The sequence below is a fragment of the Paraburkholderia sp. A1BS-2L genome (assembly GCF_051125205.1).
In the GTDB taxonomy this organism is placed as follows: domain Bacteria; phylum Pseudomonadota; class Gammaproteobacteria; order Burkholderiales; family Burkholderiaceae; genus Paraburkholderia.
On record NZ_CP120429.1, the window covers coordinates 1,316,888 to 1,372,868 of the forward strand.

Here is a 55,981-nt window from a genome sequence, read left to right on the forward strand (position 1 = left end):
GGCGCCATCGGGCCGACGCCGAAGGTCTTCTTGATGTCGAGGTAGACGTCGCCGAATGTGCTGTTGAAGTAGTTGTACGAACCGGTATGGTTCGCGAACAGGAACGATGAGGTGCCCGGCGCGCGGTTGTAGATATACGTCGGGTCGATATAGCCGGTGACCGACAGACCTGCGAGCGGTCCGGTCGTGGCCGCGTCGGTGAGCGAATCCACCTTCATTTGCTGGTTCGCGATTTGCTGCTTCATCTGGTCGACCTGGTCGTTGGTCAACTGGGCAGGCTGCTTGCCATAGTCGGGCGAGGACGGATCCACAGCGGGCGCTGCGACGAGCGTGGCGCCTGCCGCGCCCGAGGACGCGCCGCCGGCCGATGCCGTGGCGGTTTTCGCCGTGCCCTGTGCGGCATGGTTCGACGCCGCGAGTTCGCTCTTGAGCGATTTCACCTCTTTTTGCAGCGCGTTGAGCTGCGCCTGCAGGGCCTTGATCTGGTCGCTAGTCGTGTCCGCGAAGGCGAGCCCTGGCAATGCCCCGGCCACCAGCAAACAGATTAACTTCTTCTTCATTGAAATTCTCCGAGTGGGTCGTTATTGCAGGCGCAGCGGCATAAAAATCCCCTGTGCCGCAGCGCGTTGCCGGCAGCACGCGCTGCCTTTGTGGACTGCGATCAGATCATCAAGCGGCTCGCCGGCCGAGCGGCGAGCCCACTGCGCCGGCCGGCGCGCCCGGTGCCGCGCTCTGGATGGCTTCAGAGGGATCGGGCTGCACGAAGGCCATTTGCATGTCGCGCATGCGCCTCTTTTCGCGTGCCGACATCATCTGGTTCACCGCGATCACGCCGATCGTCACCGCGCAGATGAAGAGCGTGGCCAGCGCGTTCATTTCCGGATTCAGGCCGAGGCGCACGCGCGAGAACACCACGAGCGGCAGCGTGGTCGAGCCGGGGCCGGAGAGGAACGCCGAGAGCACGAGGTCGTCGATCGAGAGCGTGAACGAGAGCAGCCAGCCCGAGAGCAGCGCCTGCGAGATGAGCGGCAGCGTGACCACGAAGAACACCTTGAGCGGCGTGGCGCCGAGATCGAGCGCGGCTTCCTCGAGCGACTTGTCGAGCTCCTTCACGCGCGACTGCACGACGATCGCCACATAGGACACGCACAGCATCACGTGACCGATCCACATCGTGATCACGCCACGGCCCTTCGGCCAGCCGATGAGCTGCTCCATGGCGACGAACAGCAACAGCAGCGAGATGCCCTGGATCACTTCGGGAATCACGAGCGGCGCGTTGATCATCCCGGCAAACAGGGTGAAGCCGCGAAAGCGTCCGAAGCGCGCGAGCACGAAGCCGGCCCACGTGCCGATCACGACCGAGGCGAACGCCGTCATGAGGCCGATCTTCAGCGACAGCCACGCGGCGGTGAGCAGTTCGTCGTCCTGCAGCAGCGCGGCGTACCACTTGAGCGAGAAGCCCGACCACACGGTCACGAGTTTCGACTCGTTGAACGAGTACACCACGAGGCTGATGATCGGGATATAGAGAAACAGGAATCCCAGCGCGAGAACGCCCGTGGAAAGAGTGCGATTGGGCTTGATCATTTGCTTTCCTCCAGTTCCTTGACCTGGTAGTACTGAAAGACCGCCATCGGCACGAGCAGCAGCACCACCATCGCGACGGTGACCGCCGAGGCCATCGGCCAGTCCATATTGTTGAAAAACTCATCCCACATGACGCGGCCGATCATGAGCGTGTCCGCGCCGCCGAGCAGTTCGGGAATCACGTACTCGCCCACCGCCGGAATGAACACCAGCAGGCTGCCCGCGATGATGCCGTTCTTCGAGAGCGGCAGCGTGATCTGCGTGAACGCGACCCACGGCTTCGCGCCGAGGTCGTAGGCGGCTTCGAGCAGCGTGAGGTCCATCTTCACGAGATGCGCGTAGAGCGGCATCACCATGAAGGGCAGGTACGAATAGACCATGCCGATATAGACGCCCGCATCGCTGTGATAGAGGCGCAGCGGCGAGTGAATCAGGCCGATCGCGATGAGCGCGTGATTGAGCAGGCCGTCGTCCTTGAGAATGCCGATCCATGCGTAGACGCGGATCAGGAACGAGGTCCAGAACGGCAGCATCACGGCCATCATGAGGATGTTGCGCGTGGCCGGATTCGAGCGCGCGATGTAGTAGGCAATGGGATAGCCGATCAGCAGACAGAAGAAGGTCGAGACCGCCGCCATCTTCAGCGAGCTGATATAGGTGGCGATATAGAGGCTGTCCTGCAACAGGAAGGCGTAGTGACCCAGCTGCAGTGCGAGGTGCACCATGCCGTCTTTCATCTCGGCGAGGCTCGAATACGGCGGGATGCTCATCGCCTGGTCGGCGAAGCTGATCTTGAATACCAGCACGAACGGCAGCGCGAAGAACAGCGTGAGCCACAGGAAAGGCACGCCGATCACCGTCGTGCGGCCCGAGGGCAGGACGCGCGCAAGCATGCGTCCGAGCGCGCCGCGCGAGGCGGCGCTCGACGTGGAAGACATAGGGGTACTCATCTCGGCCTCTCCCTTATTGCGTGAGCACGACGCCGCTGGCGGGCGACCACGAGACGTAGACGTCGTCGTTCCATGCCGGCGCGCCTTCGTTCATGAGCTGCGAGCTGGAGAGGTTCGAGACGATCGTTTTGCCGCCGGGCAGACGCACGTGATAGAGCGAGTAGCTGCCCATGTAGGCGACATCGGTGACCACGCCGCGCGCCCAGTTGTGCGGCGTGCCGGGCTTTTCGTGGGTGACGCGCACGCGCTCCGGACGCACGGAGATCCCCACCGGCATGCCGAGCGGCCCGGTAACGCCGTGGCTCACGTACATGCGCGTTTCGAGGTCTTCGCTTTCGATGTAGATGTGATCGGGCTCGTCTTCGACGACCTTGCCTTCGAACAGATTGGTCGAGCCGATGAACTCGGCGGAGAAGCGGCTATTGGGGAATTCGTAGACTTCGCCGGGCGCGCCGACCTGCACGATGCGGCCTTCGCTCATCACCGCGAGGCGGTTGGCCATCGTCATCGCCTCTTCCTGGTCGTGCGTGACCATCACACAGGTGACATCGACCTTCTCGATGATGTTCACGAGTTCGAGCTGGGTCTTCTGGCGGATCTTCTTGTCGAGCGCCGACATCGGCTCGTCGAGCAGCAGCAGCTTCGGCCGCTTGACGAGCGAGCGCGCGAGCGCGACGCGCTGCTGCTGGCCGCCCGAAAGCTGATGCGGCTTGCGCTTCGCGTAGCGGCCCATCTGCACGAGATTGAGCGCATCGGCCACGCGTTCGCGGATCTCATTTCTCGGCACGCCTTCCTGCTTGAGGCCGAACGCAACGTTCGATTCCACGCTCATGTGCGGAAACAGCGCGTACGACTGGAACATCATGTTGACCGGGCGGCGATACGGCGGCAGCGTCGCGAGGTCTTCGCCGTCGACGAAGATCTTGCCCGATGTGGCCGTCTCGAAGCCCGCGAGCATGCGCAGCAGCGTGGACTTGCCGCAGCCGGAGCTGCCGAGCAGCGCGAAGAGCTCGTTCTTCGCGATGTTCAGGCTCACGTTGTTGACGGCGACGCTGTCGCCGAACTTCTTGACGACGTTTTCGATGCGCACGAAAGCGTCGCGGGAGCTGGCCGCGGCTTGGGCGCGAGCGGCTTCGGAGGCGTTGACTTTGGACGTCGGATTCATGGTGTAACTGGGTTCCTTTCTGATCGCGGCACTGGCATGTCCTTGCGCGGTTTGGCGAAACGCGGGTGCGAGTTGCCCCGCGCGGGGCGCCAAAAGCGCCTCGCGGACATCAGTACTACGAACTGAGCTCGTTGGAGGCGGGGCGTGCCGGTTTCAAAAAGCAAGGCGACGCACTCAGCCGGACTTCGAAACAGCGAACATCTGGCGGCGAGGGGTCGAGCGATCCCTCTTCCGCGCGTTGTCTCCTTCCTTCTGCTTCGGTTTCCTTCAGGGGCGAATGGCTACGCTGCTCGGTCGATCAGCGGCCGGTCTTCAGCTGCGACCAGAGACGGTTTTCGAGGCGCAGGATATCGGCCGGCATCGGCTTCATCAGCGTCATCTTCTTGAGCACGTCTTCGGGCGGATAGACCGTCGGGTCCTGCGCGACACTCGCCGTCACGAACTGGCGCGCGGCCTTGTTCGCGGTCGGATAGAAAACTTCGTTGGTAATGGCCGCGTTGACCTTCGGATCTTCGATGTAGTTGATCCACTTCATCGCGTTCTCGGCGTTCGGCGCGTCCTTCGGAATCACCATTACGTCGAACCAGAGCAGGCCGCCTTCCTTCGGGTTTGAGAACTTGAGGTGATACGGGCGCTTGGCTTCCTCGGCGCGGCGGTGCGCGATGCCGACGTCGCCCGACCAGCCGACAGCCACGCAAACATCGTTGTTCACGAGGTCGTTGATGTAGCCCGACGAATTGAATTGCGTGATGTACGGGCGGACTTTCTTCAGCACTTCATAGGCGGCCTGATAGTCGGCCGGGTTCGTGCTGTTCGGGTTCTTGCCCATGTATTGCAGCGTCGCCGCGAACACGTCCACGGCCTGATCGAGGAACGACACGCCGCAGCCTTTGAGCTTCGAGAGATTGGCGGGATCGAGCACGAGCGCCCAGCTGTCCACGGGCGCGTTCGCGCCCATGGCTTTCTCGACGGCCTCCTGGTTGTAGCCGATGCCGTCCGTGCCGAAGGCCCAGGGCACGCCGTACTGATTGCCCGGATCGGCGTCGGCGATCATGTGCATGAGCACGGGATCGAGGTTCGCGAGGTTGGGGATCTTCGACTTGTCGAGCTTCTGGTACACGCCGGCCTGGATCTGCTTGGCCATGTAGTTCGAGGTGGGCACCACGATGTCGTAGCCCGAGCTGCCGGCGAGCAGCTTGGCCTGCAAGGTATCGTCGCTATCGTAGTTGTCGTACTTCACGTGAATGCCCGACTGCTTTTCGAAGTTCGGGATCGTGTCTTTCGCAATGTAGTCGGACCAGTTGTAGACATTGAGCTGATTATCGGCGGCGTGCACCGGCGCGCTCGACGTGGCCGTGAGGCCCGCGCAGGCGGCAAGCGCGGCCAGCGCGACAGCGTGACGAAGATGACTGACACTCATGTTGGTATCCCTGGAAGGTGAGGATTGGCAGGCGGCGCACGCACCCCGTCGTGCGCCGCCTGCCCTGACGTTTTCAGCGTTACGAAAGTCCCAGTTGTTGCGCGGTTGCGTCGATGGCCTTTTTCGCCTTCGACACGATTTCGTCGATCTCGGCGCGCGTGATCACGAGCGGCGGCGAGAGCAGCATGCGGTCGCCGGTGGCGCGCATGATGAGATTGCCGTTGAAGCAGAAGTCGCGGCAGATCGTGCCCACGTCGCCGCCGTTCGCGAAGCGCTTGCGTGCCTTCGGATCTTCGGCGAGCTGCAGGCCCGCGACGAGACCCGCGCCCGAGATGTCGCCGATGATCGGGTGATTGCCGAAGGTTTCGCGCAGGCGCTGCTGGAAGTACGGGCCGGTGTCCGTTTTCACGCGCTCGACGATCTTCTCGTCGCGCAGCAGTGTGAGATTCGCGACCGCTACGGCTGCCGCCACCGGATGGCCCGAGTAAGTAAGGCCGTGATTGAAGTCGCCGTTTTCGATGAGCGCCTTCGCGATGCGGTCGTGAAGGCCCACCGCGCCCATCGGCACATAGCCGCTCGTGAGGCCCTTGGCCATCGTGATCAGATCGGGCTCGAAGCCGAAGTGCTGATGCGCGAACCATTCGCCGGTGCGCCCGAAGCCGCCGATCACTTCATCGGCGCACAGCAGGATGTCGTATTTGCGGCAGATGCGCTGGATTTCCGGCCAGTAGGTCGAGGGCGGGAAGATCACGCCGCCCGCGCCCTGGAACGGCTCGCCGATGAACGCGGCCACGTTCTCCGCGCCCACTTCGAGAATCTTCGCTTCGAGCTGTTGTGCACGCGCGAGACCGAACTCCCCGGGCGTCATGTTGCCTTCGGCTTCGCCGAAGAAGTACGGCTGGTCGATGTGAACGATGTTCTCGACTTTCGAGGGCATCTGCTCGTGCATGTAGCCCATGCCGCCGAGCGTGCCGCCCGCGATGGTCGAGCCGTGATAGCCGTTCTTGCGCGAGATGACGACCTTCTTCGCGGGCAAGCCCCGCGTGAGCCAGTACTGGTGCACGATGCGCAGCACGGTGTCGTTGCCTTCCGAGCCGCTGTTGCAATAAAAGAAGTGATTGAACGGCTCGGGCGACACCTCGGCGAGCAGCGCCGAGAGCTCGATCACCGGCGGGTGCGTGGTCTTGAAGAAGGTGTTGTAGTAGGGCAGCTCCTGCAACTGCTTGTAGGCGGCATCGGCGAGCTCCTTGCGCCCGTAGCCCACGTTCACGCACCAGAGTCCGGCCATGCCGTCGATGATCTGGTTGCCTTCCGAGTCCCACAGGTACACGCCCTTCGCTTTCACGATCACGCGGCTGCCGGCCTTGTTGAGCGCGCCCATGTCGGAGAACGGATGGATGTGATGCGCGGCGTCGAGCGCGCGGTATTCGGCGGTCGAGCGCGCAGGCTGTGCCGCTTGCGTCGATTGCGCGCGCAGCGTCGTCGGCAGCTCTTGCACTGCGCTGGCGGGGGCGTCGATTCGATAGCTCATGTTTCGTTTCTCCTTTCTATTACACGTGCAGCAGCAGGTGCTTGCGTTCCCACGAACTGATCACGCGGAAATACGCTTCGTATTCGGTTTCCTTGAGCGCGAGATACGCGCGCACAAACTTCTCGCCGAGGATGTCCTTGAGCGGCTCGCACGCGGCCATCAGCGAGATGCCTTCCTCGAGGTTGCGCGGCAGCTGATACGGCAGCGAATAGCCGTCGCTCACGAGCGGCTCGGTGGGCTTGAGGTGCTGCGTCATGCCCAGATAGCCGGCGGCCAGCGTGGCCGCGATCGCGAGATACGGGTTCGTGTCCACGCCCGGAATGCGGTTCTCCACGCGGCGCGCGGCCGGCGACGAATACGGCACGCGAAAGCCCACGGTGCGGTTGTCATAGCCCCACGCCACGTTGATGGGCGCGGCCATGAAACGCGAGAGACGGCGATACGAATTGATGTACGGCGCAAAGATCGGCATGAGCGCGGGCGTGTACTTCTGCAGGCCCGCGATGTACGCGTAGAACATGTCCGTGGCCTTGCCGTCCGAGCCCGTGAAGAGGTTCTGGCCGCTCTCGGCGCTGATCATGCTCTGGTGAATGTGCATGGCCGAGCCCGGCTCGTTCTCCATCGGCTTGGCCATGAAGGTTGCATACATGTGATGGCGCAGCGCGGCTTCGCGCACGGTGCGCTTGAAGAGGAACACGCGGTCGGCGAGATTGAGCGGGTCGCCATGGAGGAAGTTGATCTCCATCTGCGCCGCGCCCACTTCGTGAATCAGCGTATCGACTTCGAGGCCCTGGATATCGCAGTACTCGTAGATGTCTTCGAAGAGCGGGTCGAACTCGTTGACCGCCTCGATCGAATACGCCTGGCGGCCCGTTTCCGGACGGCCCGTGCGCCCCACCGGCGGCGTGAGCGGAATATCCGGGTCCTTGTTCATGTCGACGAGATAGAACTCCAGTTCCGGCGCGATCACGGGCTTCCAGCCCTTCGCTTCGTAAAGTTCGAGCACGCGGCGCAGCACGCGGCGCGGCGAGATCTCGACCGGCGTGCCGTCGAAGTGCACGCAATCGTGGATCACCTGTGCGGTGGGATCGACGGCCCACGGAATGATGCGGATGGTCGAGGCGTCGGGCACGCACACCATGTCCGGGTCGGTGACGCCGGTGAGGCTGCCGTCCTCGGGATAGTCGCCGGTCACGGTCTGGATCATCACCGCTTGCGGCAGCCGCATGTTTTCGCCGAATTCGAACTTGCTGCGCGGGATGATCTTGCCGCGCGCGATGCCCGCCATATCGGGGATGATCGCTTCGATTTCGGTAATGTGGTGCTTCTTCAGGAAGTCGTCGATGTCGTTCATGATTTCTCTCTGTTCTGTATGAGCCGGCGTCATGCGTGCATGGATTGGCGCCCGGCTCCGCACGGTATTCGGGCCAGCATGCGGGCGCGGCAGGCTTCGCCGAAGGCGCGGAAAATCGCGGTGGACAGCGCGTTCTGCGCGTGCTGCCATTCCGGGTGCCATTGCACGCCGAGCGCGAAGCTCGCCGCATTGGCCACGCTGATTGCTTCGATCAGGCCGTCGGGTGCCGTTGCTTCCACAACCAGTCCGCCGCCGAGCGTTTCGATGCCTTGCCCGTGCAGCGAATTCACCCGGGCTTCGCGAGTCTCGCCTGTGCCGCCGGCGAGCCGTTGCAGCAAGCCGCCCTCGGCCAGCGCGATGGTGTGCGCCGGGCCATATTGCGTATCGAGCGTGTCGGCCTTGTTCTCGCGATGGTCGTCGAAGCCGTCAACGGCATGCACCTGCTGATGCAGCGTGCCGCCGAACACCACGTTCATCTCTTGAAAGCCGCGGCAGATGGCGAGCACGGGCACGCCCGCGTCGATGGCCGCGCGCATCAGCGGCAGTGTGGTGGCGTCGCGCTCGGGGTCGTGCAACGTGCCTGCGGCGCTAGCCGCGCCGCCGTAACGATGCGGCTCCACGTTCGAGTAGCTGCCGGTGAAGAGCAGCCCGTCAACGGCTTCGAGCAGGTCGGCCGTGGCCTGTCGCGCGCCGAGCGCCGGCAGCACCACCACGAGCCCGCCCGAGCCGTCCACGGCGGCGGCGATGTACTTCTCGCCGGCCACGTGCGACGCGTGCGGTCCCATCATCGTGCGATCGGCGGTGACTCCAATCAATGGCTTGGTTCGCATGACTAATGTTTCACTTCTTTTGCCCGGGCAATGCATATGCAAAAAGATTTTGCAGTAAGGCCCGGACGTGACATGACCTTGCAACCCTGCACGAGGCAAGGCCGCAAACCTTAGGTGCGGCGCGCGAGCGTTGCTAACGCATGGCGCCGCGGGTGGAGATCATGTAGGCGGTTCGTTTCCGGCCGTTATGCGGCGACACCGTGCAAAGGCGTGCGCAACCGCGCCGCGGGCGCGCAGCAATGCGGCTCGCGTGCAATGGACGGCGATAAAAGCGGCGACAAAAACGGCGATGAAAACGAACAGCGCAGGAAGGAGAGGCGCTAGGGCAGCAGCGACGCGACTTCGTCGGTATGAACGGCGATGAAGGCGCGGGCCGAGACGGCGTTATGGCGTCGAACGGACCGGCGGGAAAGAATGGTGAAGACGGATGGAAGCAGGCGAGAGGCAAGCCTGCCGCGAACGCCGTCGGCGATGGCGGCGCAGTCACTGCGAAGACACCTCGCATGACTTCGTTCCCATCTCACCAGAGGGCCACGGACTCTCACAATTACACTCGACTGGGTGGTTGAAGAATTGCCCGATTTATTCAGTGCGGAATGAATACTTCGCACTGCATCAATCTGAACATTGGTGTCGTTCAATGTGCATTGCATGAATGGTGTATTGCAGGACCATTTCATGCTCGCGGTCATCGTTCGATCAACCTGTGTTTCAGCATATACGAGCCAAAAAGGCCGTCAATTATTTTTTACGTTTTTTTGTGTCAGCACTTTCCCGAGGGCGTTCTGTGAACCCCGACAAACACGAAATATGCCCGGATGCTTTTATATTTCGATTTACTTACAGGGGTTTCCACTAGCGCAAAATCTTGCAAACTGATTAGAATATTCAACACACCGACGTGCCGTTTTTGTTGTTGTTCGTCCGTCGCTCATTGCGGTTCGCAGTCGTCCGCAGTGGTTTTTTGGCGCGCTTCCTGATCAACCGGCTTTCGAACGTGACCGAGTCCGCATCCGCTTCTACTGAAGTCGCAACACGTCTGCGCTACGTGCGCAAACGCTATGGATTGTCGCAGCGCGAGCTCGCCAAGCGCGCGGGCGTTACCAATGGCGCGATTTCGCTGATCGAGCAAAGTCGTGTCAGTCCCTCAGTGGGCTCGCTCAAGAAGCTGCTCGAGTGCATTCCCATGAGTCTTGCGGAGTTCTTCACCTTCGATCTAAACGAGGGCGCGAGCGTGGTGTCGCGCCGCAACGAGATGCCTAATCTCGGCAACGCGTCCATCGAGTTCTATCTCGCCGGCGCGAACGTGAAGGACCGCAACATGGGCATCATGCGCGAGGTGTATCAGCCGCTCGCCGACACCGGCGCCGAAATGCTCTCGCATGCGGGCCACGAGGGCGGCGTCGTGGTGTCCGGCCAGCTCGAACTGAGCGTGGACGGCACCACCTGGCTGCTCGACCCCGGCGACAGCTACTACTTCGAAAGCCGTCTTCCGCACCGGTTTCGCAATCCCAGCGCGAGCGATGTTTGCGAGGTGGTGTCGGCCAATTCGCCGCCCACCTTCTGACTCGCGCATATCAGATTCGCTTCCTGCTGCCCTTATGTTGAATTCAGGCTGAATTTCGCCTGAAATTCGGCAGCATCCGCGGCACGCGAAGTGGATCGCAAATCATTGAGGCATCCTCATGGAAAAGAGAACTCTCGCTTACTGGCAGGACAAGGCCGCATCGCTTTCGATCGAAGGGCGTGCATTCATCGACGGTGCGGTGCGCGACGCGTATTCGGGCCGTACCTTCGATTGCGTGAGCCCAATTGACGGCCGTGTGCTCACGAGCGTGGCCGATTGCGGCGCGGCTGATGTCGATGCCGCCGTGGCCGCTGCGCGCCGCGCCTTTGAGCACGGCGTGTGGGCAGGCCGCAATCCGCGCGAGCGCAAGGCGGTGCTGCTGCGCTGGGCCGCGCTCATGCGCGAGCACCTGGACGAACTCGCGCTCCTCGAAACGCTCGATGCGGGCAAGCCGATTGGCGACACCACCACGGTGGACGTGCCGGGCGCGGCCTATTGCGTCGAATGGTTCGCCGAGGCCATCGACAAGGTGGGCGGCGAGGTCGTGCCCGCCGACCATCATCTCGTGGGCCTCGTCACGCGCGAGCCCATCGGCGTGGTGGCGGCCGTGGTGCCATGGAATTTCCCGATCCTGATGGCGTCGTGGAAGTTCGGGCCCGCGCTGGCCGCCGGCAACAGCGTCGTGCTCAAGCCTTCGGAGAAGTCGCCGCTCACGGCCATTCGCGTGGCGCAACTCGCGCACGAGGCGGGTATTCCGGCGGGCGTGTTCAACGTGCTGCCGGGCGGCGGCGAGCCGGGCAAGCTGCTTGCGTTGCATCGCGACGTGGACTGCCTCGCCTTCACGGGCTCGACCAACGTGGGCAAGCAGATCATGCAGTACGCGGGCCAGTCCAACCTCAAGCGCGTGTGGCTCGAACTTGGCGGCAAGTCGCCCAACATCGTGCTGCCCGATTGCCCGGACCTCGATCGTGCGGCAAAAGCCGCAGCCGGTGCAATCTTCTACAACATGGGCGAGATGTGCACAGCGGGCTCGCGCCTGCTAGTGCATCGCGACATCAAGGACGTGTTCCTCGCGAAGCTGCTCGAAGCGGCGAAGGCATACAAGCCTGGGAATCCTCTCGATCCCGATGTGTCGATGGGCGCGATCGTCGACAAGGCTCAACTCGAGCGCGTGCTCGGCTATATCGAGGCGGGGCGCAAGGATTCCACGCTGCTGCTGGGCGGCGAGCGCGTGAATGCATCGAGCGGCGGCTTCTACGTGGAGCCGACCGTGTTCGATACGCGCCACGACGCACGCATCGCGCGCGAGGAGATTTTTGGCCCGGTGCTTTCGGTCATTACGTTCTACACGATCGACGACGCAGTGCGCATCGCCAACGACAGCGATTACGGGCTGGCGGCGGCGGTGTGGACGGCGAACCTCACGCATGCGCACGAGATTTCGCGCCGCCTGCGCGCGGGCACCGTGTGGGTCAACTGCTATGACGAAGGCGGCGACATGAATTTCCCGTTCGGCGGCTTCAAGGAGTCGGGAAATGGCCGCGACAAGTCGCTTCATGCGCTCGAGAAGTACACGGAGCTGAAGTCCACACTCGTGCGGCTGCGCTAAAAAAGACGGGCGAGCCCGCACGGCAGGCGCAAGCTTGCCGGCGGGCGGCGCTCGCAAGCGCGCGAGCGATTCACGTGATGGGTTGAATCAGCGCTCGACGAGCGCGCCCAGATTGGCGCGCACGCGCTGGAGCATCCGACTGAACTGCTCGGCTTCTTCGGGCGTGAAGCCGGCCAGCGCTTCGGCCTGCACCTCGTCGCCCACGCGGCGCGCGCCGCTGAGCGCACTTTCGGCCTTGGGCGTGAGGCTCACCAGCCACTCGCGGCGGTCTTCGGGGTTGGGGGCGCGCACGACCCAGCCGCCTTCCTCCATTCTTTCCAGCAGCCTGCCAGCGGATATCGGCGCGACTTCGAGACGCTCGGCCAGGCTTGCCTGGTTCATGTCGCCGTAATGCGCGAGATACGCGATCGTGCGGCACTGCGCGCGCGTGAGTTCGAGCGACGACTTTGCAAGCTCGTCGTAACGCTTGCCATACAGGCTGCCCACGTCGACGACGAGAAAGCCGAAGCGTTTTTCCAGGTCAGTAGTCATCGCGCGATTATACGGTGCGCCGCGCGGCCGGGGCCCCGCGACGCGCTTCGCGAGCGCGGGCCTTTCTTTCGGGTTGTGCCGGGTGCGGCGAGTCGTATAATAAGCAGGCTTATTATTTCGCCACCTGGTTGTCACGCCACCCGCGCCGCCCGAACCCACGATGACCGCAGTCCCGCACGGCACCGCCCCGCAGCGTGAGGGCGCGCCGCTCAATCGCGGCATGATCACCTTGTCGATCATGCTCGCCACGCTGATGCAGACGCTCGACAGCACGATCGCGAACGTCGCGCTCCCGCACATGCAGGGCACGCTTTCGGCGTCGCAGGACGAGATCACATGGGTGCCCACTTCGTACATCGTGGCGGCGGCCATCGCCACGCCGCTCACGGGGTGGCTCGCCGACCGTTTCGGCGTGAAGCGGCTGCTCGGCGTGGCCATTGCGGGCTTCACGGTGGCCTCCGCATTGTGCGGGCTCTCGGAAACGCTCGGCGAGATCGTCGGCTCGCGCCTGTTGCAGGGCGTGTTCGGCGCGTCGCTCGTGCCGCTCTCACAGTCCATCCTGCTCGACATCAATCCGCGCGATCGCCAGGGGCAGGCCATGGCCGTCTGGGGCATGGGCGTGATGGTGGGCCCCGTGCTCGGCCCCACGCTGGGCGGATGGCTCACGGACAGCTACAACTGGCGCTGGGTGTTTTTCATCAACGTGCCGATCGGCGCGTTCGCATTCTTCGGCGTCTCCACGTTCATGCCCTCGCGCACGCCGCGCCGCGAGACGCGCTTCGACGTATTCGGCTTCGCCACGCTGGCGCTCGCCATCGGCGCGCTGCAGGCCTTGCTCGACCGCGGCGAGCAGCTCGACTGGTTCGGCTCGCTCGAAATCCGCATCGAAGCGCTGGTCTCGTGCATCGCATTCGCGTTCTTCGTCGTGCATACGGCTACATCGGGCCCCAACACGTTCTTTCGCTATCAACTGCTCAAGGACCGCAATTTCGCGACCGGGACGCTCTTCATCTTCGTGATCGGCGCGGTGCTGTACGCCACGCGCGCGCTTCTGCCGCCCATGCTGCAGAACCTGATGGGCTACCCGGTCGCCACCACTGGTCTTGTCACGGCGCCCAGCGGCGCGGGCACCATGCTGGCCATGCTGATCGCGGGGCGCCTGCTCAAGCACGTGGACGCGCGCGCCATGCTGCTGTTCGGCTTTGTGGTGTCCGCCTATGCGCTGTGGCAGATGATGCAGTACACGATCGTGCTCTCGGCTTCCGATATCGTGTGGCCCGGCGTGATACAGGGTTTCGGGCTCGGCTTCGTGTTCGTGCCGCTGTCCACGCTGACGTTCTCCACGCTTTCGGCCCCGCTGCGCGCGGACGGCACCGCCACGTACAGCCTGATGCGCAACATCGGCAGCAGTATCGGCATTTCGATCGTGCAGACTTTCGTGACGCGCGGCACGCAGATCGCACACGCGGATCTCGCTGCGCATATCACGCCGTTCAACCCGGCGCTCCAGCCGATGCTCGCCACGGGATCGCGCTACGATCTCGCCGTGCTCAACCTGTCGATCACGCAGCAGGCGCAGATGATTGCGTATCTGAACGACTTCAAGATGATGTTCGTCGCGACGCTGCTGGTGATTCCCCTGCTCGTGCTGATCCGGCCCTCGGCGGGCAGCGGGGCGGTCGACGCGAGCCACGCGGCGATGGACTGATCTCCGGCGTCCCAGCGCATTTTTCGCGCGTTTCGCGCCGCGCCGCGCGACATACTCGCGCGGCACATTCACGTTTGCCCCGATGCTCTCTGCCGTTTCAATCGTGCTTCCCGTCTTCGGCCTCATCTTTGCCGGCTTCGCGTGCCGCCGTTGCGGCGTGCTCGGCCCCACGGCGGCCTCCGAGCTGAACCGCTTCGTCGTCTGGCTCGCGCTGCCGGCGTTGCTCTTCGACATCCTTGCGCGCGCAACGTGGCATGAACTCTTTCAGCCGGCTTTCGTGGCGGCGTTCAGTCTCGCGGGGCTGGCGGTGTTCGCGGCGGTGGTGGGCGTGCGGGTCCTGCTCGGGCGCCCGCTCGCCGATGCCAGCATCGACGGGCTCGCCGCTTCGTATCCGAACACGGGCTACGTGGGCTTTCCGCTGTGCATGATCGCGTTCGGGCCGTCGAGCCTCACGCCCACGACCATCGCTACGATCCTCGTGGTGTGCGTGTTGTTCGCGCTGGCAATCGTGCTGATCGAAACGGGTCTGCAAAGCGAGCGCCGCCCGCACCACTTGCTGCTCAAGGTGATGCGCTCGCTCATGCGCAATCCGCTGCTCGTCGCGCCCGCCCTGGGCGCCATCGTGTCGGGCGCGCATTTCACGCTGCCCGCGAGCGCCCAGACCTTCCTCAAGCTGCTGGGCGGCGCCGCGAGCCCCTGCGCGCTCGTGAGTCTCGGACTCTTTCTCGCCGAGTCTCGCGAGAAAAGCGCAGCGCCGCCCGAGTCGTCGTGGTGGCTCACGTTCTCGAAGCTCGTGGCGCAGCCGGTGCTCACATGGTGGCTGGCCGCGCACGTGTTCGCTCTGCCCGGGCAACTCGTGGACATCGCGGTACTGCTCGCGGCGCTGCCCACCGGCACCGGACCGTTCATGCTTGCGGAGTACTACCGGCGCGAAGCGCACGTCACGTCGCGCACGATCCTGCATTCGACGCTCGGCTCGCTCGTCACGCTCACGCTGATTCTGCTGCATCTGCACAACGGCTGACGCCGTGGAGGCGCTGCGCTCGCCACGCACACTGCGCGCGACGCGGTGGCACGCTGCTTGCGCCAGTTCGGTCATGGTTCTGATTGGGAGAATGAACGATGATCTGGCTTCGACGCAGCCGCGCATTGCGGGCCTGTGTTCTCGTTGCCGCCACTGTCTCGATGCTGGGTGCCGGCGCGTGCACGCTGGGCGGTGCCGCGGCAGGCGGCTATATTGGCAACAGGGCGACCAACGGTAGTGCCGTGGGCACGGTGGGCGGCGCCGTTGCGGGTGGTGTGATCGGACACGAACTCGGCGAGTAGGCGCCCGCACGACTTTACGCAGCGAACACGACGCGTGATCCGGAATGCGCGTCTCGCAACGACGGCCCGGGCGCCGTCGTTTCATGGCGCGGTTGGCAAGTGGCCCCATTCATCATCGAATAGCTGCTCGCCTGGATTCTTGCAAAACTTTCTCGTCTTACACGAATGGCCAGCCGACCGCCGCCGGTTTCACCGCTTTATTTCACCGCCCCCAGCGCGAGCCCCTTCACCATGTAGCGCTGCAGCCACGCGAACACCACGGAGACCGGCAGCGTGGCCGCGAGCGTGGCCGCCATCACCAGTTCCCATTCCACGGTGTACTTGCCGGCCACCATGTCGGTGACCTGCACGGTGAGCGTCTTGTTCTCGGGCGAGCGGATCAGGGTGTAGACCACCGCAAACTCGTTCCACGCGCTGATGAACGTGAAGATCGCCGTGACCACCACGGCTGGCACGGCAAGCGGCAGGAACACGCGCAGCACTGCGCCGCTGCGGCTGCACCCTTCGAGCCAGGCCGACTCTTCGAGGTCGCGCGGCACGGTCTGGAAGTACGAAGACAGCATCCACACCGCGAACGCAATGTTGAACGCCGCATACGAGACGATCACACCGATCTTCGAATCGACGAGATTGCCGTCGCCGTAAGGGATCATCGCGGCGAGCCGGAACAGGCCCACCACCAGCAGGATGGGCGAGAGCATCTGCGTGACGAGCAGGAACTGCCGGTAGAGCCCGCGTCCGCGAAACGGAAAGCGCGCGAGCGCGTAGGCCGCGGGCAGGCTGACGGCCAGCGCGAGCGCCGTCGAAAGGCACGAGATCACGATGCTGTTGCGCAGCGCGACGCCGAAGTTCGCGGCCTGCCACATGTCGACATAGTTTTCCCAGCGCCAGTGCATGGGCAGCCAGCGCGCCGGATAGACGAACACCTCGGAGGCGGGCTTGAACGAGGTGAAGAACATCACCGCGAACGGAAAAAGCACGGCCACCACGAGCGGCGAGAGCGCGAGCCAGCACCAGAGCGAGCGTTTGAGCTTGCGGTTCATGCGAGGTCTCCTTCGGCGCTGCCGCCACGCCTTGCCTGTACGCGCAGGTAAGCCACCGAAAACGCGAACAGGATCACGAGCATGACGAGCGAGACGGCGGCCGCTTCGCCGGGCCGGCCGAGCCGGAAGCCCAGTTCGTAGAGGTAGGTGACGAGAATGTGGGTGCTGTCGTCGGGGCCGCCTTGCGTCATCACCCAGATGATCGGGAACGAGTTGAACACGTAGATCACATTGAGCAGGATCGCCATGTTAATGAAGGGCTTGAGCAGCGGCAGCGTGAGCTGGCGGAACTGCTGCCAGGCGCTCGCGCCGTCGATGCGCGCGGCTTCGTAGATGTCGCTGGGCACCGAGGAGAGCCCGCCCAGCAGGATCGTGGTGCTGAACGGGATCGACACGAGAATGCCCACGGCAATCTCCACCGGGAATGCATATTGGGGCGTGGCGAGCCAGTGGATCGGCGCCGAGATCATGCCGAGGCGCTGCAGCGTGACGTTGACCATGCCGTAGTCGTCGTTGAAAGCCCAGCGCCAGACCACGGCAGTCATGGTGAGCGAGACCGACCACGGCAGCATGACGATGGTGCGCGCGATGCCGCGTCCATAGAAGTCCTGATTGAGGATCAGCGCGACCGGAACCGAGATCGCCACCGTGCCCACCACGACGCAGAACGTCCAGATCAGCGTGTTCTTCAGCGCGCTCAGGAACACGGGATCGGTGAAGACGTTGTAGAAGTTCTGCAAGCCGCTGAAGCCGCGAACCTGGCCGAAGCGCGACACCTCGTGCAGCGACTGGTACACGATGTTGAAGATCGGGTAGCTGATGATGAATAGCGCCAGCGCCAGGCTCGGCACGATCAGCAGCCAGGGGGCGCGGGGCGCGGCGATGGCGCGATGTGAGCGGCTCATGTGACTCGTGTGACTCGTGTGGCTGCGGTTTGTTGTGCGTGGAAGCGGGCCGGGCGGAGCGCTCGCTTTGCCGCTCGCCGGAGCGGCTGGCGGCGTTTGCTTCAGGGGACCGGGGGTCATGGCGTGCTGCGTCCCGCGTTGCGGTCATTGCATGAACGAACCGGCGCGCCGCGTAGCGAATTCCATGCTACGCCACGCGCCGGTATTTTGCGGCGATGAAGCGCCTTGCTGCTGTTCCGGCCGTGGGCGCCGCTTACTTGCCGAGCGACTTGTTGGCTTCGGTGGCGGCCTGGTTCAGCGCGTCGGCGGGCTTGGCCTTGCCGAGGTAGATCGACTGCATCGCGTTGGTCACGGCCTTGGCGGTGTCTTCCCAGCCCGTCACCGTGGGCGCGAAGCGCGCATGCGGCAGCAGCGCGACGAACGCCTTGGTGTCCGGATCCTGGAACGCCGGATCGGTGGCTTCGGCCTTGGTCGTCGGCAAGAAGCCCTCGGTGCTAGTGAACTCCACGCGCGGCTGTTTGGTGAACAGGAAGTCGAGGAACTTCCACGCGCTCTTCTTCACCTTCGAGTTCTTGAACATCATGATCGAGTCCGTGACCGCATAGGTCGCGGGCGTCGTGCCCACCGGGATCGGGTCGATGCCGTACTTGATGTTCGGCGCTTCCTTCTTGAGCTGCTTGGCGAGGAACGGCGCGGAAATCATCATCGCCACGCGGCCCTGCTTGAAGAGGTTCTGCACGTCCTCGCGGCTGTAGCCCGTCACGCCAGGCTCGGTGAGGCCTTCGTCGATCATGGTCTTGTAGAGCGTGGCGGCCTTCACGCCGGCCGGCGAATTGAACGCGGCCTTGCCGTCCTTGCCCACCACGTCGCCGCCATTGGTCCACAGCGAATAGTAGTAGTACACATCGGTTTCGATTTCCTTGCCTTGCAGGCCGAACCCGGCAATGCCCTTCGCCTTGAGCTTCTTCGAGGCGTCGATCACCTCGTTCCAGCTCTTCGGGCCGTTCGGATAGCCCACCGAGGCGAGCATGTCCTTGTTGTAGTAGAGCGCGCGCGCGGAGGCGGCAATCGGCAGGCCGTAAATCTTGCCGTTGATTTCGCCAGGCGCGAGGAACGGGCCGATGAAGCGGCCCTTGAAGTTCGCGTCCATATAAGGATCGAGCGGCTCGGCAATGTCGTCCTTCACGAAGTCGAGCAGCCAGCGCGTGCCGATGATCGCGAGGTCGGCGTTCGCGCCGCCGGAGATATCCGTCTGCAGTTTCTGTTGCAGCGAGTCCCAGTTCACGTCTTCGATCTTGATGGTGGTGCCGGGATTGGCGGCCTCGAACTGCTTGGCCATTTTCTCGAAGTACGGGGCCGTGGCGTCGCTGTAGTGAGCGACGGTCACGCGGACCGTGTCGGCGTGCGCCGCCACGGTGACGCCTGCCGCAGCGATACCAACCGTGAGCGCAGCGGCGAGCTTGCCGAGCGTGAGGGATGCACGTGCCTTAAACGCCATTCTCTGTCTCCTGTGTCGATGGAAGCGGGCGCCGCGCACCTCGTTCCATCCCATGCGGGGTGATTGCTGCCTGGTTTTTCGGATATTGCCGCCGCCTTGGCTTCGGTCGTCGTGCTGACCGTCTTGCGTTGTGTGAAAAAATCCTACAGGATGAAAAAAGCGTTGTCACCTGGGAAACGCGAGATTGTTTTGTGTGCCGGAAATTGCCTAACATGCCGTAAAACATAAGGAATTCATGCGGCGTCGCAGCAGCATGCCGTTCGTGTAAAGCCGTTGGAAAGATCGCATGCAGCCCACTATGTAGGAAATTTACAGCTTTGCCGGATGCGTGGCGGGACCTTTCGAATCCTTCGTGGAGAGTCGACGATGAGCCGGGTGGTGCTGGTGACGGGCGCGTGCGGCGGCATTGGCCGTGCGTTATGCAAGCGATTTCACGAGGCGGGCGACACCGTGCTCGCGCTCGATCGCGACGAGGCCGGCGTGCAGGCGCTGGCGGACGAGCTGGTGGACCAATCCGGCGCGCAGCGCCTCGAAGCGCTGGCCGCCGACGTGAGCGACCAGGCGGCCATCGAAGCTGCCGTGGCGCGCGCCGTGGCCGCGCGCGGCCCGGTGGAGGTGGCCGTGGCCAACGCGGGCGCCGCGCTCGGCACGACGCTCGCGCATACCGACGCCGCAAGCTGGCGGCGCGACATCGACCTGAACCTGAACGGCGCCTACTACACCGTGGAGGCGGTGCGCCGCTCGATGATCGAGCGCGGGCGCGGCGTGCTCGTGCTGATCGGCTCGGTGAACGGGCTGTCTGCGCTCGGACACCCCGCGTACAGCGCCGCGAAGGCGGGGCTCGTGAGCTACACGAAGGCGCTGGCCATGGAGCTCGGGCCGCACGGGATCCGCGCGAACATCGTTTGCCCCGGCACGGTGAAAACGCCGGCCTGGCACGCGCGCGTGACGCAGCATCCGAAAATATTCGAAGAACTGAAGAAGTGGTATCCGCTCGGCGACGTGGCCACGCCCGAGGACATCGCCGACGCCGTGCAGTTTCTCGCTTCGCCGCAGGCGCGCGTGATCACGGGCGTGGCGCTGCCGGTGGATGCGGGCCTCATGGCCGGCAACCGGCTGATGGCCAACGAGCTCACGCTCGATCCGTTCTGAAGCGCGCGGCAGGCGGGAACAGTACAAAAGGACAGCCCAAGAGGACAACATGGCGGCAGTGCAACTGAACGGCATCTACAAGCGCTACGGCGACACCCAGGTCGTGCACGGCGTGGATCTCGACATCGCGGACGGCGAATTCGTCGTGCTGGTCGGGCCTTCGGGCTGCGGCAAGACCACCTTGATGCGCATGATCGCCGGCCTCGAAGACATCAGCGGCGGCGATCTCACCATCGGCGGCACGCTCGCGAATACGCTGCCGCCGCAGCAGCGCAATATCTCGATGGTGTTCCAGAGCTACGCGCTCTATCCGCATCTCTCGGTCTACGACAACATCGCGTTCGGGCCGCGCATCCGCAAGGAGCGCGAGGAGGGCTTCAAGCCGCGCATCGAAGCCGCCGCGAAAATGCTCAATCTGTCGAGCTATCTCGACCGTCTGCCGCGCGCGCTCTCGGGCGGCCAGCGCCAGCGCGTGGCGATGGGGCGCGCCGTGGTGCGCGAGCCCGCGCTGTTTCTGTTCGACGAACCGCTCTCGAATCTCGACGCCAAGCTGCGCGTGCAGATGCGCACGGAAATCAAGGCGCTGCATCAGCGCCTGCGCAACACGGTGGTGTACGTCACGCACGACCAGATCGAAGCGATGACCATGGCCGACCGCATCGTAGTGATGAACGCGGGACGCATCGAGCAGATCGGCAAGCCGCTCGATCTCTACGACAAGCCGGGCAATCTGTTCGTGGCGAGCTTTCTGGGCTCGCCTTCGATGAACTTCGCCGCAGGCAGCGTGATGAGCGACGCGCGCGGCACGGCGCTCGTGCTCGAGGACGGCGTGCGCATCGCGCTTCCCGAGGGCAGTGCGGGAACGAGCATGCAAGCGGGCGCGCGCGTGACGCTGGGCATTCGCCCCGAGCACGTCGAAACCCAAGGCGGCGACGTGCCGTTCAACGTCGAGGTGATTGAGCCGACTGGCGCCGAGACCCACTTGTACGGGAAAATAGGCGGCACGACATGGTGCGTCACGACGCGTGCGCGGCCCGGCATCGAACCGGGGCAGCGCATGACGCTGGGTCTGCCGCTCGCCCACCTGCATCTGTTCGATACCGAAAGCGGCAAGCGGCTCGACTGACTGAACCGAACCGCGGGCCCGGTCGCACCTTCCACGGCTTATCCACGGAATACAGCTTGCCGGTCTCCAATCTGATCCATCACATCCGCAACGTAGCGGAGTCGCTGCGGCCCGCCGAACGCAAGGTCGCGGAGATGGTGCTCGCCGACATCGACTTCGCGATGCGCGCGAGCATCACCGAACTCGCGCTGCGCGCCGAGGTGTCCGAGCCATCGGTCACCCGGTTTTGCCGCGCGGTGGGCGCGCACGGCCTGCGCGACTTCAAGATGCGGCTCGCGCAGAGCGCGGCGGGCGGCATGCCGTTTGCCGCCGCGCGCGAAGTGGCGAGCGGCGACCTCGCGCAGGCCGGCACGCTGCTCGATCGCGTGACGGAGCAGGTGGTGCTGGGCGTGCAGCACGCGCGCGCCTCGCTGGACCCGGCCGTGTTCGAGGCGGCGGTGGCGGCGCTCGCCAGTGCGCGGCGCGTCTATTTCTTCGGCGTGGGCGCGGGCTCGGGGCTGGTGGCGCAGGACGCGGCGCTGCGCTTGCTGCGCCTCGACATTGCCGCGAGCGCGTTCACCGACGCGCATTTGCAGCGGCTCTATGCCGGCTTGCTCGAGCCCGGCGACGTGGCGTTCGCGATCTCGCAGTCGGGCCGCAGCGTGGAAGTGAACGAGAGCATCCAGATCGCGAAGGAGCGCGGCGCGACCACGATCGCGCTCACCAATGCGGGTACGCGGCTCGCGTGGGTGGTGGACATACCGCTGCTGTTGCGCGTGCCGGAGTCCGAAGCGCCTGAAGAGGCGCACGCGCCGGGCGTGGCGCGCATCGTGCATCTCGCGGTGGTGGATGCGCTCGTGATGGGCGTGGCGCTCGGGCTCGGGCCGAAAACGTTGGAGAAGATGCGTGGCGCGCAGGGTGGCGAGGGGGCGGGCAGCGTGGAAGTGAAGGAATAAGCCGCGCGCGACACTTGAAGCCGCGCGGTTGCTTATTCGCGCGCCCGCGCTTCCAGCGCTATGCGCGCGAGAAAGCCGCTTCGCGTTTCATGCCGCTTCTCTGCCGCTTCTCGACATACGCGTCGATTTTGTGCAAGACGGACCGTGGAAGGAGCAGGGCGCAAAGCGCGAGGCTGATGGCTGCGGAGTACTGGGGGCTCGTGGTCCTGAAGTTCATGGATGGGCTGGCGGACGATCGTTGTCTGAGGAGTCGCCACCATAGCCTGCCGCGGATCCTGAAAAAATCGAGTCGGAGCCTTGCTTGTGCGCAGTCACCGTTTTCCGGCGCGGCTCCAGCCGGTCGCCGGATCAAGTTGCCCGCACGCGTTTCCTTAGCCTCACCGGCATGGTGTCCGGCACCATCGTGAATGCCGACACCTCGTTGATTTTCGCCGGATCGATGGCCATCTCGATCTCGAATTCGTCCATCAGCATGGAGAGCGCGAGGCGCATCTCCACGGTCGCGAGATGACGCCCCGGACACACGCGCGGCCCCGCGCCGAACTGCAGGTAGGCGCGCACGTCGTGCGCACCGCCGTGCTCGCCGCCTTGTTCCTTCTTATGCATCCAGCGCCACGGATCGTAGCGCTGCGGATCGGCGAAATTTTTTGCGTCGGTCATCGCGGGCCGTGCCACGAAGAACATGCGCGTGCCACGGGGCAAGGCCACGCCGTCGAGCACCACGTCTTCGAGCGGCTCGAACGAGTGCACGGCCGCCACGGGGCGCAGGCGCGTCGCCTCGATGCAGATCGCCTCGAAGAGGTCGAGCTCCTTGAGCGTTGCATAGTCGGGGCATACGCTCGCCTCGCCGAGCACGCGGCGCGCTTCACAGGCCAGATGCGTTTGCAGCGACGTGTCCGCAGCGAGATAGGGCAGCGTCCACGCGATCGAATCGGCGGTGGTGTCTTCGCCCGCGAGCAGGATCGTCAGCACATTGGCGCGGATCTGCGCATCGGTGATGGGCGCAGCACCAGGTTCCGCCCTGGCGTCCTGCTGCTGCACGAGCATCGCTTCGAGCAGGTTGCGCGGCGTTTGCGCGGGCTCGTCGCGCAGGCGTTCGCGGGCGCGCGCCATCATCGCGTCGACATGGCGGTGCACTTCGGCCAGCGCCTGATCGAGCTTGCGGTCCGCGGGCAGCTTGAAGTAGCGCCAATACGGAAAGAGCGCGTTGATGCGGCCCATCACGCTCGGCAGGATGCGCTCCAGATGCTCCTGAATCACGCCGTGATCGCGTTCGAGCGTGCGCGGGTCTTCGCCGAACGCGAGCGCGCTCGTCACGTCCACGGTGTAGCGCTTGAGATCGTCGGTCATCTCGACGGTCTCGCCGCGCTCGGCCGCGCGTAGCCAGCGCGCGCGCAGCCGCCCGGTGATGTCGGCCAGCGTGGGATAGAACGCCTTGATGGTCGGGATCGAGAGCGCCTGCATCACGAGGCGGCGTTGCGGCTCCCAGGCCGCGCCTTCCGCCGAGAACAGGCCGTTGCAGCCCATCTCCTCGAGCACGGCCTCGATCGGTTGATAGCGCCGGTAGCGGTGCGGGCGCTCGCGCATGATCTGCTGGATCAGCTCGGGGTCGGTCCAGATGGTGATGGGGATGCTGCCCACCTGGAAGCGGTAGGGCGTGCCCAGCTCGGCGGCCCAGCGTTCGAGGATCAGATGCAGCCGCGCGGGCGAGAGCTGCAGCAGGTTGCCGACGAGCGGCAGGCCGCGCGGACAGGGCAGGTCTGCGACCTGACGCTGCGCGGTGCGGGAACCGGTGGTGGCCGTGCTCATGAGCGCTTCCCTGGTGGCGGTTGGCGGGCTGGTGTGGCTGCTGGGCGCTACTGCGTGGTGCGTGGTGCGTGGTGCGTGGTGTCGCGCGGTATTGCGGGGTGTTGTATGGCCGCGCGCGGACGACTGGGAGCCGATTATAGCGACGCGGCCCCCGCCACATGACCGAAGCGGCGCGACAGGCGCTCGGCCGAGGCGCTTAGCCGCTGCGCGCTGTCGCCCTCGCTGGCGGTGTCGAAGTTGCCCGATGGCCCCATCAGCGCGAGCACGAGGCACACGCTGCCGGTGTGGTCGAACACGGGCGCGGCCACCGTGCTGATGCCGGGGATCGGATTGTCGAGCGCCGTGTCGAGCCCTTGTGCGCGGATCGCGGCAAGGCGCCCGGCGTAGCGCGGATCGGATGCCGCCGATTGCATGGGCGACGACGGCGACGGCGCGCCGGCGAGGCGCAGGCCGTCTTGCGCGAGCAGCCCGGCGCGCATGTCGTCGTCGAGCCAGGCGGCGAACACGCGGCCGATGGCCGTGTTCACGAGCGACATCACCGTGCCTGGCCGCAGGCTCACGTGCAGGGGGCGCGGCGATTCTTCGAGGCGCACGACCGTGGGCCCAAGGGGCCCCGGCACCGCGAGCGCCACGCTCATGCCCGTGCTGGCGGCGAGGTCGACCAGCTCGGCGTCGGCTTCGCGCACGGGCGACAGGCGCGCGAGTCCCAGCAGGCCTAGTTCGAGGCTCAAGGGGCCGGCTTCGTAGCGGCCTGCCGCGTCGCGCGCGAGCAGGCCGGTCTTGAGCAGGCTCACGAGGTGCGGGAATGCCTTCGCGCTCGGCATGCCGGCCGCCGCCGCGAGGTCGCGCAGCGAGAGCGGCGTGCCGGCCGCCACCAGCGCGGCGAGCAATTCGCCTGTGGCATCGAGCGCCTGGATGCCGCGCTGCGGCTTGTCGGCGGATTCGAGCTGGGGCGCGGATTCGGCGCGGGCTTCGTCCGTGACGGTGGACGGGGTGCGGGCTCGGGGCATGGTGGCGGCTTCAGTTCGGATCGGAGGCGGGAGGGACAGCGACGGCGCCGGCGGAAGCCGCCGCAAAGGCAGCCTCGGCGATTTCGCGCGCGGCCTCGCGCAGCGCGCGCACGAGCGCGCTGGTCGGACGCACGTCGAGCACGCCGGTTGCGCCCACGGCCGTGAGCGTGAGGCGCAATCCATGCTGCGGATCGAGCACCGGCACGCAGGCGCTGCTCACGCCCGGGCTGGGCGAGTCGATGCCGAGCTCGAAGCCGCGCGCGCGGATGGTGTCGAGCGTGGCGGTGAAGGCGGCGTCGAGTTTCGGCGACGGGGCGTCCTTCGATGTGGACTTGCTGGCCGCCGTCGAAGTCGCGCCGGCTGTCGCTGTGCCGCGCCAGACCGGCTGCGCCGTCTGGTTGCGCCACATCGCGCGCAGCGCGGCTTCGTCGAGGTATGCGCAGAACACGCGGCCCGTGGACGTCGCCGGCAGCGACATCACCGTGCCCACGTGCAGGTTCACATGGAGCGGCAGGCTCGCGTGCTCGTAGCGCACGATGGTCGGCCCTTGCGGCCCGGCAATGCATAGCGCGATGCTGCAGTTGTGCGCCTGCGCGAGCGCCGCCGCGCGCGGCACGGCTTCGCGCAGCGCGGGCTCCTGCGCCAGGTGCAGAAGGCCGAGGCGCAGCGCGAGCGGCCCCGCCTCGTAGCGCCCGGACAGCGCGTCGCGCTTGATCAGCCCCAGGCGCGTGAGGCTTACCAGATACGCGTGCGCCTGGCTCGACGCGATGTCGGCGCCTGCTGCGAGATCGCTGGGCGCGAGCGGCACGCGGGCGTCGGCGAGCACGCGCAACAGGCGCGCGGCCACCTCCACGCTTTGAATGCCGCGCTGCGTCTTGCCGCCGCCTGCGTCCGCATCCGGCGTGGCCGACGGCGCTTGCGTGGTCGCGGCGGCGCGCGCGTTGCGAGGGGTCTTCACTCGTTGTCCCGGGCTGAAAAAGGGTCCATGTTAACCGAATGGCGCACGAACACCGGCGATCAAATTATTTGCAAATAGCTAGTGTATTCGCCATTGACAAATAAAACCGGGCGGGCGATCATGACCTCACCCCGGCAAAACAGCGGCTCATTCACAACCAGGCGGGGCGAGACATTCGGGCGGGCGTGAGGCCCGCCATTGCGGCGCGTGCTCGCGCGGGCCGCCCTGCCTCGCTCCGTCGTTCGCTCCCCCAACGGATACGGAGACTCAGATGGCAAAGGCGTTCGCATCGCAGGCGGATCTCGAAGAGAAGCAGGTCACCTTCACGCAGCTCTCGGAAAACGCCTACGCGTACACCACGGAAGGCGACCCGAACTCGGGCGTGATCATTGGCGACGACGGCGTGCTGATCGTCGACACCACCGCCACGCCCGCCATGGCGCAGGATCTCATCGCCAAGATCCGCAGCGTGACGGACAAGCCCATCAAGTACGTCGTGCTCTCGCACTATCACGCGGTGCGCGTGCTGGGCGCATCGGCGTATTTCAAGGAAGGCGCGCAGCAGATCATCGCGAGCCGCGGCACGTACGAAATGATCGTCGAGCGCGGCGAAGCCGACATGAAGTCGGAAATCGAGCGCTTCCCGCGCCTCTTTGCGGGTGTGGAAACGGTGCCGGGCCTCACGTGGCCCACGCTCGTGTTCGAGAAGGAAATCACGCTGTTTCTCGGCAAGCTCGAAGTGAAGATCGCTCACCTGGGCTCGGGCCACACGAAGGGCGACACCGTGGTGTGGCTGCCGCAGCAGAAGGTGCTGTTCTCGGGCGACCTCGTGGAGTACGACGCGGCCTGCTATTGCGGCGATGCCCAGCTCGCCGAATGGCCCGCCACGCTCGAAGCGCTGCGCTCGCTGGGCGCGCAAAAGCTCGTGCCGGGCCGCGGCCCCGCGCTCGTCACACCCGATGAAGTGAACAAGGGCCTCGACTACACGAAGGACTTCGTCACGACGCTGCTCGCGCAGGGCCGCAAGGCGGTCGCGCAGAAGCTGGACCTCAAGCAGTCGATGGCGCTCACGCGTGAAGCGATGGATCCGAAGTTCGGCCATGTGTTCATCTACGAGCATTGCCTGCCGTTCGACGTGTCGCGCGCCTACGACGAGGCGAGCGGCATTACGCATCCGCGCATCTGGACCGCGCAGCGCGACAAGGAAATGTGGGACGCGCTGCAGGATTGAGGCTGACGCGAGGCATGGAGACAACAATGATCGACTATCAGACGCTGACCTTCGAATACACGCGCTGTAGCGAGCAAAGGCCGGATGCCGCCGCGTGCGTGCATCCGGTCGTGGTGGTGGGCGCGGGGCCGGTGGGCCTCGCCGCGGCGATCGACCTCGCGCAGCACGGCGTGCCCGTTGTGCTCGTGGACGACGACTGCACGCTCTCCACGGGCTCGCGCGCAATCTGCTTTTCGAAGCGCTCGCTCGATATTTTCGACCGGCTCGGCTGTGGCGAGCGCATGGTCGAGAAGGGCGTGAGCTGGAACGTGGGCAAGGTGTTCCGCAAGGACGAGCTGGTTTACACCTTCAATCTGCTGCCGGAAAGCGGGCATCATCGGCCTGCGTTCGTCAATTTGCAGCAGTACTACGTGGAAGGCTTCCTGCTCGAACGCGCACAGGAACTGCCCAACCTCGAAATCCGCTGGAAGAGCAAGGTGACGGGCATCGCGCAGCACGGTGCGCCGGGCGCCGAAGATTCGCACGTGGCGCTCGAAATCGAAACGCCCGACGGCTCATACGAATTGCTCGCGCGCTACGTGGTGGCCGCCGATGGCTCGCGCAGTCCGGTGCGCAAGCTCATGGGCCTCGACAGCCATGGCCGCACGTTCAAGGACCGCTTCCTGATCGCCGACGTGAAGATGGAAGCCGAGTTTCCCACCGAGCGCTGGTTCTGGTTCGACCCGCCATTTCATCCGAACCAGTCGGTGCTGCTGCATCGCCAGCCCGACAACGTCTGGCGCATCGACTTCCAGCTGGGCTGGGACGCCGACCCGGTGCTCGAAAAGACCCCCGAGCGCGTGATTCCGCGCGTGCGCGCGCTGCTCGGCCCCGACGCGAAGTTCGAGCTGGAGTGGGTGAGCATCTACACGTTTTCGTGCCTGCGCATGGACAGCTTCCGCCACGGCAACGTGCTGTTCGCGGGCGACTCGGCGCACCTCGTTTCGCCGTTCGGCGCGCGTGGCGCGAATAGCGGCTTCCAGGACGGCGAGAACCTCGCGTGGAAACTCGCGATGGTGCTGGAGAATCGCGCGCCCGATGCACTGCTCGACACCTATGCGAGCGAGCGCGAATACGCCGCCGATGAAAACATCCGCAACTCCACGCGCTCGACCGACTTCATTACGCCGAAGAGCGCGGTGAGCCGCGTGTTCCGCGACGCCGTGCTCACGCTCGCGCGCGAGCATGCATTCGCGCGGCAACTGGTGAACAGCGGGCGGCTCTCGGTGCCTGCGGTGCTGCACGAATCGACGCTCAATACGGCCGACGAAGAGACCTTCGCGGGCCAGATGGTGCCGGGCGCGTCGTGCGCCGATGCGCCCGTGGCCGGCACGCAAGGCGCGCCGCAATGGTTGCTCGCGCAACTAGGCGGACGCTTCACGGGGCTGCTGTTCTGCCGCGCGGGCGCGACGCTCGAAAGCGGTACGCGCGCAGCGCTCGACGCGCTGGCGCGTGGCCCGGTGCCGATGCAATTCGTGGTTGTGCTCGATGGCGCGGGCGCGGTGCCCGAGGGCTTGCCTGCGAACGCGGCAGTGTTGCGCGACGCCGAAGGCCTGGCCGCGCAACGCTACGGCGCGCAGGATGGCGCGTTCTATCTGATCCGGCCGGATCAGCACGTGTGCGCGCGCTGGCGTCGCGCCGATGCGTCGCGCGTCGAGCAGGCGCTCAAGCGGGCGTTGTGCGTGGCCGGCACGGCTTGACGCGCCGGACCGTCAATCAAGGAGACAACGATGCTCAACACCCAACCCAACCTCGCACGCCCCGACGACTTCTACGAGGCGCTCATCGACATGCATCGCGATCTCGACGAGGAACAGAGCCAGTCGGCCAATGCGCAATTGATTCTGCTGCTCGCGAATCACGTGGGCGAGCACGAGGCGCTGATGGACGCGATCCGCTTTGCGCGCGCGGGCGCGGCGTGCGCGCCTGAAGGCAACGGCGCGGCGAGCGGTCATGGCCAGTTGGCGGCTTGATTCACCGCTTGATGGAGTGAAAGCGCGCGGAGCTTGTCGCTCCGCGCGCTTCATGAGTCATCGCTTCGATCGCTTAATCGCTTACTTCGCCGCATCGCCTTCGCGATGTACCGGCTGCGTTTCCTTCAACTGCTTCGCGAGCCGAGAAGCCTGCAGATAGCCCGGATTCGCGGGCCGTTTCAGATAGCGCCCCGCGCCGCGCTTCGCACGCAAGTCGCCATCCGCCCACACGAGTTCTCCCTGGGAAACCGTATGCGTGGGCACGCCGCGCACCGTCATGCCTTCGAACACATTGAAGTCCACGTTCTGATGGTGCGTCTTCACCGAGATCGTGCGCGTGCCCTGCGGGTCCCAGACCACCAGATCGGCGTCCGCGCCCACGGCCACCGCACCTTTGCGCGGATAGAGGTTGAAGATCTGCGCGGCGTTCGTGGAGGTCACGCGCACGAACTCATTCGGCGTGAGACGCCCGGTGTTCACGCCCTGATCCCATAGCACGGCCATGCGGTCTTCCACGCCGCCGCAGCCGTTGGGAATCTTCGTGAAATCGTTGCGCCCCATGGCTTTCTGCGAGGCGCAGAATACGCAGTGGTCGGTGGCCGTGGTGTGCAGCAGGCCGCCTTGCAGCCCGCGCCAGAGCGCGTCGCGATGCTCCTTGGTGCGGAACGGCGGGCTCATCACATGCGCGGCCGCGCGCGTCCAGTCGGGGTCGCGATACACCGACTCGTCGATCACGAGATGGCCCGCGAGCACTTCGCCGAAGACGCGCTGGCCTTCGGCGCGTGCGCGCGTGATGGCTTCGAGCGCCTCTTTCGCGGAGACGTGCACGATATACACGGGCACGCCCAGCACCTGTGCAATGCGCATCGCGCGGTTCGCGGCCTCACCTTCCACTTCGGGCGGCCGCGAGAGCGGATGCGCCTCTGGTCCGGTGAAGCCGCGCGCGAGCAATTGCCTCTGAAGCTGAAACACGAGCTCGCCGTTTTCCGCGTGCACGGTGGGCAGCGCGCCCAGTTCCAGTGCGCGCGCGAAGCTGTTCACGAGGATCTCGTCGTCGGCCATGATGGCGTTCTTGTACGCCATGAAGTGCTTGAAGCTCGACACGCCGTGGTCCTGCACGAGCAGCCCCATGTCGCGATGCACGCTCTCGTCCCACCACGTCACCGCCACGTGAAAGCCGTAGTCGGCGGCGGCCTTCTCGGCCCAGCCGCGCCATTGCTGGAACGCGTCCATGAGCGGCTGCTTCGGGTTCGGGATCACGAAGTCGATGATCGACGTGGTGCCGCCCGCGAGCCCCGCCGCTGTGCCGCTGAAGAAGTCGTCGCTCGCCGTGGTGCCCATGAAGGGCAGCTCCATGTGCGTGTGCGGGTCGATGCCGCCCGGCATCACGTATTGCCCGCCCGCGTCCACCACGGTGGCGCCAGCGGGCGCGTCGAGGTTCTCGCCGATCGCCGCTATCGTGCCGCCTTCGCAGAGCACATCGGCGCGATAGCTTTTGTCCGCGTCGACGATGGTGCCGCCTCGAATCAGGATCGCCATGATGCAATGTCTCCTTCGGTTACGTTTTCAGTTATGCGTTCGCAATGCGTGGGCTGCGGCTCTTGCCCAGCTTCATCAGCACGCCATAGACAACGGCCGCGATCGCGAGTCCCACGAACCACGCATAGGTATAGAGGTTTTTGAACGCGTCGGGCACCGAGGGAAACGCATTCGGAAACGCCACGTTCAAAAAGCCCGGCAGATTCGGCAGCACGCCCGCGACGAGCGCGATCACGGCGGCTAGGTTCCAGCCATTCGAGTAAGCGTATTCGCCGTTTTCCTCGAACAGCTGCTCGGTGTCGAGGCGCGCGCCGCGAATCAGGAAGTAGTCGACCATGAGAATGCCCGCCACCGGCCCGAGCAGCGCCGAATAGCCCACCAGCCACGTGAAGATATAGCCCTGCGTGGTGGCCAGAATCTTCCACGGCATCATCACGATGGCGATGGTCGCCGTGATCAGGCCGCCCGCCTTGTACGAAATGCCCTTGGGCCAGAGGCTCGAAAAATCGTAAGCAGGTCCGACCAGGTTCGCTGCGAGATTGCAGCACATGGTGTCGAGCGTGAGGATCACGAGCGCGATGCCCACGCCGATGCCTTCCATGCGGCTCGTGACGTCGATGGGGTCCCAGATCGCCTTGCCGTAGATCACCACGGTGGCCGAGGTGACCACGACGGAGACCACCGAGAGCAGCGCCATCGGAATCGGCAGGCCCAGCGCCTGCCCCACGAGCTGGTCTTTTTGCGTCTTCGCGAAGCGCGTGAAGTCGGGAATGTTGAGCGCGAGCGTGGCCCAGAAGCCCACCATCGCCGTGAGGCTCGGCCAGAAGGTGACCCAGAAGAGCCCGGCCTTCTTGCCGCCCGGCGCGAACTGCGAGGGCTGCGAGAGCATCGAGCCCACCCCGCCCGCTTTCGAGCAGGCCCACCAGACCAGCGCCACGCACATCACGACCTTGATGGGCGCCGACCAGCTTTCGAGCCAGCGGATCGAGTCGGTGCCGTGCACGATGAAGTAGAGTTGCAGCGCCCAGAAGATCAGGAAGCACGCGCCCTGGGCGACCGAAATGCCGAGGAACGGCAGCGCGTCGCCGACCAGCGCGTTGTGCGTGAGGATGTTGGCGAGCGTGTAGATCGCGCTGCCGCCGAGCCACGACTGAATGCCGTACCAGCCGCACGCCACGATGGCGCGCAGCATGGCGGGCAGCTTCGCGCCCTGGGTGCCGAACGACGAGCGCACCAGCACCGCGTAGGGAATGCCGTACTTCGCGCCCGCGTGGCCAATCAGCAGCATGGGCACGAGCACGATCATGTTGCCGAGCAGCACCGTGAGCACCGCTTGCCACGGCGACATGCCCTGTTCGGTGAGCCCCGCCGCGAGCATGTACGAGGCGATGTTCATCACCATGCCCACCCACAGGGCGGCGAAGTGATACCAGCGCCACGTGCGCTGCGCGGCGCGCGTGGGCGCGAGGTCGTCGTTGTATAGCTCGCTGGCGCTGCGGCGCGCGTGCGCGTCGCCTTCCATACCACCGCTGGCTGCTGGCTGGCTCATGGTGCGGTTTCTCCTGGCGCTTTTTGCTGCGCTTTGTTGCTCAGGTTGGGGGAGAGAGGATCAGGCCGCCTTCGGATCGGCCACGCGGGCCGGATTGTTCGGGTGCGTGGTCCAGTTCGCGTAACGGCCCGTGTCGACGCGCTCCATCGTGATGCATTGGTCGACCGGGCAGACATGCATGCATAAATTGCACCCGACGCAGTTCGCATCGACCACTTCGAAGTGCCGCTTGCCGTCCTTCGTCGCGGTGATGGCCTGGTGCGAGGTGTCCTCGCAGGCGATATGGCACAGGCCGCACTGGATGCAGCGGTCCTGATCGATGCGGGCCTTGATGTCGTAGTTCAAGTTCAGGTATTGCCAGTCGGTGACGTTTTGCACCGCGCGGCCACGAAACGCGTCGAGATTCGCGTAGCCCTTGTCGTCCATCCAGTTGGCGAGCCCGTCGATCATGTCCTGGACGATTCGGAATCCGTAATGCATCGCGGCAGTGCACACTTGCACGCTTCCGGCGCCCAGCACCATGAACTCCGCGGCGTCGCGCCAGTCGGAAATGCCGCCGATGCCCGAGATCGGCAGGCCCTGGGTTTGCGGGTCGCGCGCGATCTCGGCCACCATGTGCAGCGCGATGGGCTTGGCGGCGGGGCCGCAGTAGCCGCCGTGCGTGCCCTTGCCGTCCACGGTGGGCAGCGGCGCCATGGCGTCGAGGTCCACGCCCACGATCGAATTGATGGTATTGATGAGCGAGACGCCGTCCGCGCCGCTCTTGAACGCGGCGCGCGCGCCGTGGCGAATATCGGTCATGTTGGGCGTGAGCTTCACGAGGCAGGGCAGGCGCGTGCCTTCCTTCACCCAGCGCGTGACCATCTCGATGTATTCGGGCACCTGGCCCACCGCGGCGCCCATGCCGCGCTCGCTCATGCCGTGCGGGCAGCCGAAGTTGAGCTCGACGGCGTCGGCGCCGGTGTCTTCCACCAGCGGCAGGATCCATTTCCAGTCCTGCTCGGTGCACGGCACCATCAGCGAGACGATCAATGCGCGGTCGGGCCAGTCGCGCTTGACCTGCACGATTTCCTTGAGGTTCACGTCGAGCGGCCGGTCGGTGATGAGCTCGATGTTGTTCAGGCCCGCGATGCGCTGGCCGCGCCAGGTGGTCGCGCCGTAGCGCGAGCTTACGTTCACCACGTGCGGGTCGAGCCCGAGCGTCTTCCAGACCACGCCGCCCCAGCCGGCCTCGAAGGCGCGGTTGACGTTATAGGCCTTGTCGGTGGGCGGCGCGGAGGCGAGCCAGAACGGGTTGGGCGATTGAATACCGGCAATCGTGCAGCGGAGATCGGCCATGATGCGGCTCCTGTCGATTCGGAGTTAGTGCTTCAGCACTTGCTCCGATCCCATGCAAAGCTGATGGGATGGTTCGTTTTTGTCGGGGTACGTGTAGTGCTGCCGCTCAGGCCGCTTTCGTGGCCTGTGCAGCGAGGTAGCGGTCGATCGCACGCGCGGCGAGCTTGCCGTCCTGCACCGCCTGCACGGTGAGATCGGTCGCGCCGTGGCCCGCGCAGTCGCCGCCGGCCCAGACGCCTTCGAGCGAGGTCGCGCCATCGGCATCCACGGCGATGCGCACGCCGCCCTCGGTCAACTGCAGTGCTTCGAGCCCTGCCGGCAGCAGCTTTTGGCCGATCGCCTTGAGCACCACGTCGGCCTCGATGCGCTCGATTTCGCCGGTGCCCCGGAGCACGCCGTTCGGGTCGAGCGCCGTGCGTTCGAACTCGACCGCTTCGACACGGCCCGCGCCCACGCCGCTGCCCAAAATCCGCAACGGCTTGCGCCACTCGACGATCGTGACGCCCTCGTTACGTGCGAATTCCTGCTCGGCCCACGTGGCGCTCATGTGCGCGCCGCCACGCCGGTAGGCGAGGGTGACGTGCTCCGCGCCGAGCTTGCGGCTTTGCACGGCGGCGTCGATGGCGGTGTTGCCGCCGCCGATCACCACGACGCGGCGGCCGGTGGGCACGGTGGCCAGATCGCGCGCCTGGCGCAGTTCGGCGATGAACTCGACGGCGTCAAGCACGCCTTCGAGCGCTTCGCCTTCGATGCGCAGCGCCTGCGTGCCGCCCAAACCGATGCCGATGAACACCGCATCGAACGCTTCGCGCAGCGCGTCGAGCGCGAAATCGCGGCCCAGCCGCTTGCCCGTTTCGATCACGATCCCGCCGATGGAGAGCAGCCACTGGACCTCGCGCTGGGCGAAATCGTCGACGGTCTTATACGCGGCGATGCCATATTCGTTGAGCCCGCCGGGTTTCTCGCGCGCGTCGAACACGGTCACGGCATGCCCGGCCAGCGCGAGCCCATGCGCGCATGCGAGCCCGGCGGGACCCGCGCCGACCACGGCCACGCGCCGCCCCGTCTCACTCGTGCGCTTGAAGAGCGGCGCGGCGCCCTCGGCCTCGCGTGCCATCTGGAAGTCGGTGGCATGGCGCTGCAGCGCGCCGATCCGGACTGGTTCGCCATCCTGATGATTTCGCACGCAGGCGCCCTCGCACAGGATCTCGGTGGGGCACACGCGCGAGCACATGCCGCCGAGCGGGTTGGCGCTCAGGATGTCGCGCGCCGCGCCCTTGAGGTTGCCGTTGCCGATCTTGCGGATGAAGCCCGGAATGTCGATGCCGGTGGGGCAGGCGGCGATGCAGGGCGCGTCGTAGCAGTAGTGGCAGCGGTCGGCGGCAATGACGGCGGCATCGGCGGAGAGGGGCGGGGCGACATCGGCGAAATTGCAGCCGAGCGCCTCGGCGCCGAGGCGTCCGGCAGCAACGCCTTGCGGAGTAGGTGCGGTGGCACGCGAGTTCGAATGGGACATCCGGATGCTCCTTGCGAGGCAAAACACGGGCCCGCCGGCTGCGCACGCAGCGGCGCAGCCGGGACGCGGGGGAAATGCTGGAATTGCTACGCGGCGCTCGAGGCCGCCTGTTTCGATTCGTGTGCGATCAACCCGGCTCTGACGCGCGTTCGAGCATCGCATGCAGCAGCACGTTCGCGCCCGCCTCGATCCACTCCTGCGTCGCGTCCTCGACCTCGTTATGGCTGATGCCGTCGATGCACGGCACGAACACCATCGAAGTCGGTGCGACCGTTGCGAGATAGCACGCGTCGTGGCCCGCGCCCGAGACGATATTGCGGTTCGAATAGCCGAAGCGTTCCGCCGCCGCGCGCACGGACTTCACGCAGTTCGCATCGAACGGCACCGGCGCGTAATAGAAAATCTGCTCGACTTGAGCTTCGAGCTTGCCTTGCTGCGCGATCTTCGCGATGCCTTCGCGCAACTCGGCGTCCATTTTCGCGAGCACTTCATCCTGTGGATGGCGAAAGTCGATGGTGAAGAACACCCGCCCCGGAATCACGTTGCGCGAGTTCGGATGCACCTGCATCATGCCGACCGTCGCGCACGCAAGTGGTGCATGGCGCAGGCCGATTTCGTTCACGAGCTGCACCACGCGCGAAGCGCCGAGCAGCGCGTCGCGGCGGCGCGGCATGGGCGTGGGGCCCGCATGCGCTTCCTGGCCCGTGAGCACGACTTCGTACCAGCGCTGGCCCTGCGCGTCGGTCACCACGCCGATGGTCTTGTTCTCCGCCTCGAGTATCGGCCCTTGCTCGATATGCAACTCGAACGCCGCGTGAATCTTGCGCCCGCCGCACGGCAGGTCGCCCGCATAGCCGATGCGCTGCAATTCCTCGCCGATGGTCTTGCCGTCCACGTCCTTGCGCGAGAGGCCGTAATCGAGCGTGAACACGCCCGCGAACACGCCGGACGCCACCATCGCGGGGGCGAAACGCGAGCCTTCCTCGTTGGTCCAGATCACCGTTTCGATGGGGTGCTCGGTCTGAATGCCGTGGTCGTTGAGCGAGCGGATCACCTCCAGCCCGCCGAGCACGCCATAGATGCCGTCGAAGCGACCGCCCGTAGGCTGCGAGTCGGCGTGCGAGCCGGTCATCACCGGCGGCAGGTCGTTGTTGCGTCCCGCGCGGCGCATGAAGACATTGCCCATCTGATCGACGCTCACGGTGCAGCCCGCTTCCTTCGCCCACTTCACGATGAGGTCGCGGCCGGCTTTGTCGAGATCGGTGAGGGCGAGGCGGCAGACGCCGCCTTTCGCGGTCGCGCCGATCTTCGCCATCTCCATGAGGCTGTCCCAGAGGCGCTGGCCGTTCACATGAATCGCGGTGGTCAGCGCGGCTTCGCTTACGGTGTTCATGCGTGCTCTCCTCGTTTGCTGAATCCTGTCCGATTGGACAGGTTGTAGGCGATAAACTTCAGGAATTCAATGCGGTGTTACGAGCGAAAAGCATGCCATCGATGTTGCGGTGCATGAAAGCACACGGGCGACGGGCAGGTTTACCCGAAGGTTTGCCATGCATCTATGCACGTCGCGCCGATGCCGTGACTACAATGAAACCGGCGTTGCGCGGCGGATGATGCGCGCGACGCTTTTCCACCCTTGAGCGGACCGAACCCCATGCGCGACGACGACCCGAACACGCCAGCCGCGAATCTTGCAGTGCGCACGAGTGCGGGCGCGCGCGACGACGCTGACGCGGCGCACAAGCCGCGCCGCAAGGCGTCGATTCGCGCCTCCAATGAAACGCATCTGCTGGCTTGCGCGGAGGCGGTTTTCGCGGAGCGGGGCTTCGAGGGCGCGAGCACGGCGCTGATTGCCGAGCGCGCCGGCCTGCCGAAGGCGAATCTGCACTACTACTTTCCCACCAAGCTCGCACTCTATTGGCGCGTGCTCGACGACGTGTTCGAAGAGTGGAACGCCGCCGCCGACACCTTCGACGCAAGCGACGACCCGGTGGTCGCCATCGGCGGCTATGTGCGCGCGAAGATGGCGCTCTCGCGGCGCCGGCCGCTGGGCTCGAAAGTGTGGGCCAACGAGATCATCAGCGGGGCCACGCACATGCAGGACATTCTGCTCAAGCGCGTGAAGCCGTGGATGGAGTCGCGCGTGCAACTGATCGAGCGCTGGATCGACGAAGGACTGCTCGCGCCGCTGGACCCCAAGACGCTGCTCTTCATGATCTGGGCGACCACGCAGCATTACGCCGATTTCGAGGCTCAGATTCGCGCGCTCGCGGGCAAGCGCGCGTTATCGGCCGCGAGCTTCGAGGCCACCACTGAAGAAGTCGTGAAGATGATCTTGCGCGCGAGCGGGGCGCGCTCGCCAGGAGCGTGAACTGCTCCGCGCATTTGATACGGATGACGAACTAACTGGCGTGATGCGCTGAGGAAGCTCACACCTGCATCGACGCCACGTCCTTCATGCAGCGCAGCGCGAACATCGAGCGGCTGTGGCGGATGCTCGAAATGCGATAGAGCTTTTCGCGCAGGAAGCGCTCGTAGCCCGCCGTACCATCCACGGCCACCTTGATCCAGTAGTCGTATTCGCCGGAGACGAGATACGCCTCCAGCACTTCGGGCAGCGCCGCGAGCTCTGCGCCGAAGCGCGCGAGCGCGTCGTCCTCGTGGCGGTCGAGCGTGACTTCGAGAATCACGATGTCGGCGAAACCGAGCTTGCGCTGGTTCACGAGCGCGACATAGCCGTCGATGTAGCCGTCGGCTTCGAGTTGGCGCGTGCGGTTCCAGCACGCCGTGGTCGACATGCCTACTTGTTCCGCGAGTTCGGCGTTGGAGAGGCGGGCGTTCTGCTGTAGCGCGCGCAGGATCTTGCGGTCCTGGTTGTCGAGCGGTTTGGACGGGCGTTCGCGGGGGCTCATGATGGATGGAATTATCTACAGAAAGTTGCAATTTTAGCGGAATGATATTCCGTAAATGAGCGATTTTTGCCTGAAAACAGGAAGCCTTTACAGGGTCATTGCCGGTATATTTTCTCCATGCCTTCTTGCCCGGCACGACCCACGCGGCCACCTCCCCGCGTTGAGGTGCGCCGCCGCAGCCACAAGCCGCGGTGGACCGTCAGAGCCGGTTTTCCGTGCACCCAGCGGCGGCCATCGGGCGTTGTACGCGTTCATCACGCGGCCAGCAAGGTTCGATCGGGCAGATGGCATTTGAAACCGCGCTGTTGCGCGGTTTTTTGTTGCCCGCTTTCGTTTCGCCCCCTTCATTACGCCAACCCAGAACTCCAGAAATGTCGCCCCAGTTGTATTTGTCGTTTCTCGCCGCCGCGCTGGTCCTCGTCTACACCCCCGGTCCCGTCAACGTGCTCACGATGAGCCACGCGCTCCATGCCGGCTGGCGTCGCGCGCTGCCTTGCGTCTGGGGCGGCACGCTCGCGGTGCTGTTGCAACTCGTCTTCACGGCGCTTTGCCTGAATTCGCTGCTGCTCATTAGTGAGCATTCACTTACCGTGCTGCGCTGGGCCGGCGCGGCTTACCTCGTCTGGCTCGGCTGCAAGCAATGGCGCAGCCGTACGCTCGGCGGCGAGTCTGGCGCGGAGCCAGCGGAGTCGGCGCTCACTTCCCGGCGCGGTCTGTTCTGGCGCGGGTTTGCTACCTCGGGGCTCAATCCCAAGACCTTGCTGTTCTTTCCGTCGTTTTTCCCGCAGTTCATCAGCGCGGATGCGTCGTGGAGCGCGAACCGACAGTACCTCGTGCTGGCGGCGACGTTCGCGTTGCTGTTCGCGGGTGGGGTGGCGTCGATGGCGCTGTTTTCGCACCGCCTGCGCCACGTGCTGCAACGGCCCCGGCGGCTGCGCGTGGTTAACCGTTTGATGGGCAGCCTGCTGGTGGGCATGGGCGCGGTGATGGCGGGCTTGCGCTAGACGCGCATATGGCGGTGGGATTCGGGCGCTGCGTCCGGACGCCGGGGAGGCGTGCGGATCGGGCCGCTCAGGGCGCCCTGGCTGCGGTTGGAGCCGAGCCGGAAACCGGAGCGCTGGCGGAGCTGATCGCCGCTGACGAGGCCGCTGCCGCGCTTTGAGCACCGCGGGCGGGCGCCGGTGCCGCGGCAGCCGATGCCGCTGCGGGCTGTGCGGCTGTTTGCGCCGGCGTTGCCGAAGCCGCCGAGGCAGGCATGGCAGCCGTGCTTGTCGCTGCGGCGGCCGGTGCTGCCGGAGCCGACGCCGCCGACCCAGCAGGAGCCGATGCCGCCGCCGGCAGCACCGGTGTGAGCAGCGTCGCCTCCGATGCGGGCGATGCCGGGAAGACCGCATGCACACCGCTTGCGGCGGCGATGGGCGCGGCCGCGTGCGTGGTTGCTTGCACGGGCATTGCGCTCGTTGCCGGCGTCGGGCTCGACACGGAGGTATGCAGCACGGTCGCGCCAGTCACCGCGGCTGCCGCTGCAGCGGCAGCCGCCGCCGCTGGCGCGGTCGAAGCGCCCGGCGCTGCCATGTTCACCATCGTTGTATCGGGCTCGAGTTGCAGCGGCGTAGCCTTGATATTGCCGCCCGGCACCGGCTCGCTGCGCGCGACGCCGCCCAGATAGCGCCCCACGAGACCGAAGAAGCGCTTGTAGAACTCGGTCGACTGAACCGTCTCGCTCGAGACCTTGACCATTTCGTCGCTGTTCGAGTGGATCGGCAGCGAGACCGACCCGAGAATCGACAACCCCACGCTCGCCGAGGTCGCGCTCTTCTTGAGCGCATAGCCGTTCTGCACGGCGTTGACGTACAGCATGCTAGTGTTCGTGGCGTCGGCCGGCGTGCACACCACGTGCACCTCCACGACGATGTGCTGGTCGACGGACGGCTGGAAATTCTTGGTGGCGTCGACGGTGTCGTTGCGCGTCATCGTCGTCATGTAGCCCTGGCTCAGCAGCGCGCGGCGCGATGCCTCGCAGGCATCGCTGCTGGCATAGTTGAAGCCGTGCGAGAACGGGCTCGGAGCGCTGCTCAGCAGTTGGTCATCCCGAAACGCCGGTGTGGGCGACGAGCATGCACTGAGGGCGGCAGCAAGCGGAATCAGCAGAAACGGAACGACTTTTGAAATACGGGGCATGGTGCGTACGAACGAGGCGGCGAGCGCGCCGGCAAACGAGAGAACGGCATGCATTGTAGTGCGGTTCGGGTCCGCGTGACTGAAGCGGCTGTTTGACCCCGACCCCGCAATCGCGATCGCACTCGGCCCCAAAAACAAAAAACGGGCTGTCGCGCGCAGCGAAGCCCGTATCGATATGGCGCGATGCGCGCGCTTACACGGCCATTTCCGGCGGCGCGCGGCGCAAGCACCGCGTGATCCAGCCGAGATACGCAAGGCCGAGCACGAACCAGATCACGCCGAGCGCGATGGCGGTTTTCTCGAGGCTGCACAGCAGCCAGATATCGGTGATCGCGCCGATCAGCGGGAACACCAGGCCACCCAGGAAACCGAAGCCGCGCGTGCCGGCGGCGCCGCCCAGGTATTGACGGATCACGCACAGGTTCACCGAGGTGAACGCAAGGAACGCGCCGAAGTTGATGAACGAAGTGGACGTGGCCACGTCGAGCTTCAGCGCGATCAGGCCGATCGCGCCGGCAATCGCGATGTTGATGGCGGGCGTGCGAAAGCGCGGGTGGATGAAGCCGAAGATCGACTTGGGCAGCACTTCGTCGCGGCCCATTGCGTAGAGCAGGCGTCCCACGCTCGCCTGCGCCGAGATGCCCGAGGCGAACTGCGCGAGGATCAGGCCGGCGAGGAAGATCGTCACGAAAATGTCACCGCCTACTTTGCGCGCGATTTCGAACGCAGCCGAATCGGGGTCCTTGAACACGGCGCCCGGATGTGCGAGCTGCAACGTGTACGCGGCGATCACGAAGATCGCGCCGCCCAGCAGCGCGATCAGCACGATGGCGCGCGGAATGTTCTTTTCCGGCTCGATGGTTTCTTCGGTGAGCGTGGAGACGGCGTCGAAGCCGAGATACGAATACGCGGCGATGGCCGCGCCAGCCATCGTGGCCGAAAGCGGCACGTGCGGCTGGAAGAACGGCTGCGCGGCGAGCAGGCCGCCGGGGCCGGCCGCGGCCGCCGCGTAGTGCAGGCACAGCACGACGAAGATGGCGGCAATGCCGAGCTGCACGATCATCAGCACGATGTTGAAGCGCGCCGCGAGTTCGATGCCGATGATGTTCAGGCCGCTCGTGAGCACGATGAACGCGACGATCCAGATCCACGCGCTCACGTGCGGAAACGCAGCGCCCAGGTAGGCCGCGCCGATCAGCCAGATCACCATCGGCAAGAAGAAGTAGTCGAGCAGGGTGGCCCAGCCAATCATGAAGCCCATGTGCGCATTGAAGCTCTTGCGCGTGTAGGTGTAGGCGGAGCCGGCCACCGGGAACAGGCGCGCGAGCTTGCCATAGCTGAGCGCCGTGAACACGATCGCGATGAGCGCGATGAGATAGGCGAGCGCGGCAGTGTCCTGGCTCGCGCCCGCGAGCACGCCATAAGTGCCGTAGACGATCAGCGGCGCCATGTAGGCGAGGCCGAACAGGAGCACGGAGGGCAGGCCGAGCGTGCGCTTGAGATGCGGTTCGCGCGCGTGGCTTGCCACGCTTGCGCCGTTCGTGCCGTGGGTGCCGTGTTCAGCCGGCGTTGCGGAAGGCTTCATGATGCAGGTGTCTCCTGAGTGCTGCGGGTGTAGTCCGCGCGCGAGCGTGCGTGCCGCCCCGGCGGGGCAGCGCACGCTGCGTGGCTTCGATCGTTTGCTGGTGGGTTGTCGGCTGCGCTGGCCGCTGGCGCTGCGCGCTCAGCGGCTCGTGCGGGCGCGGATGTTGAGCGAGCGGCGGCCCTGCGCGTTGTTTTCATCGGCGAGATTCAGCGCGACGCGCGCATCGTGCAGATAGCTGTAATGCTCGCGGCTTTGCGCGAGCAGCGCGCGGTCCACGGTCACGGGCAGGACCGCGTCGTCGCTCTCGAGTTCGGCCAGCACGTCGCCGAACGGGCTGATGAGCGCCGATTCGCCGGGGAACGTGAGGTTGTCGTCGCCGTCGCCGGTGCGGTTCACGAGCGCCGCGAATGCCTGGTTTTCCATCGCACGCGCGATAATGGCGCGGCGGTGCACCGGGCCGAACGGATCCATGTTGCCGTTGGTGACGATCAGCATTTCCGCGCCGAGCACGCCGAGCGCACGCGCGGGTTCCGGAAACTCGATGTCGTAGCAGATCAGCAGGCCCACGGTCATGCCCTTGAATTCGCAGACCTCGAAACGGTCGCCGGGCGTGAAGACGCCGACGTCGGTGGCCCACAGGTGGGTCTTGCGATAACGCAGCGCGATTTCGCCGCGTTCGTCGATCAGGACGGTGGTGTTGTAGAAGCGCTCGTTGTCGCTGCTGTCACGCTCAGCAAGACCCACGGCCACCGCCACCTGGGCGTTGCGCGCGGCGTCGCGCACGGCGCAAAGCGAGGGGCCGGAGAGCGTCTCGGCCACGTCGCGCACGCGCTCGCGGGTGGGAAAGCCGGTGAGCGTGGCTTCGGGGAACACCATCAGGTCGGTACCCGCACGGCGCTTGCCGATCGCATCGAGCGTGCGCGCCAGATTGGGCGCGACGACGCCGTCAACGAGGGGAATTTGTGCGAGTTCGAGTTGCATGCCTGTCTCCTTGTGCCGCGCGAGCGTAATGAGCGGCTATTATCACCACGTTATTTTTGCTCGGAAATCACCCTGCAGGGGTACCCTGACCGGAGGAACCATGGAACTCGACTGGCAAGATCGCGCGTTCCATCACCATATCGCGACGCTCATCGACGCCCTCGACGGTCCCGAATTCTGGACCCGCATGACGCGCGTGATCGAGCGGTTCGTCGCTTTCGACAACTGGGTCGCGCTCGTCTTCATGCGCGATCGCGCACCGCTCGTCTGCGCCGAGTCGCCGATGCCCGACGGCACCGTGGATCTCTTGTTCCGCGCGTATCTGGAGGGCATGTACCAGCTCGATCCCTTCTATATCCACGCCTGCGAAAAGCCGCGTGCGGGGCTCGTCACGCTTGCCGAAGTCGCGCCTGATAACTTCCGCATGACGGACTACTACCAGCGCTATTTCAGGAGCAACATCATCGGCGACGAAGTGCAGTTCAATCACCCGCTCGATGCGCGCCGCACGCTGATTTTCTCGCTGGGCGCAACGCGCCATTACACCGAGCGCGATATTGCGATGTTCGCGATGTTTGCGCCGTGGGTGATGGCGTTGATGCGGCAGCGGCTGCCTTATGAGACGTTCTCGATGCCCGAGCCGGCTGAGGCGGATGCAGGCGCGCCGCGCGCCGAGACGACGGCGGCAGGCAACACGGATTACGCGAGCCGCTTCGAAGCGGTGGCGCGACAAAGCGGCCGCACGCCGCTCACGGCGCGCGAGATCGAAGTGGTGCGCCAGAGTCTTTCGGGATTTTCGACGCGCGCGATTGCCGAGCGGCTCGACATCTCGTTCGAGACCGTGCGTGCGCACAAGAAACATATTTACGCGAAGCTCGGCGTTAGTTCGCAGTCTGAACTATTTGCGCTGTTCTACGAGCCGCTGGGACGTGAAGGCGGATAGCAGTGTGAGCGCATGAACGCTCACACATGGCGGGTTCCTCAGAACTCGACCAGCGCGAAATCTTCCTTGCCCACATCGCACAGCGGGCAGCGCCAGTCGTCGGGCACGTCGGTCCAGCGCGTGCCGGGGGCGAGGCCGTCGTCGGGGGCGCCGGCGGCTTCGTCGTACACCCAGCCGCAGATCACGCAGACCCATTACTTTAAGGCTTGATCGGACCGAGTAGCGTGTGCCGCGCTTGCGGTGGCGGCATCCGCTCGAGGCTCGCGCGGCGCGTCGAGCGCCACGACGAGCGGCGCCGAAGTGGCTTCGCGCGCGGCCAGCTTTGCTTGCAGCGTGTCGAGCAGCGCGGCGGCTTCCGCGGCGGTGAGATCGATCCAGTAGGGATCGCCTGCGCCATCGTTCAGGCGCTCGGGTGAGAACTGGATTTCGAGGGCGACGCCTTTCTTGTACATAAGCGAAAACCTTGAAGCGTGCGTCCGGTGCGGCGCTTAGGCGAAGTGCTGGAGCACGAGCGAGACCGCGATGCCGCCGAACGCGATCAGCGCGAGCATCTGCAAAAGCGAGATGGATTTGCGTGCGGTCGTGGCGGCGGGGACGGATTGACGGTTCGAGTTCATGGCGTGCGATGCGATTGGGTGTTGCGGGTGCGTGACTTGGGCGTTGGGTGCGCCAGGATCGGCGCAGCCGGCAAGTTTCGCACGATTTCGCATCCGGGGGGACGATTGCGCGCAATTCGCGCGCACGGGTCGCACCCCCCGAGGCTACCTGTGCGGCCCGCACTGGCATTGAGCACGGCGGCCCTGATTATCGCCGCTCCTGCGCCGAATATTGCGAAGCGTGCGGAGAGAGATTTTCTCGCGAGGGTTGCCTAAGCATGCAGCCAGCGCCGCTCGAAATACGAAAACCCCCAGCAAACGGGCAAGGCGCAAGCCATGCCGATCGCCACCTCGGCCACGCGAAAGAGTGCGACATCCCACACGGGGCCGTGGCTGGGTACGAGGAGCACGATGGTGGTGGTGGTGGCGCCAAGCCGCGCGGCGGTGCTCACGCGCAGGCACCAGCAGGAAACGATTACCACGGCCACCGCCACGAGATACACCGCCATGTTCTCCGGCCCGAGCGTGGCCGCCACGAAGCCCACAATGCCGCCGGAGATCGCGCCGATGAACTGGTCGCGCGACTGCGTGAGCGTATCGGCGTAATCGTGCTGCGTGACGGCGATGGCGGTGATCGCCGCCCAGAACGCCTGCTCGGTATGCAGCGCGTGGCCGATGCTGTAGGCGAGGCCTGCACCGCAAACGGCGCGCAGCGCCATGAGCATGCCTTGCGCGGCGCGGCTCTTGAGCGGCAGGTGTTTGAGCGCGCTCAGCGCGGATTGCTGCAGCGAGGAAAAATAGCCGAAGAGATTTTCTTGCGGATCGTGCATCGGGTTTGATCGGCTCGAAGGCCGATTTGAAAGCGAATTTGAAGGCGGCCCTGAGAGCTGGGCGCGCGGCGCGCCCGCCTGGTCGTCAAGGATATCAATTTCGCATGCAAGGTCAGCACGCCGCGCTTCTTTACGACGCGTACAGCTCCTCGAGGCACGCATCGAATGCGCCGATCAGGCGCTCGACATCGGCTTCGGTGGTATCGGGGCACACGAGCATCATGTTGTGAAACGGCGTGATGAGCACGCCCCGGTTGAGCAGATACAGATGGATGACTTGCTCGAGCTCGTCATTCATCGCGGCGCGCGCCTCGCTGCCATTGCGCGGCGGGGTGGCGCAGAACTGGAACTCGCTTCGCGCGCCCACGCGCGTCACGCACCACGGCAGCGCATGGCGCGCGATCGTTGCCGCGAGGCCCTGTGCGAGGCGCTCGGCGAGCGCGAACATCCGCGCATAGGCCGCGTCGGTCATGACTTCGTCGAGCGTCGCGCGCATCGCGCTCATCGATAGCGCGTTCGCCGTGAGCGTCGTGCCGATTCCCGAGTGGCCCGGCGGCGCTTCGAGCTTCGCTTTTTGCGCACGCGCGGCGAGTTCGGCGGAAAAGCCGTACACCGCGCACGGCACGCCGCCACCCACGGGCTTGCCGAGCACGAAGAGGTCGGGCTCGATGCCGTGCTCGCACGCATAGCCGCGCGGCCCGCTGCTGATGGTGTGCGTTTCGTCGATCAGCAGCAGCGTGCCGTGGCGCTTCATGAGCGCTTGCGCGTCGCGCCAGAAACCGGGATCGGGCAGCACCATGCCCACGTTGGTCATGGCAGGCTCGGCCAGCACGCAGGCCACTTTGTCATCGGCGAGCGCGCGCCCGAGCGCGTCGAGGTCGTTGAACTCCACCACGCGCGTGTGCGGCAGCAGGTCGTGCACCTGGCCCAGCAGGCTCGCGCGCTGCGTGGGCCGGCCATCGACGAGGTCGACGAAGACGTCGTCCACGGTGCCGTGATAGCAGCCGTTGAACACGACGATCGTGTTGCGCCCGGTGGCCGCGCGCGCCCAGCGCAGTGCGAAGCGGTTGGCGTCGCTCGCGGTCATGGCGAACTGCCAGTACGGCAGGCCGAAGCGCCGCGCGAGCGCCGTGCTCACGGCTACGGCGTCTTCGCCGGGCAGCATGGTGGTGAAGCCGCGCTGCGCCTGGCGCGCGAGCGCCTTGGCGACGGCGGGCGGTGCGTGGCCGAACATCGCGCCCGTGTCGCCGAGGCAGAAGTCGATGTAGCGGTGCCCGTCCACATCGGTGAAGGCTGCGCCGCGCGCCGCATCCACATAGAGCGAAAACGGCGTGGGCCAGTCGTTCATCCAGTGCAGCGGCACGCCGAACAGCAGATGCTGCGCGGCTTGCACGGAGAGGGCTTGCGACTTCGGGCGCGCGGCGACAAAGGCATCACGCTCGCGTGCCAGGATGCGCTGCGCGCGCTCCCGGTTCACGCCTTGGCGGTCTTGCATGGATGCTTCCTCGAGGATGGAGTCGCGCCGATCCTCGCATGCACCCGCACTGAAGTAAATTCGGGCGCGCCCGCCTTACTTCCTGTCGATCGAGAACTTCCCCGGACCTGCCACGGCGAGTGCGATCAGGCCGCCCGCGATGCTCATGTTCTTGTAGAAGTTGATCATGTTCGCCATCTGCTCCATGCCGGTCATGGTCCAGAAGTGATGGCCGATGAACGCGGTGGCGACAGTGTAGATCGCCAGCAGCACGGCCAGCGGTCGCGTGAAGAAGCCCACGAGCAGCAGGATGCCCACCACGAGCTCCATGACGACCGCGATGACGGCCGAGAGCATCGGTATCGGCGCGCCTTCGTGCGCCATGAAGTCGACGGTGCCGGCAAACCCGGTGATCTTGGACCAGCCGAACAGGATGAAGAGCGAGGTCAGCAGGACGCGAGAGACGAGCAGGGCGAGGTCGTTGCCCTGGCCGAAGAGGTTGTATCGCATTGTATTTCTCCGAAGACGTTGAAGCGGGTTGTTTGTTTTGTTGCCCGTGTCGGCCGCGCGGCCCGCCGCCTGGCGGCGGCCGCGCTAGCACTGATTACGACCAGAGTTCCGACACCTCGATATTACGCAGATCGAACACCAGCACCTCGGCATCGTGTCCGTCGCTGAAGGTCAGCTCGCGCTCGGAGCGGATCCGCGCGCCGTCGCCTTCGCCCAGCTCCACGCCGTTGACCTTCACGCTGCCGCGCGCCACGTGCACATAGGCGTAGCGGTCCGCGCCGATCTCGAGCGTTGCGCTCTGCGCGCCGTCGAAGCGGCCCGCATAGACCCGCGCGTCCTGGCGCAGCTCCAGCGACTCGGCAGCGCCGTCCGGCGAGAGAACCAGGCGCAGCTTGCCACGCTTTTCCGCATCCGCAATGTGCTTCTGCTGATAGCGCGGCTGCGCGCCCTTCACGTTCGGCGCAATCCAGATTTGCAGGAAGTGCACCGGCTGTTCGGCCGAGTGGTTGAACTCGCTATGCGCGACGCCGGTGCCCGCGCTCATCAGCTGTACGTCGCCGGGGACGATCACCGAGCCGGTGCCCATCGAGTCCTTGTGCTCCAGCCCCCCTTCCAGCACGTACGAGAAGATTTCCATGTCGCGGTGCGGATGCTTGCCGAAGCCGCGCCCCGGGGCCACGCGGTCGTCGTTGATCACGAGCAGGTCCGAGAAGCCGATCTGCTTCGGGTCGTAGTAGTTCGCGAACGAAAACGTGTGGCGCGAGCTGAGCCAGCCATGTTCGCCGCGGCCGCGTTGGTCTGCTTTGCGAAGTTCGATCATGTTCGTTTCTCCGTTGGTTCCGATGTTCGGTTGCGATGGAGACAGTTTAGGTCAACCCATGCGATACGGAGCGTCGTAAAATACGACTCACTGTCATATTGAAGTGGACAATCGCCATGCAACTCGATGACATGCGGATCTTTGTCAGCGCCGTGGAGGCGGGCAGCTTCACGGCGGCGGCCAACCGGCTGCGGCTCTCGAAGCAATTCGTGAGCCGCCGCGTGGCCGCGCTGGAAGCCGATCTCGGCGCGCGGCTGCTGGTGCGCAATACGCGCAAGCTGGCCGCGACGGACCTCGGCCAGGAGTTCCACGAGCGCGCGAAGCGCATCCTCGCCGAGGTGGCGGACACGGAGCAGGCCATGTCGGCGCGCCGCTCGGAGCCGCGCGGCCTGCTCAAGGTGAGCGCGCCGATGTCGTTCGGCATGGCGCATCTCTCGCCGCTCGTCGCCGAATTCCTGCGCGCGCATCCCGACGTGCACTTCGACATGGACCTGAGCGACCGCAGCGTCGACGTGATCGGCGAGGGCTTCGACATGGCGCTGCGCATCGGAAGGCTCTCCGATTCCACGCTGATCGCCCAGAGGCTCATCGACGTGCGCATGATCGCCTGCTGCAGCCCCGGCTACCGGCGCCGGCACCGCGAGCCGCAAACGCCCGCCGATCTCGCGCAGCACGCCTGCCTGCCATACGGGCAGCAGGGGCGCGCGTCGTGGGACTTCATGATCGACGGGGTGCGCACGCCGTTCGAGGTGCGCGGGCCGCTGCGGGCCAACAACGGCGAGGTGATTCGCGATGCAGCGGTGGCGGGCCTTGGCATTTGCTATCTGCCGGACTTCATCGTGGCAGGATCGGTTGATGCGGGGTTGCTGGTGGAGGTGCTCGAAGCGTTCATGCCGCCGCCCAACGCGCTGCACGCGCTGTATCCGCAGCACCGCGAAGCTTCCGTGACCATCCGCGCATTTACGCAATTTCTGCGCGAACGTCTGGCAGCTCGCGCGGCAACTGCGCGCGGCGGTGCGCTTTGATGCGCAATCCGCGGGGATTCGGCGCGCCGGTCTTGTGATTTGCCGGTTGCGCCCGCATCTAGAAGATTGCCGCCCCGGCGGCACTGCCCGGTATATCGGGCAGATGAGGTGGGATGTCGCAATTTCGTTGTATGCTCACCGCCCCGAGGGTTGCTCACGCTGCCTCGATGCGGGCGTGGAACGCCGTGCTGGCGGGCTTGGAGGCCCAATCAGGGCTTTCTATGAGGCTCGATAGACATGGTTTATCCCGGCGATCAATGTAATCAATTTTTCAAATGGCCGTGATTCCCGTAATCTACGTCCATCCCTTTCCAACCCAGAGCGAGGAAACAACTGATGTCTCTCATCAACACGCAAGTCAAGCCGTTCAAGGCCACCGCATTCCACAATGGCAAGTTCGTTCCGGTCTCTGAAGAGAACTTCCTGGGCAAGTGGTCCGTGGTCGTGTTCTACCCGGCCGACTTCACTTTCGTGTGCCCGACCGAACTCGGCGATCTGGCCGACCAGTACGCGGAATTCCAGAAGCTGGGCGTTGAAATCTACGGCGTGTCGACCGACACGCACTTCACGCACAAGGCATGGCACGACACGTCGGAAACCATCGCCAAGATCAAGTACCCGCTCGTCGGCGACCCGACCGGCGCGCTCACGCGCAACTTCGACGTGATGATCGAAGAAGAAGGCCTGGCACTGCGCGGCACGTTCGTGATCAACCCGCAAGGCGAGATCAAGCTGTGCGAAATCCATGACAACGGCATCGGCCGTGACGCCAAGGAACTGCTGCGCAAGGTTCAGGCTGCCCAGTACGTTGCGGCTCACCCGGGCGAAGTGTGCCCCGCCAAGTGGACGCCGGGCGCTGAAACGCTCAAGCCGTCGCTCGACCTCGTCGGCAAGATCTAAGCGTCGATGTTCGATGCGGTCGCCCTGACCGCATGACGCTGAAAATCGCACTGAGCTGCACAACCGGGCCGTACCCTCGCGGCTTGCGGCCCGGAAGCCTTGCTGCAAAGCTCAAAAGGCTTTGTTATCGCGAGGCATTAGTTAGCATTCCAACGCTTCTTCTCCAGCAGGAAAAAAAACGCCATGCTCGACGCCAACCTCAAAGATCAACTCAAAAACTACCTCGAAAAAGTCACGCAGTCGATCGAGATCGTTGCGTACCTGGATGACGGCGAGAAGTCGCAAGAGCTGCAGCAACTGCTGCAGGACATCGCATCGCTTTCGGATCGCATCGCGTACGAAGAACGCCGTGGCGCCGCAATTGGCGACGCGCGTACCCCTTCGTTCGAGATCAAGCGCGCGAACTCCGACGTCAAGGTGACGTTCGCGGGCATTCCGATGGGCCATGAATTCACGTCGCTCGTGCTGGCGCTGCTCCAGGTGGGCGGCCACCCGGTCAAGCTCGAGAACGAAACGATCGAACAGGTGAAGGCGCTCGACGGCGCGTTCTCGTTCGAAGTCTATATGTCGCTGTCGTGCCAGAACTGCCCGGAAGTCGTGCAGTCGATCAACGCGATGGCCGCGCTCAACCCGAACGTGCAGATCGCCACGATCGACGGCGCACTGTTCCAGGACGAAGTCGAGCAGCGCAAGATCATGGCCGTGCCGACCATCTACCTGAACGGCGAAGTGTTTGGCCAGGGCCGCATGGGCGTCGAGGAGATTCTCGCGAAGCTCGACACTGGCGCCTCGGCGCGTGCAGCAGAAAAGCTCAACCAGAAAGATATTTTCGACATGCTCATCGTCGGCGGCGGCCCCGCTGGCGCAGCGGCCGCGATTTACGCGGCGCGCAAGGGCATTCGCACCGGCGTGCTGGCCGAACGCTTCGGCGGCCAGGTGCTCGACACGATGTCGATCGAGAACTTCGTCTCGGTGCAGGAAACCGACGGGCCGAAGTTCGCCGTGGCGCTCGAGCAGCACGTGCGCGCCTACGACGTCGACATCATGAACCTGCAGCGCGCCGAAGCGCTCACCGCCGTCGGCAACGGCTTTGAAGTGCGCACCGCGAGCGGCGCGAGGCTGCGTGCGAAGAGCGTAGTGCTCGCCACGGGCGCGCGCTGGCGCAATGTGGATGTGCCTGGCGAGCAGGAGTACAAGAACAAGGGCGTGGCGTACTGCCCGCACTGCGACGGCCCGCTTTTCAAGGGCAAGCGCGTGGCCGTGATCGGCGGCGGCAATTCGGGCGTCGAGGCGGCCATCGACCTCGCGGGCATCGTGAGCCATGTGACGCTGCTCGAATTCGGCGCACAACTGCGTGCGGACGAGGTGCTGCAACGCAAGCTGCGCAGCCTGCCGAACGTCACCGTGCACGTGAATGCGCAGACCACGGAGATTAGCGGCGATGGCCAGAAGGTCACCGGCCTCGCGTATCTCGACCGCAACACGGGCGAGAAGCATCGCGTCGAACTCGAAGGCGTGTTCGTGCAGATCGGCCTCGTGCCGAACACCGAATTCCTCAAGGGCACGGTGGCGCTTTCGAAGCATGGCGAGATCGAAGTGGACGCGAAGGGCCAGACCTCGGTGCCGGGCGTGTTCGCCGCCGGCGACGTGACGACGGTGCCGTTCAAGCAGATCGTGATCGCCGTGGGCGAGGGCGCGAAGGCCTCGCTGAGTGCGTTCGACTATCTGATCCGTTCGTCGGTGGAGCAGGAAGAAGAAGCGGTTGCGTAAATTTGCCTGCGAAGGCATGCAGCATCATGGAAAACGCCGGCGTCTACTCAGATCGCCGGCGTTTTTTCGTGCGTTTTCTTTCGTCTAGCCGTTGAGCCGTTGTCGTGCGGACACGGCTGCTCACGCGGCCAGACGCTGCAAATCGGTCAGTTTCACGTGCTTCGCGGCCTCTTCGAGATCGTAGTCTGTCTGCAAGCTCATCCAGAACTGCGGCGTCGTGCCAAAAACGAAGGACAGCCGCAGCGCCGTGTCGGCAGTGACGCTGCGCTCACCATGCACGATCTCGTTAATGCGGCGCGGTGGAACGCTCATGGCGCGGGCCACTGCGTTCTGGCTCATTCCCATGGGCGTCAGAAACTCTTCCTGGAGGACGACGCCGGGATGCACGTTCGCGAGTTTTTTCATAGTCTGCGCCTCGGTTAATGGTAGTCGACGATTTCGACGTCGTATGCGTTTCCATTGCTCCAACGAAAGCACACGCGCCATTGATCGTTGATGCGGATACTGTCCTGTCCGGCTCGGTCACCCTTCAACAGCTCAAGCCTGTTCGCTGGCGGGATGAGCAAATCCGCAAGATCATGCGCCGCATGAAGCATGCGCAGCTTGCGGCGTGCGATCTGCTGCATTTCAGCAGGCAGCCGCCTCGATCGCTCGCCAGTCCAGATGAGTGCAGTTTCGCGGTCTTCAAAGTTTTGGATCGCCATGCGAAAGCATAACGCCACGCATCATATGACGCGCGGCGTTATGGTTGTCCAGATCTGCCTGAAGTCAAGCGATACCCACAAATTGCGGCGTCTCACTCCCGCTCACGTTGCGCAGTCACTCATTCCTGCACGAGCGAGTTGCGATACGAAAACCCGACTGCCGGATCAGCATGCTTCTGGCGATGCGCGTTGCGCAGCGGCTTGAGCACGAACACGGCCAGCAGTGCGGAGAGCGCCGCCATGCCCGAGGCGAGCATGAACACGGCGTGCCAGCTTCCGGTAGCCGCGGTGATCACGCTGGAGAACGGCACGAGCAGCGCAGCGGTGCCTTTCGCGGTGTAGAGCAGACCGGCGTTGGTCGCCGCGAACTTCGGGCCGAAGGTGTCGCCGCAGGTGGCGGGGAAGAGACTGTAGATCTCGCCCCACGCAAAGAACACGATACCCGTGAGCACGACGAAGGCAACCGGGCTGTGCCCGTAGCGCGAGAGCAGCACGATGCCGACGGCCTCCACGGCGAACGCGACGAACATCGTGTTCTCGCGGCCGATGCGGTCCGAGACCCAGCCGAAGAACGGCCGCGTGAGGCCATTGAGCACACGGTCGATGGTGAGCGCGAAGGTGAGCGCGGGCAGCGTGAGGCCGAGCAGCGAGACCGGCGCGTCGTGCAGGCCGAAGTCCTTCGCGATCGGGCCGAGCTGCGCGGTCGCCATCAGGCCGCCGGCGGCCATCATCACGAACATCGCGTACATCACCCAGAAGATGGGCGAGGCGATCACCTCGCGCGGCCTCGCGTTATAGACGGCGCTCACACCTTGCGCGGCGTGTTTCGCGGCTTCGCCGATGGCGCGCTTTGCGGCGGCGACGCCATGCGAAGCCGGCGCCGCGAGCGCGAGGCCGAGCACGAGCACGACGATCCCTTGACCGAGACCGAACCAGAGGAACGTCGCCTCATAGCCGCTGCTCTTGATCATGTTGGCGATGGGCACGACGGTGGCTGCCGATCCTGCGCCGAAGCCCGCCGCCGTGATGCCGGCCGCGAGCCCCCGCCGGTTGGGGAACCACTTGAGCGCATTGCCGACGCAAGTGCCGTACACGGCACCCGCACCAAGCCCGCCCACGGCCGCCGCGACATAGAGCAAGGGCAGCGACGAGGCGAACGAGTTGAGCACCCAGGCGATTGCGCACAGCAGCCCGCCGCCGACCACCACGGGGCGCGGGCCATACTTGTCGACGAGCCAGCCTTCGACCGGCACGAGCCAGGTTTCGGTGACGACGAAGATCGTGAACGCGACCTGAATCGCCGCGCGTCCCCAGTGGTACTTCTCGTTGATCGGATTGACGAACAGCGTCCAGCCGTACTGCATGTTGGCGATCATCGCCATGCAGATTACGCCGAACACGAGCTGAACCCATGGCGACGCAAAGCGCGACGCCCCTCCTTGCCGATGCTCCATCAGTGTCTCCTTGTTGATGTTCCGCGAGGCCGTTTTTGCGTCTGGTTGCGGCCTTGTATCCTGTCGTTTTGCTGACAGTCGTTTACACAATATGTAATATATCAACGGAGTCAAGAGAAAGCAGTCTCAGTGTTTCCACTAACGTGGGACATTGATGAGCAGGCTTTTTGGAAGCTTTAAATCGATGCCGAAAAAGCAAAAAAAAGCCCGCAGGACAAGGCCTGGCGGGCTGAGTCATGTGCGAGATAGTGGAGATCGCGACATGTGATGCCGTTATAGATGAAAGTTTTTTGTAATGAAAGAAGAATTTTTCTAAAGCCTTTCATTCAGATGCGAGTGAAAGGTTTGAGGCCTTTGAGCGGGCGAGCAGCTCACCCGCGCGCCGCAATCTCCTTCTTCCACCCCGCGATGATCTTCGCCGCGAGGGCGTTGTAGTCGCCATCGAAGTGATGGCTGCCGCCCGTCTTCACAAGCTCGATGCCGGTGTTCGCGAGCGCCGGGCACAACGTGTCTTTTTCATCGGCGCCATAGACGCATTGCACGATCGCGGGCGGCACCTTCGCGAGTTCTGGGCGCACCTGCAGCGCCTTCTCGCTCGCGGGCATGCCGAGCCAGCCCGTCACGCGGATCTGGAAATCGGCGTCGGGCGCGAAGCCGAGCAGCGACATGTACGAGACCTTCGCGCGCAGAGCGTCGGGCAGGCGGTTGTAGGCGAACGGCATCACGTCCGCGCCGAACGAATAGCCCACCAGCGCGATGTGCTTCGCATGCCAGCGCGCGGCGTAGGTGTTGAGCACGCGCGCGAGGTCATGGCTCGTTTGTGCGGGGCTCTTCTCGCTCCAGAAGTAACGCAGCGCGTCCCAGCCGATCACCGAAATACCCTGTTTTTGCAGGGCTTCCGCAATGGTTTTGTCGAGATCGCGCCAGCCGCCGTCGCCGGAAATCACGACTGCGAGCATGTCGGTCGGATGCGCGGCGGGCAGCTCGACGAGCGGCAGATCCGACACGTCTTCCTCGCTCTCCGTCTGCACGCGCAGATGCGGTGCGGTGAGCGCGACGAGCTTGTCGGCATCGGAGAGGTTCGCGGCAAATGCGTGCGGCGCCGGGTGAGTGGCGCCAGTCTCTGCGGGCAATTTGGTTGCATTAGCAACGGTCGTTGCGCCTTGCTCGAAGAAGCCGGGCAGGCCGTTGCCGCGCGACAGCGTAGCGTCGGCGGGGCAGGGCGAGAAGCGTGCGTCGAGCTGCGCGGCGGGATCGAGCGACACCGCGCCCGCCATCGTGTTCGCGGGTGCTTGCGAGAGCATGCGTTGCGCGACGAGCGCGCCCTGGCCGCTGCCGATCGCGATCGGCGCGAAGTACTGGTTCGATGCCTGCTGGCGTTCGAGTTGATGACTGAGCGCTTCGGCGTCGCCATAGAGCTTGTGGCAGGTCTCGTTCTTCACCGCCGCGAGATTGCTTGCGTAGCGCTCCGTATCCACGCCCACGACCAGCGCGCCGTGTTGCGCGAGGGCGTCGGCGCGCGTCTGGTCGGCGGCGCTCCAGTGCTTGCCCGCCGAGAACAGCACGGCAAAGCCGCGCATCGCGCCGGTGGGTTTGGTCACGGCGACATCGCCGTAGCGGCCGCCCGAGACGCGTGCGGGCACGGGGTGTGACGGCGCGCCTGTTTCGGTTGCGTTGACCTGAACCGCGCAGAGCGCGAGCACGGCGGCGCCCGCCGCAGCGCCCGCGAGGCGCGGCAGCGAGAAAGTACGAAAATTCATGAGCGCCAGCCTCCTGCCAGCAACGAAAGATCCGCGAGGGTGATGAACACGCTGATCGAGCCCGATGCAGCCAGATAACGCGGTTCCCAGCGCGGCGCGAACTTGTTCTTGAAGCCGCGCAGCCCCCGGAAGTTATAGAACTTGCCGCCGAAGCGCCAGATCAGCCCGGCGAGGCGGTGCCACGACGAAGCGAGCGGCGTCGGCCCCATGCCGGCGAGCGGCGCCATGCCGAGCGACAGCGATTGATAGCCGGCGCCCTTCAGATGCAGCGAAAGTTGCGTGAACAGATACTCCATCGCGTAAGGCGACGCGCCCGGCAGATGGCGCATGACGC

At 65.1% G+C, this 55,981-nt stretch carries 52 protein-coding genes and 1 pseudogene (2 of these 53 cut by a window edge); 17 read left to right on the forward strand and 36 right to left on the reverse strand.

Features of this window, described 5'->3' with window-relative positions; translation table 11 throughout:
- From P5W98_RS20675 to P5W98_RS20715, 9 genes are all read right to left on the reverse strand, one after another.
- Window positions 1-560, reverse strand: the beginning of a protein-coding gene (locus tag P5W98_RS20675; protein WP_421026223.1) for a DUF3138 family protein. It extends 1,057 nt beyond the left edge of the window; 560 of the gene's 1,617 nt are visible here — the first part of the coding sequence; it begins with the start codon at window positions 558-560; the stop codon falls past the left edge of the window.
- 109 nt (window positions 561-669) lie between these two features.
- A complete protein-coding gene (locus P5W98_RS20680; protein ID WP_421026222.1) occupies window positions 670-1,590 on the reverse strand; it encodes an ABC transporter permease subunit in 921 nt (306 codons plus the stop codon).
- Window positions 1,587-2,540, reverse strand: a complete 954-nt coding sequence (locus P5W98_RS20685; RefSeq protein ID WP_421026221.1) for an ABC transporter permease subunit — start codon at window positions 2,538-2,540, stop codon at window positions 1,587-1,589. Before P5W98_RS20685 ends, P5W98_RS20680 begins: the two co-directional genes overlap by 4 nt.
- Window positions 2,541-2,553: 13 nt before the next feature.
- Window positions 2,554-3,705 (reverse strand): ABC transporter ATP-binding protein, encoded by a 1,152-nt coding sequence (locus P5W98_RS20690; protein ID WP_421026220.1) that lies wholly within the window; start codon window positions 3,703-3,705, stop codon window positions 2,554-2,556.
- A gap of 298 nt (window positions 3,706-4,003) precedes the next feature.
- Window positions 4,004-5,125: a polyamine ABC transporter substrate-binding protein gene (locus tag P5W98_RS20695; protein WP_421026219.1), complete on the reverse strand. Its 1,122-nt coding sequence runs from the start codon at window positions 5,123-5,125 to the stop codon at window positions 4,004-4,006.
- A 79-nt stretch (window positions 5,126-5,204) separates the two neighbouring features.
- Window positions 5,205-6,656: an aspartate aminotransferase family protein gene (locus tag P5W98_RS20700; protein ID WP_421026218.1), complete on the reverse strand. Its 1,452-nt coding sequence runs from the start codon at window positions 6,654-6,656 to the stop codon at window positions 5,205-5,207.
- A 19-nt stretch (window positions 6,657-6,675) separates the two neighbouring features.
- Window positions 6,676-8,010 carry a glutamine synthetase family protein gene (locus P5W98_RS20705; protein WP_421026217.1) on the reverse strand — a complete coding sequence of 445 codons (1,335 nt, stop codon included), beginning with the start codon at window positions 8,008-8,010 and terminating at the stop codon, window positions 6,676-6,678.
- 29 nt (window positions 8,011-8,039) lie between these two features.
- Window positions 8,040-8,840, reverse strand: coding sequence for a gamma-glutamyl-gamma-aminobutyrate hydrolase family protein (locus P5W98_RS20710; RefSeq protein WP_421026216.1), 801 nt, complete (start codon window positions 8,838-8,840; stop codon window positions 8,040-8,042).
- Window positions 8,841-9,160: 320 nt separating this feature from the next.
- Complete coding sequence (locus tag P5W98_RS20715) at window positions 9,161-9,385, reverse strand: hypothetical protein (protein WP_421027046.1); 225 nt, start codon at window positions 9,383-9,385, stop codon at window positions 9,161-9,163.
- Window positions 9,386-9,837: 452 nt separating this feature from the next.
- Here P5W98_RS20715 and P5W98_RS20720 point away from each other — a divergent pair, with 452 nt between their 5' ends.
- Both P5W98_RS20720 and P5W98_RS20725 read left to right on the forward strand, forming a co-directional pair.
- A complete protein-coding gene (locus P5W98_RS20720) occupies window positions 9,838-10,407 on the forward strand; it encodes a cupin domain-containing protein (RefSeq protein ID WP_421027045.1) in 570 nt (189 codons plus the stop codon).
- 118 nt (window positions 10,408-10,525) lie between these two features.
- Window positions 10,526-12,016, forward strand: a complete 1,491-nt coding sequence (locus P5W98_RS20725; protein ID WP_421026215.1) for an aldehyde dehydrogenase — start codon at window positions 10,526-10,528, stop codon at window positions 12,014-12,016.
- Window positions 12,017-12,103: 87 nt separating this feature from the next.
- Here P5W98_RS20725 and P5W98_RS20730 read toward each other — a convergent pair whose 3' ends face one another.
- Complete coding sequence (locus P5W98_RS20730) at window positions 12,104-12,547, reverse strand: MarR family winged helix-turn-helix transcriptional regulator (RefSeq protein WP_175195556.1); 444 nt, start codon at window positions 12,545-12,547, stop codon at window positions 12,104-12,106.
- Between the two features lie 160 nt (window positions 12,548-12,707).
- Between P5W98_RS20730 and P5W98_RS20735 the strand changes: the two genes are divergently transcribed.
- The 3 genes from P5W98_RS20735 to P5W98_RS20745 all read left to right on the forward strand — a co-directional run bounded on the left by P5W98_RS20735 (window position 12,708) and on the right by P5W98_RS20745 (window position 15,581).
- Window positions 12,708-14,255: a DHA2 family efflux MFS transporter permease subunit gene (locus P5W98_RS20735; RefSeq protein WP_421026214.1), complete on the forward strand. Its 1,548-nt coding sequence runs from the start codon at window positions 12,708-12,710 to the stop codon at window positions 14,253-14,255.
- An 82-nt stretch (window positions 14,256-14,337) separates the two neighbouring features.
- On the forward strand, window positions 14,338-15,279 hold the full coding sequence (locus tag P5W98_RS20740) for an AEC family transporter (RefSeq protein WP_421026213.1): 942 nt from the start codon (window positions 14,338-14,340) through the stop codon (window positions 15,277-15,279).
- A gap of 98 nt (window positions 15,280-15,377) precedes the next feature.
- Window positions 15,378-15,581, forward strand: coding sequence for a glycine zipper 2TM domain-containing protein (locus P5W98_RS20745; RefSeq protein ID WP_421026212.1), 204 nt, complete (start codon window positions 15,378-15,380; stop codon window positions 15,579-15,581).
- Window positions 15,582-15,778: 197 nt separating this feature from the next.
- On the opposite strand, the gene P5W98_RS20750 is transcribed toward P5W98_RS20745, so the two are convergent.
- The 3 genes from P5W98_RS20750 to P5W98_RS20760 form a co-directional block, all read right to left on the reverse strand.
- The gene (locus P5W98_RS20750) at window positions 15,779-16,624 is read right to left on the reverse strand and encodes a carbohydrate ABC transporter permease (RefSeq protein WP_421026211.1); all 846 of its coding nucleotides are present in this window, start codon (window positions 16,622-16,624) and stop codon (window positions 15,779-15,781) included.
- Window positions 16,621-17,529: a carbohydrate ABC transporter permease gene (locus tag P5W98_RS20755; RefSeq protein ID WP_421026210.1), complete on the reverse strand. Its 909-nt coding sequence runs from the start codon at window positions 17,527-17,529 to the stop codon at window positions 16,621-16,623. Before P5W98_RS20755 ends, P5W98_RS20750 begins: the two co-directional genes overlap by 4 nt.
- A 253-nt stretch (window positions 17,530-17,782) precedes the next feature.
- Window positions 17,783-19,027, reverse strand: a complete 1,245-nt coding sequence (locus P5W98_RS20760; RefSeq protein WP_421026209.1) for an ABC transporter substrate-binding protein — start codon at window positions 19,025-19,027, stop codon at window positions 17,783-17,785.
- A 366-nt stretch (window positions 19,028-19,393) separates the two neighbouring features.
- On the opposite strand from P5W98_RS20760, the gene P5W98_RS20765 reads away from it, so the two are divergent.
- The 3 genes from P5W98_RS20765 to P5W98_RS20775 are packed head-to-tail and all read left to right on the forward strand — an operon-like array spanning window position 19,394 to window position 22,240.
- On the forward strand, window positions 19,394-20,179 hold the full coding sequence (locus P5W98_RS20765; protein WP_421026208.1) for an SDR family oxidoreductase: 786 nt from the start codon (window positions 19,394-19,396) through the stop codon (window positions 20,177-20,179).
- A 49-nt stretch (window positions 20,180-20,228) separates the two neighbouring features.
- Window positions 20,229-21,305, forward strand: coding sequence for an ABC transporter ATP-binding protein (locus P5W98_RS20770; protein WP_421026207.1), 1,077 nt, complete (start codon window positions 20,229-20,231; stop codon window positions 21,303-21,305).
- A 56-nt stretch (window positions 21,306-21,361) separates the two neighbouring features.
- On the forward strand, window positions 21,362-22,240 hold the full coding sequence (locus P5W98_RS20775; RefSeq protein ID WP_421026206.1) for a MurR/RpiR family transcriptional regulator: 879 nt from the start codon (window positions 21,362-21,364) through the stop codon (window positions 22,238-22,240).
- A 348-nt stretch (window positions 22,241-22,588) separates the two neighbouring features.
- On the opposite strand, the gene P5W98_RS20780 is transcribed toward P5W98_RS20775, so the two are convergent.
- From P5W98_RS20780 to P5W98_RS20790, 3 genes are all read right to left on the reverse strand, one after another.
- Window positions 22,589-24,049, reverse strand: coding sequence for a cytochrome P450 (locus tag P5W98_RS20780; RefSeq protein ID WP_421026205.1), 1,461 nt, complete (start codon window positions 24,047-24,049; stop codon window positions 22,589-22,591).
- Between the two features lie 134 nt (window positions 24,050-24,183).
- On the reverse strand, window positions 24,184-25,059 hold the full coding sequence (locus tag P5W98_RS20785) for an IclR family transcriptional regulator (RefSeq protein ID WP_421026204.1): 876 nt from the start codon (window positions 25,057-25,059) through the stop codon (window positions 24,184-24,186).
- A 10-nt stretch (window positions 25,060-25,069) separates the two neighbouring features.
- Window positions 25,070-26,017, reverse strand: a complete 948-nt coding sequence (locus tag P5W98_RS20790) for an IclR family transcriptional regulator (RefSeq protein WP_421026203.1) — start codon at window positions 26,015-26,017, stop codon at window positions 25,070-25,072.
- A gap of 271 nt (window positions 26,018-26,288) precedes the next feature.
- Between P5W98_RS20790 and P5W98_RS20795 the strand changes: the two genes are divergently transcribed.
- From P5W98_RS20795 to P5W98_RS20805, 3 genes are read left to right on the forward strand one after another with little or no spacing between them, the layout of a single operon-like run.
- Entirely contained in the window at window positions 26,289-27,248 is a 960-nt protein-coding gene (locus tag P5W98_RS20795; protein ID WP_421026202.1) for an MBL fold metallo-hydrolase, read from the forward strand.
- A gap of 26 nt (window positions 27,249-27,274) precedes the next feature.
- Window positions 27,275-28,987, forward strand: a complete 1,713-nt coding sequence (locus P5W98_RS20800; protein WP_421026201.1) for an FAD-dependent oxidoreductase — start codon at window positions 27,275-27,277, stop codon at window positions 28,985-28,987.
- Between the two features lie 30 nt (window positions 28,988-29,017).
- Window positions 29,018-29,260 carry a DUF2783 domain-containing protein gene (locus P5W98_RS20805; RefSeq protein WP_421026200.1) on the forward strand — a complete coding sequence of 81 codons (243 nt, stop codon included), beginning with the start codon at window positions 29,018-29,020 and terminating at the stop codon, window positions 29,258-29,260.
- 81 nt (window positions 29,261-29,341) lie between these two features.
- Here P5W98_RS20805 and hydA read toward each other — a convergent pair whose 3' ends face one another.
- The 5 genes from hydA to P5W98_RS20830 all read right to left on the reverse strand — a co-directional run bounded on the left by hydA (window position 29,342) and on the right by P5W98_RS20830 (window position 36,595).
- On the reverse strand, window positions 29,342-30,799 hold the full coding sequence (hydA, locus tag P5W98_RS20810; RefSeq protein WP_421026199.1) for a dihydropyrimidinase: 1,458 nt from the start codon (window positions 30,797-30,799) through the stop codon (window positions 29,342-29,344).
- A gap of 31 nt (window positions 30,800-30,830) precedes the next feature.
- A complete protein-coding gene (locus tag P5W98_RS20815) occupies window positions 30,831-32,348 on the reverse strand; it encodes an NCS1 family nucleobase:cation symporter-1 (RefSeq protein WP_421026198.1) in 1,518 nt (505 codons plus the stop codon).
- Between the two features lie 60 nt (window positions 32,349-32,408).
- Window positions 32,409-33,686 (reverse strand): NAD-dependent dihydropyrimidine dehydrogenase subunit PreA, encoded by a 1,278-nt coding sequence (gene preA, locus P5W98_RS20820; RefSeq protein WP_421026197.1) that lies wholly within the window; start codon window positions 33,684-33,686, stop codon window positions 32,409-32,411.
- Between the two features lie 106 nt (window positions 33,687-33,792).
- Window positions 33,793-35,202, reverse strand: coding sequence for an NAD(P)-dependent oxidoreductase (locus P5W98_RS20825; protein WP_421026196.1), 1,410 nt, complete (start codon window positions 35,200-35,202; stop codon window positions 33,793-33,795).
- Between the two features lie 127 nt (window positions 35,203-35,329).
- Window positions 35,330-36,595 (reverse strand): Zn-dependent hydrolase, encoded by a 1,266-nt coding sequence (locus P5W98_RS20830; protein ID WP_421026195.1) that lies wholly within the window; start codon window positions 36,593-36,595, stop codon window positions 35,330-35,332.
- Between the two features lie 261 nt (window positions 36,596-36,856).
- Here P5W98_RS20830 and P5W98_RS20835 point away from each other — a divergent pair, with 261 nt between their 5' ends.
- Window positions 36,857-37,573, forward strand: a complete 717-nt coding sequence (locus tag P5W98_RS20835; protein WP_421026194.1) for a TetR/AcrR family transcriptional regulator — start codon at window positions 36,857-36,859, stop codon at window positions 37,571-37,573.
- Between the two features lie 58 nt (window positions 37,574-37,631).
- Here the strand turns inward: P5W98_RS20835 and P5W98_RS20840 are convergent, their stop codons facing one another.
- The gene (locus tag P5W98_RS20840) at window positions 37,632-38,114 is read right to left on the reverse strand and encodes an Lrp/AsnC family transcriptional regulator (protein WP_213301033.1); all 483 of its coding nucleotides are present in this window, start codon (window positions 38,112-38,114) and stop codon (window positions 37,632-37,634) included.
- A gap of 371 nt (window positions 38,115-38,485) precedes the next feature.
- On the opposite strand from P5W98_RS20840, the gene P5W98_RS20845 reads away from it, so the two are divergent.
- A complete protein-coding gene (locus tag P5W98_RS20845) occupies window positions 38,486-39,118 on the forward strand; it encodes a LysE family translocator (RefSeq protein WP_421026193.1) in 633 nt (210 codons plus the stop codon).
- Between the two features lie 67 nt (window positions 39,119-39,185).
- Here P5W98_RS20845 and P5W98_RS20850 read toward each other — a convergent pair whose 3' ends face one another.
- From P5W98_RS20850 to P5W98_RS20860, 3 genes are all read right to left on the reverse strand, one after another.
- Window positions 39,186-40,349, reverse strand: a complete 1,164-nt coding sequence (locus P5W98_RS20850; RefSeq protein WP_421026192.1) for a DUF2242 domain-containing protein — start codon at window positions 40,347-40,349, stop codon at window positions 39,186-39,188.
- 139 nt (window positions 40,350-40,488) lie between these two features.
- On the reverse strand, window positions 40,489-41,880 hold the full coding sequence (locus P5W98_RS20855) for an APC family permease (protein ID WP_421026191.1): 1,392 nt from the start codon (window positions 41,878-41,880) through the stop codon (window positions 40,489-40,491).
- Between the two features lie 138 nt (window positions 41,881-42,018).
- The gene (locus P5W98_RS20860) at window positions 42,019-42,861 is read right to left on the reverse strand and encodes a carbon-nitrogen hydrolase family protein (RefSeq protein WP_421026190.1); all 843 of its coding nucleotides are present in this window, start codon (window positions 42,859-42,861) and stop codon (window positions 42,019-42,021) included.
- A 100-nt stretch (window positions 42,862-42,961) separates the two neighbouring features.
- On the opposite strand from P5W98_RS20860, the gene P5W98_RS20865 reads away from it, so the two are divergent.
- Entirely contained in the window at window positions 42,962-43,804 is an 843-nt protein-coding gene (locus tag P5W98_RS20865) for a helix-turn-helix transcriptional regulator (RefSeq protein WP_421026189.1), read from the forward strand.
- 38 nt (window positions 43,805-43,842) lie between these two features.
- Here the strand turns inward: P5W98_RS20865 and P5W98_RS20870 are convergent.
- The 6 genes and pseudogenes from P5W98_RS20870 to P5W98_RS20895 all read right to left on the reverse strand — a co-directional run bounded on the left by P5W98_RS20870 (window position 43,843) and on the right by P5W98_RS20895 (window position 48,034).
- Window positions 43,843-44,256, reverse strand: a pseudogene (locus P5W98_RS20870) (rubredoxin).
- A 36-nt stretch (window positions 44,257-44,292) separates the two neighbouring features.
- Entirely contained in the window at window positions 44,293-44,421 is a 129-nt protein-coding gene (locus tag P5W98_RS20875) for a hypothetical protein (protein ID WP_421026188.1), read from the reverse strand.
- A 251-nt stretch (window positions 44,422-44,672) separates the two neighbouring features.
- Window positions 44,673-45,230: an FUSC family protein gene (locus P5W98_RS20880; protein ID WP_421026187.1), complete on the reverse strand. Its 558-nt coding sequence runs from the start codon at window positions 45,228-45,230 to the stop codon at window positions 44,673-44,675.
- A 130-nt stretch (window positions 45,231-45,360) separates the two neighbouring features.
- Window positions 45,361-46,725 carry an aspartate aminotransferase family protein gene (locus tag P5W98_RS20885; protein ID WP_421026186.1) on the reverse strand — a complete coding sequence of 455 codons (1,365 nt, stop codon included), beginning with the start codon at window positions 46,723-46,725 and terminating at the stop codon, window positions 45,361-45,363.
- 75 nt (window positions 46,726-46,800) lie between these two features.
- Window positions 46,801-47,214 carry a DoxX family protein gene (locus P5W98_RS20890; RefSeq protein WP_421026185.1) on the reverse strand — a complete coding sequence of 138 codons (414 nt, stop codon included), beginning with the start codon at window positions 47,212-47,214 and terminating at the stop codon, window positions 46,801-46,803.
- A 94-nt stretch (window positions 47,215-47,308) separates the two neighbouring features.
- On the reverse strand, window positions 47,309-48,034 hold the full coding sequence (locus P5W98_RS20895; protein ID WP_421026184.1) for a pirin family protein: 726 nt from the start codon (window positions 48,032-48,034) through the stop codon (window positions 47,309-47,311).
- A 116-nt stretch (window positions 48,035-48,150) separates the two neighbouring features.
- Here P5W98_RS20895 and P5W98_RS20900 point away from each other — a divergent pair, with 116 nt between their 5' ends.
- From P5W98_RS20900 to ahpF, 3 genes are all read left to right on the forward strand, one after another.
- Complete coding sequence (locus P5W98_RS20900; RefSeq protein WP_421026183.1) at window positions 48,151-49,059, forward strand: LysR family transcriptional regulator; 909 nt, start codon at window positions 48,151-48,153, stop codon at window positions 49,057-49,059.
- 336 nt (window positions 49,060-49,395) lie between these two features.
- Window positions 49,396-49,959 (forward strand): alkyl hydroperoxide reductase subunit C, encoded by a 564-nt coding sequence (gene ahpC, locus P5W98_RS20905; protein WP_035527993.1) that lies wholly within the window; start codon window positions 49,396-49,398, stop codon window positions 49,957-49,959.
- Between the two features lie 183 nt (window positions 49,960-50,142).
- Window positions 50,143-51,729, forward strand: coding sequence for an alkyl hydroperoxide reductase subunit F (ahpF, locus tag P5W98_RS20910; protein ID WP_421026182.1), 1,587 nt, complete (start codon window positions 50,143-50,145; stop codon window positions 51,727-51,729).
- 120 nt (window positions 51,730-51,849) lie between these two features.
- Here the strand turns inward: ahpF and P5W98_RS20915 are convergent, their stop codons facing one another.
- The 5 genes from P5W98_RS20915 to mprF form a co-directional block, all read right to left on the reverse strand.
- Complete coding sequence (locus P5W98_RS20915; RefSeq protein WP_421026181.1) at window positions 51,850-52,134, reverse strand: HigA family addiction module antitoxin; 285 nt, start codon at window positions 52,132-52,134, stop codon at window positions 51,850-51,852.
- Window positions 52,135-52,148: 14 nt separating this feature from the next.
- On the reverse strand, window positions 52,149-52,433 hold the full coding sequence (locus tag P5W98_RS20920) for a type II toxin-antitoxin system RelE/ParE family toxin (protein ID WP_421026180.1): 285 nt from the start codon (window positions 52,431-52,433) through the stop codon (window positions 52,149-52,151).
- A 119-nt stretch (window positions 52,434-52,552) separates the two neighbouring features.
- Entirely contained in the window at window positions 52,553-53,887 is a 1,335-nt protein-coding gene (gene oxlT, locus P5W98_RS20925) for an oxalate/formate MFS antiporter (protein ID WP_421026179.1), read from the reverse strand.
- Between the two features lie 371 nt (window positions 53,888-54,258).
- A complete protein-coding gene (locus P5W98_RS20930) occupies window positions 54,259-55,647 on the reverse strand; it encodes a virulence factor family protein (RefSeq protein ID WP_421026178.1) in 1,389 nt (462 codons plus the stop codon).
- A protein-coding gene (mprF, locus tag P5W98_RS20935; RefSeq protein WP_421026177.1) for a bifunctional lysylphosphatidylglycerol flippase/synthetase MprF crosses the window boundary here: on the reverse strand, window positions 55,644-55,981 show its end. The gene runs 2,275 nt beyond the window's last position; 338 of the gene's 2,613 nt are visible here — the last part of the coding sequence; its start codon lies off the right edge, out of view; it ends in the stop codon at window positions 55,644-55,646. Before mprF ends, P5W98_RS20930 begins: the two co-directional genes overlap by 4 nt.

Excerpts from the sequence above, each read along its gene's own strand:
- P5W98_RS20750 (WP_421026211.1), bottom strand. The coding sequence starts at position 16,624 with ATGAACCGCAAGCTCAAACGCTCGCTCTGGTGCTGGCTCGCGCTCTCG.
- P5W98_RS20900 (WP_421026183.1), top strand. The coding sequence starts at position 48,151 with ATGCAACTCGATGACATGCGGATCTTTGTCAGCGCCGTGGAGGCGGGC.
- P5W98_RS20700 (WP_421026218.1), bottom strand. The coding sequence starts at position 6,656 with ATGAGCTATCGAATCGACGCCCCCGCCAGCGCAGTGCAAGAGCTGCCG.
- P5W98_RS20770 (WP_421026207.1), top strand. The coding sequence starts at position 20,229 with ATGGCGGCAGTGCAACTGAACGGCATCTACAAGCGCTACGGCGACACC.
- P5W98_RS20845 (WP_421026193.1), top strand. The coding sequence starts at position 38,486 with ATGTCGCCCCAGTTGTATTTGTCGTTTCTCGCCGCCGCGCTGGTCCTC.
- P5W98_RS20710 (WP_421026216.1), bottom strand. The coding sequence starts at position 8,840 with ATGCGAACCAAGCCATTGATTGGAGTCACCGCCGATCGCACGATGATG.
- P5W98_RS20740 (WP_421026213.1), top strand. The coding sequence starts at position 14,338 with ATGCTCTCTGCCGTTTCAATCGTGCTTCCCGTCTTCGGCCTCATCTTT.
- P5W98_RS20685 (WP_421026221.1), bottom strand. The coding sequence starts at position 2,540 with ATGAGTACCCCTATGTCTTCCACGTCGAGCGCCGCCTCGCGCGGCGCG.
- P5W98_RS20745 (WP_421026212.1), top strand. The coding sequence starts at position 15,378 with ATGATCTGGCTTCGACGCAGCCGCGCATTGCGGGCCTGTGTTCTCGTT.
- ahpF (WP_421026182.1), top strand. The coding sequence starts at position 50,143 with ATGCTCGACGCCAACCTCAAAGATCAACTCAAAAACTACCTCGAAAAA.
- ahpC (WP_035527993.1), top strand. The coding sequence starts at position 49,396 with ATGTCTCTCATCAACACGCAAGTCAAGCCGTTCAAGGCCACCGCATTC.
- P5W98_RS20705 (WP_421026217.1), bottom strand. The coding sequence starts at position 8,010 with ATGAACGACATCGACGACTTCCTGAAGAAGCACCACATTACCGAAATC.
- P5W98_RS20690 (WP_421026220.1), bottom strand. The coding sequence starts at position 3,705 with ATGAATCCGACGTCCAAAGTCAACGCCTCCGAAGCCGCTCGCGCCCAA.
- P5W98_RS20890 (WP_421026185.1), bottom strand. The coding sequence starts at position 47,214 with ATGCGATACAACCTCTTCGGCCAGGGCAACGACCTCGCCCTGCTCGTC.
- P5W98_RS20875 (WP_421026188.1), bottom strand. The coding sequence starts at position 44,421 with ATGAACTCGAACCGTCAATCCGTCCCCGCCGCCACGACCGCACGCAAA.
- P5W98_RS20735 (WP_421026214.1), top strand. The coding sequence starts at position 12,708 with ATGACCGCAGTCCCGCACGGCACCGCCCCGCAGCGTGAGGGCGCGCCG.
- P5W98_RS20915 (WP_421026181.1), bottom strand. The coding sequence starts at position 52,134 with ATGAAAAAACTCGCGAACGTGCATCCCGGCGTCGTCCTCCAGGAAGAG.
- hydA (WP_421026199.1), bottom strand. The coding sequence starts at position 30,799 with ATGGCGATCCTGATTCGAGGCGGCACCATCGTCGACGCGGACAAAAGC.
- P5W98_RS20840 (WP_213301033.1), bottom strand. The coding sequence starts at position 38,114 with ATGAGCCCCCGCGAACGCCCGTCCAAACCGCTCGACAACCAGGACCGC.
- P5W98_RS20780 (WP_421026205.1), bottom strand. The coding sequence starts at position 24,049 with ATGAGCACGGCCACCACCGGTTCCCGCACCGCGCAGCGTCAGGTCGCA.
- P5W98_RS20855 (WP_421026191.1), bottom strand. The coding sequence starts at position 41,880 with ATGAAGCCTTCCGCAACGCCGGCTGAACACGGCACCCACGGCACGAAC.
- P5W98_RS20730 (WP_175195556.1), bottom strand. The coding sequence starts at position 12,547 with ATGACTACTGACCTGGAAAAACGCTTCGGCTTTCTCGTCGTCGACGTG.
- P5W98_RS20895 (WP_421026184.1), bottom strand. The coding sequence starts at position 48,034 with ATGATCGAACTTCGCAAAGCAGACCAACGCGGCCGCGGCGAACATGGC.
- P5W98_RS20825 (WP_421026196.1), bottom strand. The coding sequence starts at position 35,202 with ATGTCCCATTCGAACTCGCGTGCCACCGCACCTACTCCGCAAGGCGTT.
- P5W98_RS20755 (WP_421026210.1), bottom strand. The coding sequence starts at position 17,529 with ATGAGCCGCTCACATCGCGCCATCGCCGCGCCCCGCGCCCCCTGGCTG.
- P5W98_RS20795 (WP_421026202.1), top strand. The coding sequence starts at position 26,289 with ATGGCAAAGGCGTTCGCATCGCAGGCGGATCTCGAAGAGAAGCAGGTC.
- preA (WP_421026197.1), bottom strand. The coding sequence starts at position 33,686 with ATGGCCGATCTCCGCTGCACGATTGCCGGTATTCAATCGCCCAACCCG.
- P5W98_RS20725 (WP_421026215.1), top strand. The coding sequence starts at position 10,526 with ATGGAAAAGAGAACTCTCGCTTACTGGCAGGACAAGGCCGCATCGCTT.
- P5W98_RS20830 (WP_421026195.1), bottom strand. The coding sequence starts at position 36,595 with ATGAACACCGTAAGCGAAGCCGCGCTGACCACCGCGATTCATGTGAAC.
- P5W98_RS20680 (WP_421026222.1), bottom strand. The coding sequence starts at position 1,590 with ATGATCAAGCCCAATCGCACTCTTTCCACGGGCGTTCTCGCGCTGGGA.
- P5W98_RS20835 (WP_421026194.1), top strand. The coding sequence starts at position 36,857 with ATGCGCGACGACGACCCGAACACGCCAGCCGCGAATCTTGCAGTGCGC.
- P5W98_RS20760 (WP_421026209.1), bottom strand. The coding sequence starts at position 19,027 with ATGGCGTTTAAGGCACGTGCATCCCTCACGCTCGGCAAGCTCGCCGCT.
- P5W98_RS20880 (WP_421026187.1), bottom strand. The coding sequence starts at position 45,230 with ATGCACGATCCGCAAGAAAATCTCTTCGGCTATTTTTCCTCGCTGCAG.
- P5W98_RS20800 (WP_421026201.1), top strand. The coding sequence starts at position 27,275 with ATGATCGACTATCAGACGCTGACCTTCGAATACACGCGCTGTAGCGAG.
- oxlT (WP_421026179.1), bottom strand. The coding sequence starts at position 53,887 with ATGGAGCATCGGCAAGGAGGGGCGTCGCGCTTTGCGTCGCCATGGGTT.
- P5W98_RS20785 (WP_421026204.1), bottom strand. The coding sequence starts at position 25,059 with ATGCCCCGAGCCCGCACCCCGTCCACCGTCACGGACGAAGCCCGCGCC.
- P5W98_RS20805 (WP_421026200.1), top strand. The coding sequence starts at position 29,018 with ATGCTCAACACCCAACCCAACCTCGCACGCCCCGACGACTTCTACGAG.
- P5W98_RS20920 (WP_421026180.1), bottom strand. The coding sequence starts at position 52,433 with ATGGCGATCCAAAACTTTGAAGACCGCGAAACTGCACTCATCTGGACT.
- P5W98_RS20860 (WP_421026190.1), bottom strand. The coding sequence starts at position 42,861 with ATGCAACTCGAACTCGCACAAATTCCCCTCGTTGACGGCGTCGTCGCG.
- P5W98_RS20850 (WP_421026192.1), bottom strand. The coding sequence starts at position 40,349 with ATGCATGCCGTTCTCTCGTTTGCCGGCGCGCTCGCCGCCTCGTTCGTA.
- P5W98_RS20885 (WP_421026186.1), bottom strand. The coding sequence starts at position 46,725 with ATGCAAGACCGCCAAGGCGTGAACCGGGAGCGCGCGCAGCGCATCCTG.
- P5W98_RS20765 (WP_421026208.1), top strand. The coding sequence starts at position 19,394 with ATGAGCCGGGTGGTGCTGGTGACGGGCGCGTGCGGCGGCATTGGCCGT.
- P5W98_RS20695 (WP_421026219.1), bottom strand. The coding sequence starts at position 5,125 with ATGAGTGTCAGTCATCTTCGTCACGCTGTCGCGCTGGCCGCGCTTGCC.
- P5W98_RS20815 (WP_421026198.1), bottom strand. The coding sequence starts at position 32,348 with ATGAGCCAGCCAGCAGCCAGCGGTGGTATGGAAGGCGACGCGCACGCG.
- P5W98_RS20930 (WP_421026178.1), bottom strand. The coding sequence starts at position 55,647 with ATGAATTTTCGTACTTTCTCGCTGCCGCGCCTCGCGGGCGCTGCGGCG.
- P5W98_RS20865 (WP_421026189.1), top strand. The coding sequence starts at position 42,962 with ATGGAACTCGACTGGCAAGATCGCGCGTTCCATCACCATATCGCGACG.